Annotated in this window: 54 protein-coding genes (1 of these 54 only partly in view); 29 read left to right on the top strand and 25 right to left on the bottom strand. The window is 70.0% G+C overall.

Annotation, left to right across the window (positions count from 1 at the left end; all coding sequences use genetic code 11):
• From E1295_RS01070 to E1295_RS01080, 3 genes are all read right to left on the bottom strand, one after another.
• Positions 1-988 (bottom strand): thiamine pyrophosphate-binding protein (locus E1295_RS01070; protein WP_246079758.1); only part of this gene is annotated, 988 nt, incomplete at its 3' end.
• Positions 989-1,074: 86 nt separating this feature from the next.
• Positions 1,075-1,935 carry a MurR/RpiR family transcriptional regulator gene (locus E1295_RS01075; protein WP_132627732.1) on the bottom strand — a complete coding sequence of 287 codons (861 nt, stop codon included), beginning with the start codon at positions 1,933-1,935 and terminating at the stop codon, positions 1,075-1,077.
• The gene (locus tag E1295_RS01080; RefSeq protein WP_132627733.1) at positions 1,932-3,374 is read right to left on the bottom strand and encodes a glycoside hydrolase family 3 protein; all 1,443 of its coding nucleotides are present in this window, start codon (positions 3,372-3,374) and stop codon (positions 1,932-1,934) included. Before E1295_RS01080 ends, E1295_RS01075 begins: the two co-directional genes overlap by 4 nt.
• A gap of 88 nt (positions 3,375-3,462) precedes the next feature.
• Here E1295_RS01080 and E1295_RS01085 point away from each other — a divergent pair, with 88 nt between their 5' ends.
• Positions 3,463-4,998 carry a glycoside hydrolase family 10-like protein gene (locus E1295_RS01085; RefSeq protein WP_132627734.1) on the top strand — a complete coding sequence of 512 codons (1,536 nt, stop codon included), beginning with the start codon at positions 3,463-3,465 and terminating at the stop codon, positions 4,996-4,998.
• Between the two features lie 182 nt (positions 4,999-5,180).
• Here E1295_RS01085 and E1295_RS01090 read toward each other — a convergent pair whose 3' ends face one another.
• Positions 5,181-5,825, bottom strand: coding sequence for an FHA domain-containing protein (locus tag E1295_RS01090; RefSeq protein ID WP_132627852.1), 645 nt, complete (start codon positions 5,823-5,825; stop codon positions 5,181-5,183).
• 239 nt (positions 5,826-6,064) lie between these two features.
• Between E1295_RS01090 and E1295_RS01095 the strand changes: the two genes are divergently transcribed.
• The 4 genes from E1295_RS01095 (at position 6,065) to E1295_RS01110 (ending at position 10,068) form a co-directional block, all read left to right on the top strand.
• Entirely contained in the window at positions 6,065-7,186 is a 1,122-nt protein-coding gene (locus E1295_RS01095) for a citrate/2-methylcitrate synthase (protein ID WP_132627735.1), read from the top strand.
• 84 nt (positions 7,187-7,270) lie between these two features.
• Positions 7,271-7,570, top strand: coding sequence for a DUF3017 domain-containing protein (locus E1295_RS01100; protein ID WP_132627736.1), 300 nt, complete (start codon positions 7,271-7,273; stop codon positions 7,568-7,570).
• Positions 7,571-7,623: 53 nt separating this feature from the next.
• On the top strand, positions 7,624-8,841 hold the full coding sequence (locus tag E1295_RS01105; RefSeq protein ID WP_132627737.1) for an NADP-dependent isocitrate dehydrogenase: 1,218 nt from the start codon (positions 7,624-7,626) through the stop codon (positions 8,839-8,841).
• 198 nt (positions 8,842-9,039) lie between these two features.
• Positions 9,040-10,068 carry a polysaccharide deacetylase family protein gene (locus E1295_RS01110; protein WP_132627738.1) on the top strand — a complete coding sequence of 343 codons (1,029 nt, stop codon included), beginning with the start codon at positions 9,040-9,042 and terminating at the stop codon, positions 10,066-10,068.
• Here E1295_RS01110 and E1295_RS01115 read toward each other — a convergent pair.
• A complete protein-coding gene (locus E1295_RS01115; RefSeq protein WP_132627739.1) occupies positions 10,046-10,912 on the bottom strand; it encodes an MFS transporter in 867 nt (288 codons plus the stop codon). The two genes, E1295_RS01110 and E1295_RS01115, sit on opposite strands and share 23 nt — an antisense overlap.
• Before the next feature lie 16 nt (positions 10,913-10,928).
• Positions 10,929-12,059, bottom strand: coding sequence for a saccharopine dehydrogenase family protein (locus E1295_RS01120; protein ID WP_132627740.1), 1,131 nt, complete (start codon positions 12,057-12,059; stop codon positions 10,929-10,931).
• A gap of 156 nt (positions 12,060-12,215) precedes the next feature.
• On the opposite strand from E1295_RS01120, the gene E1295_RS01125 reads away from it, so the two are divergent.
• Together E1295_RS01125 and E1295_RS01130 are read left to right on the top strand one after the other, a co-directional pair.
• A complete protein-coding gene (locus E1295_RS01125; RefSeq protein ID WP_132627741.1) occupies positions 12,216-14,462 on the top strand; it encodes a serine/threonine-protein kinase in 2,247 nt (748 codons plus the stop codon).
• Positions 14,463-14,520: 58 nt separating this feature from the next.
• Positions 14,521-15,507, top strand: a complete 987-nt coding sequence (locus E1295_RS01130) for a malate dehydrogenase (protein ID WP_132627742.1) — start codon at positions 14,521-14,523, stop codon at positions 15,505-15,507.
• A 125-nt stretch (positions 15,508-15,632) separates the two neighbouring features.
• Here E1295_RS01130 and E1295_RS01135 read toward each other — a convergent pair whose 3' ends face one another.
• Both E1295_RS01135 and galE read right to left on the bottom strand, forming a co-directional pair.
• On the bottom strand, positions 15,633-15,824 hold the full coding sequence (locus tag E1295_RS01135) for a hypothetical protein (RefSeq protein ID WP_132627743.1): 192 nt from the start codon (positions 15,822-15,824) through the stop codon (positions 15,633-15,635).
• A gap of 34 nt (positions 15,825-15,858) precedes the next feature.
• Positions 15,859-16,809, bottom strand: a complete 951-nt coding sequence (gene galE / locus E1295_RS01140; protein ID WP_132627744.1) for a UDP-glucose 4-epimerase GalE — start codon at positions 16,807-16,809, stop codon at positions 15,859-15,861.
• Between the two features lie 86 nt (positions 16,810-16,895).
• Between galE and E1295_RS01145 the strand changes: the two genes are divergently transcribed.
• Together E1295_RS01145 and trpS are read left to right on the top strand one after the other, a co-directional pair.
• Positions 16,896-18,209 carry a hemolysin family protein gene (locus E1295_RS01145; protein WP_132627745.1) on the top strand — a complete coding sequence of 438 codons (1,314 nt, stop codon included), beginning with the start codon at positions 16,896-16,898 and terminating at the stop codon, positions 18,207-18,209.
• Between the two features lie 14 nt (positions 18,210-18,223).
• Positions 18,224-19,228 (top strand): tryptophan--tRNA ligase, encoded by a 1,005-nt coding sequence (gene trpS / locus E1295_RS01150; protein ID WP_132627746.1) that lies wholly within the window; start codon positions 18,224-18,226, stop codon positions 19,226-19,228.
• Between the two features lie 17 nt (positions 19,229-19,245).
• Here the strand turns inward: trpS and E1295_RS01155 are convergent, their stop codons facing one another.
• The 3 genes from E1295_RS01155 to E1295_RS01165 all read right to left on the bottom strand — a co-directional run bounded on the left by E1295_RS01155 (position 19,246) and on the right by E1295_RS01165 (position 22,131).
• Entirely contained in the window at positions 19,246-20,505 is a 1,260-nt protein-coding gene (locus E1295_RS01155) for an arginine deiminase (protein WP_132627747.1), read from the bottom strand.
• Positions 20,506-20,656: 151 nt separating this feature from the next.
• Positions 20,657-20,851 carry a hypothetical protein gene (locus E1295_RS01160; protein WP_132627748.1) on the bottom strand — a complete coding sequence of 65 codons (195 nt, stop codon included), beginning with the start codon at positions 20,849-20,851 and terminating at the stop codon, positions 20,657-20,659.
• Positions 20,852-20,940: 89 nt separating this feature from the next.
• On the bottom strand, positions 20,941-22,131 hold the full coding sequence (locus E1295_RS01165) for a helix-turn-helix domain-containing protein (protein ID WP_166427021.1): 1,191 nt from the start codon (positions 22,129-22,131) through the stop codon (positions 20,941-20,943).
• 95 nt (positions 22,132-22,226) lie between these two features.
• On the opposite strand from E1295_RS01165, the gene E1295_RS01170 reads away from it, so the two are divergent.
• On the top strand, positions 22,227-23,069 hold the full coding sequence (locus tag E1295_RS01170) for an amidohydrolase family protein (RefSeq protein ID WP_166427022.1): 843 nt from the start codon (positions 22,227-22,229) through the stop codon (positions 23,067-23,069).
• A 22-nt stretch (positions 23,070-23,091) separates the two neighbouring features.
• Positions 23,092-24,030 carry a YihY/virulence factor BrkB family protein gene (locus tag E1295_RS01175; protein ID WP_132627751.1) on the top strand — a complete coding sequence of 313 codons (939 nt, stop codon included), beginning with the start codon at positions 23,092-23,094 and terminating at the stop codon, positions 24,028-24,030.
• Here the strand turns inward: E1295_RS01175 and E1295_RS01180 are convergent.
• Positions 24,019-25,113, bottom strand: a complete 1,095-nt coding sequence (locus tag E1295_RS01180; RefSeq protein ID WP_246079759.1) for a D-alanyl-D-alanine carboxypeptidase family protein — start codon at positions 25,111-25,113, stop codon at positions 24,019-24,021. The genes E1295_RS01175 and E1295_RS01180 overlap by 12 nt on opposite strands.
• Positions 25,114-25,205: 92 nt before the next feature.
• On the opposite strand from E1295_RS01180, the gene E1295_RS01185 reads away from it, so the two are divergent.
• Positions 25,206-25,439 (top strand): SCO4848 family membrane protein, encoded by a 234-nt coding sequence (locus E1295_RS01185; RefSeq protein ID WP_132627753.1) that lies wholly within the window; start codon positions 25,206-25,208, stop codon positions 25,437-25,439.
• Here the strand turns inward: E1295_RS01185 and E1295_RS01190 are convergent.
• On the bottom strand, positions 25,411-26,763 hold the full coding sequence (locus tag E1295_RS01190; RefSeq protein ID WP_132627754.1) for a peptide ligase PGM1-related protein: 1,353 nt from the start codon (positions 26,761-26,763) through the stop codon (positions 25,411-25,413). The two genes, E1295_RS01185 and E1295_RS01190, sit on opposite strands and share 29 nt — an antisense overlap.
• A gap of 539 nt (positions 26,764-27,302) precedes the next feature.
• Here E1295_RS01190 and E1295_RS01195 point away from each other — a divergent pair.
• Positions 27,303-28,526 (top strand): M20 family metallopeptidase, encoded by a 1,224-nt coding sequence (locus tag E1295_RS01195; protein ID WP_132627755.1) that lies wholly within the window; start codon positions 27,303-27,305, stop codon positions 28,524-28,526.
• Between the two features lie 63 nt (positions 28,527-28,589).
• Here the strand turns inward: E1295_RS01195 and E1295_RS01200 are convergent, their stop codons facing one another.
• Complete coding sequence (locus tag E1295_RS01200; protein ID WP_246079760.1) at positions 28,590-30,446, bottom strand: Xaa-Pro dipeptidyl-peptidase; 1,857 nt, start codon at positions 30,444-30,446, stop codon at positions 28,590-28,592.
• 311 nt (positions 30,447-30,757) lie between these two features.
• Here E1295_RS01200 and E1295_RS01205 point away from each other — a divergent pair, with 311 nt between their 5' ends.
• The 6 genes from E1295_RS01205 to E1295_RS01230 all read left to right on the top strand — a co-directional run bounded on the left by E1295_RS01205 (position 30,758) and on the right by E1295_RS01230 (position 37,634).
• On the top strand, positions 30,758-31,813 hold the full coding sequence (locus E1295_RS01205) for a BMP family lipoprotein (RefSeq protein WP_132627757.1): 1,056 nt from the start codon (positions 30,758-30,760) through the stop codon (positions 31,811-31,813).
• A 125-nt stretch (positions 31,814-31,938) separates the two neighbouring features.
• Positions 31,939-33,546 (top strand): ABC transporter ATP-binding protein, encoded by a 1,608-nt coding sequence (locus tag E1295_RS01210; protein ID WP_132627758.1) that lies wholly within the window; start codon positions 31,939-31,941, stop codon positions 33,544-33,546.
• Positions 33,546-34,688, top strand: a complete 1,143-nt coding sequence (locus E1295_RS01215) for an ABC transporter permease (protein WP_132627759.1) — start codon at positions 33,546-33,548, stop codon at positions 34,686-34,688. Before E1295_RS01210 ends, E1295_RS01215 begins: the two co-directional genes overlap by 1 nt.
• Entirely contained in the window at positions 34,685-35,965 is a 1,281-nt protein-coding gene (locus E1295_RS01220; RefSeq protein ID WP_132627760.1) for an ABC transporter permease, read from the top strand. The genes E1295_RS01215 and E1295_RS01220 overlap by 4 nt, the downstream gene beginning before the upstream one ends.
• Positions 35,962-36,357 carry a cytidine deaminase gene (locus E1295_RS01225; protein WP_132627761.1) on the top strand — a complete coding sequence of 132 codons (396 nt, stop codon included), beginning with the start codon at positions 35,962-35,964 and terminating at the stop codon, positions 36,355-36,357. Before E1295_RS01220 ends, E1295_RS01225 begins: the two co-directional genes overlap by 4 nt.
• Positions 36,357-37,634 (top strand): thymidine phosphorylase, encoded by a 1,278-nt coding sequence (locus E1295_RS01230; protein WP_132627762.1) that lies wholly within the window; start codon positions 36,357-36,359, stop codon positions 37,632-37,634. Before E1295_RS01225 ends, E1295_RS01230 begins: the two co-directional genes overlap by 1 nt.
• An 8-nt stretch (positions 37,635-37,642) precedes the next feature.
• Here the strand turns inward: E1295_RS01230 and E1295_RS01235 are convergent, their stop codons facing one another.
• Positions 37,643-38,023, bottom strand: coding sequence for a MarR family winged helix-turn-helix transcriptional regulator (locus E1295_RS01235; RefSeq protein WP_132627763.1), 381 nt, complete (start codon positions 38,021-38,023; stop codon positions 37,643-37,645).
• 183 nt (positions 38,024-38,206) lie between these two features.
• Here E1295_RS01235 and E1295_RS01240 point away from each other — a divergent pair, with 183 nt between their 5' ends.
• From E1295_RS01240 to E1295_RS01260, 5 genes are all read left to right on the top strand, one after another.
• The gene (locus E1295_RS01240; RefSeq protein ID WP_132627764.1) at positions 38,207-38,809 is read left to right on the top strand and encodes an AMIN-like domain-containing (lipo)protein; all 603 of its coding nucleotides are present in this window, start codon (positions 38,207-38,209) and stop codon (positions 38,807-38,809) included.
• Positions 38,810-38,899: 90 nt separating this feature from the next.
• Positions 38,900-39,247 carry a cupin domain-containing protein gene (locus E1295_RS01245; protein ID WP_246079761.1) on the top strand — a complete coding sequence of 116 codons (348 nt, stop codon included), beginning with the start codon at positions 38,900-38,902 and terminating at the stop codon, positions 39,245-39,247.
• A 42-nt stretch (positions 39,248-39,289) separates the two neighbouring features.
• Positions 39,290-40,363 (top strand): adenosine deaminase, encoded by a 1,074-nt coding sequence (locus tag E1295_RS01250; protein ID WP_132627766.1) that lies wholly within the window; start codon positions 39,290-39,292, stop codon positions 40,361-40,363.
• Positions 40,360-40,968: a PH domain-containing protein gene (locus E1295_RS01255; protein WP_132627767.1), complete on the top strand. Its 609-nt coding sequence runs from the start codon at positions 40,360-40,362 to the stop codon at positions 40,966-40,968. Before E1295_RS01250 ends, E1295_RS01255 begins: the two co-directional genes overlap by 4 nt.
• 32 nt (positions 40,969-41,000) lie before the next feature.
• On the top strand, positions 41,001-41,495 hold the full coding sequence (locus E1295_RS01260; protein WP_246079762.1) for a hypothetical protein: 495 nt from the start codon (positions 41,001-41,003) through the stop codon (positions 41,493-41,495).
• Here the strand turns inward: E1295_RS01260 and E1295_RS01265 are convergent, their stop codons facing one another.
• Genes E1295_RS01265 through E1295_RS01275 form a run of 3 tightly spaced genes read right to left on the bottom strand, consistent with a single transcriptional unit; the run spans position 41,496 to position 44,378 of the window.
• Entirely contained in the window at positions 41,496-42,248 is a 753-nt protein-coding gene (locus tag E1295_RS01265; RefSeq protein WP_132627769.1) for an enoyl-CoA hydratase/isomerase family protein, read from the bottom strand.
• Positions 42,245-43,720, bottom strand: coding sequence for a class I adenylate-forming enzyme family protein (locus E1295_RS01270; RefSeq protein WP_246079763.1), 1,476 nt, complete (start codon positions 43,718-43,720; stop codon positions 42,245-42,247). Before E1295_RS01270 ends, E1295_RS01265 begins: the two co-directional genes overlap by 4 nt.
• Positions 43,680-44,378, bottom strand: coding sequence for a TetR/AcrR family transcriptional regulator (locus E1295_RS01275; RefSeq protein ID WP_132627770.1), 699 nt, complete (start codon positions 44,376-44,378; stop codon positions 43,680-43,682). The genes E1295_RS01270 and E1295_RS01275 overlap by 41 nt, the downstream gene beginning before the upstream one ends.
• Positions 44,379-44,456: 78 nt before the next feature.
• On the opposite strand from E1295_RS01275, the gene E1295_RS01280 reads away from it, so the two are divergent.
• From E1295_RS01280 to E1295_RS01290, 3 genes are read left to right on the top strand one after another with little or no spacing between them, the layout of a single operon-like run.
• A complete protein-coding gene (locus E1295_RS01280; RefSeq protein WP_132627771.1) occupies positions 44,457-44,675 on the top strand; it encodes a GyrI-like domain-containing protein in 219 nt (72 codons plus the stop codon).
• A complete protein-coding gene (locus E1295_RS01285) occupies positions 44,672-45,595 on the top strand; it encodes a sigma-70 family RNA polymerase sigma factor (RefSeq protein WP_132627772.1) in 924 nt (307 codons plus the stop codon). The genes E1295_RS01280 and E1295_RS01285 overlap by 4 nt, the downstream gene beginning before the upstream one ends.
• A 17-nt stretch (positions 45,596-45,612) precedes the next feature.
• Positions 45,613-46,098 carry a GyrI-like domain-containing protein gene (locus E1295_RS01290; protein ID WP_132627773.1) on the top strand — a complete coding sequence of 162 codons (486 nt, stop codon included), beginning with the start codon at positions 45,613-45,615 and terminating at the stop codon, positions 46,096-46,098.
• 99 nt (positions 46,099-46,197) lie between these two features.
• Here the strand turns inward: E1295_RS01290 and E1295_RS01295 are convergent, their stop codons facing one another.
• The 6 genes from E1295_RS01295 to E1295_RS01320 form a co-directional block, all read right to left on the bottom strand.
• Positions 46,198-47,607, bottom strand: coding sequence for an ATP-binding protein (locus E1295_RS01295; protein ID WP_246079764.1), 1,410 nt, complete (start codon positions 47,605-47,607; stop codon positions 46,198-46,200).
• A 182-nt stretch (positions 47,608-47,789) separates the two neighbouring features.
• Positions 47,790-48,179 (bottom strand): hypothetical protein, encoded by a 390-nt coding sequence (locus tag E1295_RS01300; RefSeq protein WP_132627775.1) that lies wholly within the window; start codon positions 48,177-48,179, stop codon positions 47,790-47,792.
• Positions 48,180-49,061: 882 nt separating this feature from the next.
• Positions 49,062-50,690 (bottom strand): phospho-sugar mutase, encoded by a 1,629-nt coding sequence (locus E1295_RS01305; protein WP_132627776.1) that lies wholly within the window; start codon positions 50,688-50,690, stop codon positions 49,062-49,064.
• The gene (locus E1295_RS01310; protein ID WP_132627777.1) at positions 50,687-51,490 is read right to left on the bottom strand and encodes a purine-nucleoside phosphorylase; all 804 of its coding nucleotides are present in this window, start codon (positions 51,488-51,490) and stop codon (positions 50,687-50,689) included. Before E1295_RS01310 ends, E1295_RS01305 begins: the two co-directional genes overlap by 4 nt.
• 3 nt (positions 51,491-51,493) lie before the next feature.
• The gene (locus tag E1295_RS01315) at positions 51,494-52,798 is read right to left on the bottom strand and encodes a M20/M25/M40 family metallo-hydrolase (protein ID WP_132627778.1); all 1,305 of its coding nucleotides are present in this window, start codon (positions 52,796-52,798) and stop codon (positions 51,494-51,496) included.
• The gene (locus tag E1295_RS01320) at positions 52,795-53,787 is read right to left on the bottom strand and encodes an Lrp/AsnC family transcriptional regulator (RefSeq protein ID WP_132627779.1); all 993 of its coding nucleotides are present in this window, start codon (positions 53,785-53,787) and stop codon (positions 52,795-52,797) included. The genes E1295_RS01315 and E1295_RS01320 overlap by 4 nt, the downstream gene beginning before the upstream one ends.
• 110 nt (positions 53,788-53,897) lie before the next feature.
• On the opposite strand from E1295_RS01320, the gene E1295_RS01325 reads away from it, so the two are divergent.
• On the top strand, positions 53,898-55,202 hold the full coding sequence (locus tag E1295_RS01325; protein ID WP_246079765.1) for an MFS transporter: 1,305 nt from the start codon (positions 53,898-53,900) through the stop codon (positions 55,200-55,202).
• Here the strand turns inward: E1295_RS01325 and E1295_RS01330 are convergent.
• A complete protein-coding gene (locus E1295_RS01330; RefSeq protein ID WP_281284708.1) occupies positions 55,199-55,690 on the bottom strand; it encodes a gamma-glutamylcyclotransferase family protein in 492 nt (163 codons plus the stop codon). The genes E1295_RS01325 and E1295_RS01330 overlap by 4 nt on opposite strands.
• Positions 55,691-55,831: 141 nt before the next feature.
• Between E1295_RS01330 and E1295_RS01335 the strand changes: the two genes are divergently transcribed.
• On the top strand, positions 55,832-56,538 hold the 5' portion of the coding sequence (locus E1295_RS01335) for an NAD(P)H-quinone dehydrogenase (protein WP_132627781.1). Its footprint extends 682 nt past the window's final position; 707 of the gene's 1,389 nt are visible here — the first part of the coding sequence; it begins with the start codon at positions 55,832-55,834; its stop codon lies beyond the right edge, outside the window.

Raw genomic sequence — 56,538 nt, forward strand, 5'->3', positions numbered from 1 at the left:
GTTCTGGGGCGGCCCGGGTGGGGAGCAGGGTGGTCAGGCGGGCGCAGACCGCGGCGGGGGAGGCGAGGTAGGCCAGGTCGGCCGGGCTGCGATGCGCCTCCGCCGGGTCGTCGGTGACGAGCGCGACCGACGTGCCTGGGGCGACCAGCGGGCCGGGCACGTACACGTACTGCCGGAACACCGGCGCGCCCACCGCGAGCACCACGTCGTGCGGAGCCAGCCGTTCCCGCAGCCGGGCCCTGTCGGCGGGCAGGACGCCGGCGTACTGCGGGTGGTCCTGCGGAAAGCCGCCCCGCGCCCCGAACGACTCCTGGAACACCGGGCACCGCAGCCGCTCGGCCAGCGCGACCAGGGGATCCCACGCGGCTCCAGCGCCCGCCACGATCGCCGGGGACCGCGCGCCGGCCAGCAGGTGCACGAGCGGCGCCAGGTCGGCGTCGGGGACGGCGGCCGGCCGCAGCAACCGGGCGGGCGCCGCGAGGACCTCGCCGTCGAAGGGCGCGAGCCAGTCGTCCATCGGCACGATCACCAGCGCGGGCCCGCGGGCCGTGACCGCCTCGTGCCAGGCGCGGGCCAGCGCACCGGGTACGTCCTGCGCCCGCGCCGGCTGGTCGGTCCACACCGGATAGTCGCCCGCCAGTCCTTCGAGCCGCCCGGTCAGGAACGGCTCCAGCGCCACGTGCCGGCGGTCCTGCTGCCCCACCAGGATGACGAGGGGCGCCCGGTTGACCCGGGCGGTGGCGATGGCGCCGACCGCGGTGCCCAGCCCCGCGGTGGTGTGCAGAACGACCAGGGCAGGCGCTTCGGTGCCGATGGCCCAGCCGGTCGCCATCCCGACCACGGACGTCTCGTGCAGCGCGAGCACGAAGCGCAGGTCGTCGGGCAGGTCGGTGAGCAGGGGCACCTCGGTGGAGCCGGGGTTGCAGAAGATCGTGGTCAGCCCGCGGCTTCTCAGCACGTCGAACGCGGCGTCCCTGACGGTGCTCATCGTTGTCTTCTTGCCCGCTGGACGTGCCTGATAGACGCGCGCCGGCTCTGCGGCGCCCGCGCGACGGCGAGGATGTCACCCGGGATTCAGCGGGCGCGGTAGCGGTCGGTCGCCTCCCTGGTGGCGCGGATGGCGGCGTCGGCCCTGTCATAGGTACGCTGCGCGAGCCCCACGAAGATGCAGTCGACGATCAGCAGCTGGCTGATCCGGCTGGCCAGCGCGCCCGGCCGGAAGGCCGTCTCGCGGCCCGCCGACACCAGCGTGTGGTGCGCCATCCCGGCCAGCGACGATCGGGGGTTGTTGGTGATCCCGACGATCAGCGCGCCGGCCTCGGCCGCCGTCCTGACGGGCACCAGCACGTCGGGCGTCTCACCGCTGCAGCTGATCGCCACCGCCACGTCGCCGTCCTTGAGCAGCGCCGCGCTGGTGAGGGCCAGGTGGGCGTCGCTGAACGGATGGCTGGACAGGCCGATGCGCAGCAGCTTCTGCGACATGTCGGCGGCCACCAGGCCGGAGGCCGCCACGCCGTAGACGTCCACCCGCCGGGCCGTCGAGATGGCCTGCACGACCTCGCCCAACTGTTCGGGGTCGAGCTGCGCCGCCGTGTCGGCCAGCGCCTCCGACTCGGCGCGCGCGACCTTGGAGATCACGTCGGTCAGCGGGTCGTCGGGGGCGAGGTCGCCGGGGACCAGCCGTTCTGGCTCCTTGGCGACGGCCGCGGCCAGCGCGAAGCGCATCTGCGAGTATCCGGCGAACCCGAGCGCCCGCGCCGTGCGTACGATCGTCGCCTCGCTGGTGCCGGACACCGCGCTGAACTCGGTGATCGTGCTCCGCACGACCAGTCCGGGATCGTCGAGGATGATGCGGGCGATGGACTGCGCGGCAGGGGTGAGCGACGGCAGTACGGCGCGTACGGCCGCGACCGGGTTCGCGGGCTCGGCGCTCAACGCAGCAGCCTTTCCGCCGCCGCGAGGGCGGACACGCGGGAGATGCCGTGGGTCGCCACATGAGTGCATTCGGGGGCGGCGTCGCCGGGAGGTGCGGGGATGCCGGTGTCGACCACGATCACGTCGGGCCTGCGCGCGAGGGCCGTCGCCACGGTCTCCCGCACCCAGGAGTGCCGGGCGGCGTCGTGCACCACTAGCACGACCGGCCGTTCGTCGAAGGGCGGCAGCTCGCCCTGCGGCTCCATCTGCACCCTGGCCGTGCCTGGCAGCAGGGAGGTCAGGGCGGCCGTGACGCCGGTCGGCGTGGCCGGGTCGACCGCCTTGCTGAAGCGGGTGTTGACCTCGACGACCAGGGGCGCGCGGTCGAGCGCGGGGGTGCCGGAGACGGTCAGCGCGGCCCTGGCGGCCTCCAGGCCGACGCTCTCGTCGACGTCGCCGCGGGCCTTGTCGCGCAGGTCCGTGCGGGCGGCGTACCAGCCGGCGAGGGCGCTCACCCGGCCGGCCGCCTGCGCCAGCCGTTCCTCCTCCAGCCTTCCCTCGCGTACGGCGGCCACGATCGCGTCGCGGATCTCGTGCAGGCTCTCCTCGGTGGACAGCCCCACGCAGATCGCGTCCACACCCGCGTCGAGGGCGCGCACCGCGATCTCGCCGGGGGTGAACATGTCGGCCACCGCCTGCATCTCGATCGCGTCAGTGACCAGCATCCCGTCGAAACGGAGCTCGCCCCTCAGGAGCTCGGTCAGGATGGTACGGCTGAGCGTCGCCGGCATCGACGGATCGAGAGCGGGGACGAGCAGGTGCCCCGACATGATGGAGCGCACCCCGGCGTCGATCGCGGCGCGGAAGGGCGGCAGGTCGCGTTCGAGGAAGAGCTCGCGCGAGGCGTGCACGGTGGGCAGCGCCAGGTGGGAGTCGGTGACCGTGTCGCCGTGCCCGGGGAAGTGCTTGGCGCAGGCGGCCACGCCCGCGCCCTGCACGCCGTCGACGTAGGCGACGGTGTGGCGGGTGACCAGGTCGGCGGTCGGGCCGAACGAGCGTACGCCGATCACCGGGTTGGCCGGGTCGGAGTTGACGTCGGCGGAGGGCGCGTAGTCGAGCGTGATGTCGAGCTCGGCGAGCATCCTGCCGATCTGCCGGCCGACCCGCTCGGTGAGGGTCACGTCGTCGACCACGCCCAGCGCCCGGTTGCCGGGGAAGGAGCTGCCCTCCGCGACCTCGAGCCTGGTGACCGCGCCGCCTTCCTCGTCGATCGCCACGACGGTGTCCGGGTTCTCGGCGCGGAACTGCCGTACGAGCTGCGCGTCGATGGCGTTGCGGGCGAACAGCACGACGCCGCCGAGACCCTCGCCCAGCGCCCGGCGCAGCCACTCGGGAGCAGAGGTCCCCTCATACCCCGGATGGAGCACCGTCATCGCCAGTCTGTACAGGTCACCGCTCATCGGCATTTTCCTTCACGATTGTTGATCTGAAGGTAATTTTCTGTCATTGTCGCCCTCGACACAACCACTTCCGAGAGGCCCACCCCCCATGCCCAGCAGAAGGACTCTCCTGAAGGGCTTAGCCCTCGCCGCCGCCGCTTCCGTCGTCCCGCTGCCCGCCTACGCCTCGACGGGCGGGCACATCCCGCCGCTGCGCCAGATGCGCGGCATGTGGATCGCCTCCGTGGTCAACATCAACTGGCCCTCGAAGCCGGGACTGACCGCGGAAGAGCAGAAGGCCGAGTATCTCGCCTGGCTGGACGTGGCCGTGCAGCGCCGGCTCAACTCGGTGTTCGTGCAGATCAGGCCGACCGCGGACGCGTTCTGGCCGTCGCCGTTCGAGCCCTGGTCACAGTATCTGACCGGGACGCAGGGGCAGGATCCCGGTTACGACCCGCTCGGGTTCGCCGTGGAGGAGACCCACAAGCGCGGCCTGGCCTTCCACGCGTGGTTCAACCCCTACCGCGTCTCGATGCAGGACGACCCGGCCAAGCTGCACCCCGACCACCCCGGGCGCAAGCACCCCGACTGGATCCTGCCGTTCGGCGGCAAGCTCTACTACAACCCCGGCATGCCGGAAGTGCGCAGGTTCTGCCAGGACGCCATGATGGACGCGGTCACCCGCTACGACATCGACGGCCTCCACTTCGACGACTACTTCTACCCGACCAACACCCCGGACTTCGACGACAGCGCCGCGTACGCCGAGCACGGCGCCGGCTTCCCCGACCTGGCCTCCTGGCGGCGCAACAACGTCGACCTGATGGTCCAGGAGATGCAGCAGCGGGTGCTGGAGTCCAAGCCGGAGATCGCGTGGGGCATCAGCCCGTCCGGCATCTGGCGCAACAAGGCCAGTGACCCGCTCGGATCCGACACCAACGGCGGCCAGTCCTACGACAACCTGCACGCCGACACCCGCGGCTGGGTCAAGAAGGGCTGGCTCGACTACATCGCGCCGCAGCTCTACTGGTACATCGGACAGCCGCCGGCCGACTACTCCAAGCTGGTCCCGTGGTGGTCCGACGTCGCCGCGGGCACGAAGACGCAGTTGTGGATCGGCCAGGCCGCGTACAAGGCCGGCGACCCCGCGCAGGCGGCGGAGTGGCAGGCGCCGGACGAACTGTCCAGGCACCTCACCCTCAACAGGGACCACCCCGAGATCGGCGGCGACATCTGGTACAACGCCAACGATGTCAAGGTCGACAGGATCGCCTCCATCTCGACCGCGGTCGACGAGCACTACCGGCGGCCCGCGCTCGCGCCCGTGCTGCCCAGGCTCGCCAAGGGGGAGCCGCCGCGCCGGCCGGTGCTGGCGTACGCGCTGCGCCGCCACGGAGGGGTGGAGGTGCGGGCGGTGGCGACAGGACGGGACGAGCCGTTCCAGTTCGCCGTCTTCCGCCTCGACCGGCCCTCGCGCTCCGGCAGGGACTTCGCCGACGCCCGCCACCTGGTGGCCGTCGTGCCCGGCGACCGGCAGGTGCGCTGGACCGACCCCGATGGCAAGCGCGGCGACCACTACTACGTGGTGGCCGTCGACCGCGCCAACAGGACCAGCAGGCCCAGCAACGGATTCCGGGCCATCTGAGCCGGCTCGCGGGCGTGCTGCGCCCGTACGTGTCGCCGGCCGGTCAGCCGGCCGGCGATCAGCTTCGCACGCCCCGCCCGAGTGCGTGCCCACACCACCGCTCGTACGGGTTCCGACGCTGCCGGAACCCCTCGCCGTGGCCCCGGTCGCGAACCGGTCTACGTAGGTGGCCTGCCGGACACCTAAGAAGCTCTCCGCCCAGCGGCCGACGGCTGCTCGGCGGCTCCCGACGACCTCTGCGGCGGCACCACGGGGGTCGGGCGTACGAGGCCGAGCGCGACGACCTCGTTGGCCAGCCGCGTGCGCCGGTTGGTGCCCTCGGGAATCCTGAACTTCTGGTAGAGCCGCAGCAAATGCTGTTTGACCGCGGCCTCGGTCACGACCAGGTCGTCGGCGATCTCGCGTGCGGTCGCCGGGGCGACGAACGCCTCGTCCGACAGCGCCGGCCTGCAGAGCGAGGTCAGCACATCGACCTCGCGCCTGGTCAGCTCGGGCGCGGCCGCCCTGCGCAGCTCGACCTCAGGGGCGAAGTCCTCACGGGGGACTCCGCCGATGCGACCCCTGGCGGCGCCGAAGGAGACGACGTCGCCGTCGTCAAGGACCCTCCGGGCGATCGGCCTGCCGTTCACCCGCGTGCCGTTCCTGGACAAACCCAGGTCGACGACATACAGGTAGGGTCCTCGTCTGACGAACTCGGCATGGAGTCGAGACACACTGGGGTCGGTGAGCCGGATGTCCACACCCCGGCCCCTTCCCACCGTTGTGATCTCGGGGCGCAAGGGGACCACCTCGCCGGTGTCCTCGATGCGTATGAACGGCCCCTCCACTGGCGGTTCCTCCCCTGGGTTGACGCAGCGTATGAACGGCACGCCTACTCCTGGGCACGGCAGTTCCTCCCCAGGTAGCCCGCCGTAACTATTACTACAGCTCCGGCTTACCCAAACGAGGGGATGCGGAATCTCCTTTGCTGTAAGGAGAATCCGGCGTGAAATTGGTCTGGACCTTTGAAGCCGGTTTTGCCTGCTCACGGGTAGACTCCGAGGGAAGATAAGCGGAGGAAACACCCATGGCGGACAAGCCCACGAAAGGTCTGGCCGATGTCGTCGCCGCGTCCACAGCGCTGAGCGACATCGACGGAAAGGCCGGCCGGCTCTTCTACCGTGGATACGACATCCACGACCTGGCCGGCCGTGCGACGTTCGAGGAGACAGCACACCTGCTGCAGCGCGGCAAGCTGCCCGACCGGGCCGAACTAGGCGCGTACGCGGCCGAACTGGTGAGCGGCAGGGAGCTCGGCGCCCTGGTCTCGGCGAACATCGCCGAAATCGCCGAGAAACAGAAACCCATGGAGGCGCTGCGCTCGCTGGTTTCACTGTCCGGGGCCGACGACCCGGACAAGGACTCCATCACCCCGGACGCCAACCTGCGCAAGGCGGCCCGGCTGACCGCGCAGCAACCCCTCCTGGTCGCCCGTTTCCACGCCGCCCGCAGCGGCGGGAGCGTTCCCGACCCCGACCCCTCGCGCGGCATCGCCGCCAACTTCCTGCTCCAGGTGACCGGCCGCACTCCCGACCCCCGTGAGGTCGAGATCTTCGACGAGTGCCTGGTGCTGCACGCCGACCACACCATGAACGCCTCCACGTTCGCCGCCCGCGTGTGCGCCGCGACACTGTCGGACATGCACTCCGCCATCGTCGCCGCCATCGGCACGCTCAAGGGCCCGCTGCACGGCGGGGCGAACGAGCAGGTCATGAAGACCCTGGAGTCGCTGACGCCCGGCAATGTGGCCCAGGCCGTACGCGACAAGCTCGCGGCCGGCGAGAAGATCATGGGCTTCGGCCACCGCGTCTACAAGACCGAGGACCCGCGCGCCACCCACCTGCGCAGGATGAGCGCCGAACTGGCCGAGTCGTCCGGCGACGACACCTACTACCGGATGTCCAAGGAGATGGAGGAGGTCGTCTTCGAGACGAAGGGCCTCTATCCCAACGTCGACTTCTTCGCCGCGTCCGTCTACCACTACCTCGGCATCCCGACCGACCTGTTCACGCCGGTCTTCTCGATCAGCCGCATGTCCGGCTGGACGGCCCATGTCATCGAGCAGCACGCCGACAACCGGCTCATCCGTCCGGACAGCGAGTACATCGGTGAGACGGACCAGAAATGGAAGCCGATCGACGAACGATGAACGAAGAGCGCCGGACGACGAGCGGCGATGAACGCGAGCGATGAGGCCGAGCGAATGGGATCATTGCGACTGTGAGCGGATGCGTTGAGCCAAGGGACTGAACGCGAGAGCTGGGGGCCGTACCCGCTGATCCTGGTGGGTGCGGTCGTCGGCGTGCTCGTGACCTACTTCGTGGACCCGCGCTGGGGCGGGTTCGCCGTCGGCGCCGTCATCATGGTCGCCGCCGCCCTCCGTTTCGCCGGATACGGCGGGCACCTGTCCATCCGGAGCAGACGGACGGACGTCATCACCCTGTCGGTCTTCGGTTTCGTGCTGGTCCTGACCTCGCTGCTGCTCTACAACAACGAGCTCAAGGCGCTGATCTTGTCCCTTTTAGCTGGGTGACTTGACGGTCCGATAGCCTCAACGCATCAATTCATTGAAGGGGAACCATTCGCATGCCCAAGATCAAGGTGGAGGGTCCGGTCGTCGAGCTTGACGGCGACGAGATGACCCGGATCATCTGGCAGTTCATCAAGGACCAGTTGATCCTTCCCTACCTCGATGTCGACCTGAAGTACTACGACCTCGGCATCGAGCACCGGGACGCGACGGACGACCAGGTCACCATCGACGCCGCCAACGCCATCAAGAAGCACGGCGTCGGCGTGAAGTGCGCCACCATCACCCCGGACGAGGCGCGGGTCGAGGAGTTCGGCCTGAAGAAGATGTGGAAGTCCCCGAACGGGACCATCCGCAATATCCTCGGTGGCGTCATCTTCCGCGAGCCGATCATCATGTCCAACGTGCCGCGGCTCGTCCCCGGCTGGACCAAGCCGATCGTCGTCGGCCGTCACGCCTTCGGTGACCAGTACCGCGCCACCGATCTGAAGGTCCCCGGCGAGGGCACGCTCACCCTGACGTTCACGCCGAAGGACGGCTCGGAGCCGATCGAGCTCGACGTGTACGACTTCCCCGGCAGCGGCATCGCGATGGCGATGTACAACCTGGACGAGTCGATCCGCGACTTCGCCCGCGCGTCGATGCGTTACGGCCTGTCGCGCAACTACCCGGTCTACCTCTCGACGAAGAACACGATCCTCAAGGCGTACGACGGCCGGTTCAAGGACATCTTCGCCGAGGTCTACGAGTCGGAGTTCAAGGCCGACTTCGAGAAGGCCGGCCTCACCTACGAGCACCGCCTCATCGACGACATGGTCGCGGCGGCGCTGAAGTGGGAGGGCGGCTACGTCTGGGCGGCGAAGAACTACGACGGCGACGTGCAGTCCGACACGGTGGCGCAGGGCTTCGGCTCGCTCGGCCTGATGACGTCGGTGCTGATGACCCCCGACGGCCGCACCGTCGAGGCGGAGGCCGCGCACGGCACGGTGACCCGCCACTACCGCCAGCACCAGCAGGGCAAGCCCACCTCCACCAACCCGATCGCCTCGATCTTCGCGTGGACCCGTGGCCTGGCCCACCGGGGCAAGCTCGACAACACCCCGGCGGTGACCGAGTTCGCCGACAAGCTGGAGCAGGTCTGCGTCGAGACCGTCGAGGGCGGCCAGATGACCAAGGACCTCGCGCTCCTGGTCGGCGGCGACGCCCAGTGGCTGACCACCCAGGACTTCCTGGCGGCGCTGGACGAGAACCTCAAGAAGAAGATGTCCGCCTAGTTCGATCACGCACGGCCCCTACCTCCGCTCACAGGTAGGGGCCGTTTCGCGTGCGTCTTTCCCGTTTCTACGTGATCTCCAGACCATCTCTTGACGGCGAGGTGCGCGTGGCGTAGTTGATCACCTGGGTAGGAGTCTCCCTGTAGGTGCACAAACCGCTACCTACCGTAACGGTCGTACGTGTCTCGGGGGGTTCGGATGCGACTGGGAATCATGGGCGGGCTAGGACTGGTCGCCGCCGTCGCGATGGTGTCCGGCTGTGACTCGCCGCCCGACACCGCCAAGCTGGCGGACAGCAAGGCCGACGCCGCCACCAAGGTCAAGGTCAGCAAGGCGGCCAAGGCGAAGGCCGCGGCCGCCGTGAAGGCGAACGAACTCGGGCAGATCCCGGTGCTGATGTTCCACCGGGTCATCCCCAAGCCGACCACGACGGACGACCGTACGCCGCGGCAGTTCCGCGCGGACCTGGAGCGGCTGGTCAAGGAGGGGTACGTGCCGATCACGGCCGCCGAGATGGTGTCCGGAAAGATCGACATCCCGGCCGGCAAGCACCCCGTGGTCCTGACCTTCGACGACTCCTCGCCGTCGCAGCTCACCCTGAACCAGATGGGCGTGCCCCAGAAGGACACGGCCGTCGAGATCCTGCTCGACGTGGCCGCCAAGAACCCGGGTTTCCGCCCGGTCGCCACCTTCTACGTGACGCGCGACATGTTCGGCAAGAGCGTCCCGGCGGAGCAGGCCCAGATGCTGCTCTGGCTGAAGAACAACGGGTTCGAGATCGGCAACCACACCCGCGACCACCTCAACCTGCGCGGGCTGTCGCACGAGAAGGTCGAGGAGCAGATCGGCTCGATCGCCAAGCAGGTCGGCACGCTGTCGTCGGTCAAGCCGACCACGATCTCCCTGCCCTACGGCAACCAGCCGCGCAAGAAGCAGTGGGCCATGAAGGGCAAGCACTTCAAGCACCAGGGGGCGTTCCTGGCCGGCTACACGCCCGCCCCCGCCCCGTTCAGCAAGTCGTTCGACCCGGCCGGCATCCCGCGGATCAAGGTCATGGAGAAGAAGGGCGACTGCAAGCAGTTCTGCTCGCACGCGTGGCTCGACTGGCTCAAGAACAACCCGGACATGCGCTACACCTCCGACGGGGACCCGCGGACGGTCGCGTACCCGAAGTACCAGGCTCCGTACCTGCTTAAGTCGTTCCTCACGTGGAGCCTGCCCTACTAGGACCGCGCGGCAGCAGCGGCGCCGCCGCGCACATGAGAGCGGCGGCGGCGAAGAGCGCGGCGCGGGTGCCGGCCCAGGTCGCCACGAGGCCGCCGAGCAGGATGAACAGCGGCTGCGTGACCGCCGTGGCGAACGACGCCCCCATCGAACTGGCGCCGGCGAAGGTCACCCAGCTGATCAGCATCGGGCGCAACGCCGGCTGGCCCCAGGCGAAGGTCCACCCGCCGAAGAGCTCCGCCCGGCGCGACGAGCGCGGGGCGCGCGCGGGCGGGTCCGGCTCCGGGGCGCGCAGCCGCCTGATGGCCAGCGCGCTGACCAGGAAGGACACCGCGTTCACGACCAGGGAACCGACCGCGCTGAGCAGGCCGATGAGCGCGCCGGCGGCGGACGGGCCGACCGAGATGCTGAGCCAGCGCGTCGACTCGAGCCGGCTGTTGGCGTCGATGAGCCGCTCGGGCGAGACGAGCGCCTTGAGGTGCGCCTGTGCCGCCGCCGCGAACGCGATCTGGCACGTCGCGTTGACCACCGCGACCACGCACAGCTGCGCGAACGTCAGCACGCCCAGCCAGGCCGCGATCGGTACGCTCGCCAGGCAGGCACACCGGACGACGTCGGCCGCGATCATGACAGGCCGTTTGCGCCGGAACTCGACGTGCCGCCCCAGCGGGAACGCAAGGAGCGCGGTGGTGATCGCCGTCAGCGCCGACAGCAGGGCGACCTCGAACGCGGAGACCTTCAGTACGGTGACCGCCACGACGGGCAGCGCCACCATGCCCACGGCCGAGCCCACCTGGCTGACGGCCGAGCCCGACCATAACCTGCGGAAGTCCGCGTGCCCCCGCACGCTGGTCCGGGGCGGCTCACCCCGATCGGGTCGTGAAGGAGATGCCGGCCGCCCGCAGCCGGTCGATGAGCGGCCTGCCCATGGCCGAGGCGGTCGTGAGCTGGCCCGCCAGGTCGGGCACCTCGTCGAAGGCCAGGCACAGCGCCGACTCGGCGAGCATCTTGGCGGTCTCGTCGTAGCCCGGGTCGCCGCCCGCGACCTCCGTGACGACCCGCTCGCCGCCGCCCTCGCCCAGCAACGTGACCTTGAACCAGCTCTTCGCCCGCTGCTCGGGTGACGGGCCCTCACCGGGTCTCACCCGGTCCAGGAGCCGCTCGCGTACGCCGGGGAGCTGGGCGAGCGCCGCGAACGTCCCCGCGCCCGCCACGAGCGCCAACGCGGCGGGGAGGGTCTTGACGGCGATGTGCTGGCGGTAGGTGAAGTCGGGGCCGTAGCGGTCGAGGAGGCGGGCCGAGCGGCCGACGATCAGCGGGTCGACGGTGGGCATCGGGAGCGCCCAGCCGCCCACGTAACGCAGGCCGCCCGCCCGTGCGCTCACCCTGCGGCCGAGGGGTCCGGACTCGGCGGCGCGCCGCTGGGCGGCGGCCTCGGCCGCCTGCCTGGCCCGGCCGACGATGGACATCGCGCTGGTCAGCGTACCGCTGGAGAACCGCGCGTTGGCCCGCAGGAAGGCGCTGACCGTCAGCGGCACGTCCTTGGGCAGCTGGGAGACGGTGTAGAGGGTGCCGAGGTCGAAGACGATCGAGTCGAAGCCGCAGCCGTGCACGATCTTGGCTCCGCTCGTGACGGCCCGATCGTGGTGGCGGACGTACATGCGGTCCACGAACTCGGGCTCACCCGTGAGGTCGAGGTAGTGGGTGCCGGCGTCGGCGCAGGCGGCGACGAGCGGCTCGCCGTACGTGACGTAGGGGCCGACCGTGGTGACCAGGACGCGCGTGCTGCGGGCCAGCTCGGCCAGCGAGTCCGGGTCGGTGGAGTCGGCGAGCAGGACGGGCACGTCGAGCCCGAGCCGCTCCAGCTTGGCCCGGTCGCGCCCGGCCACCGCCCACCGCACACCGGGGCCGGCGGAGCGGGCGAGGTAGGCGGCAGTGAGGGCGCCGGTGAATCCGCTCGCACCGAAAAGTACGATGTCGTAAGGACGGTTCATGATCATCGGCTCCTGGTGATCGTCTGCTGCACATTCGACCGTGCCCACGGCCACGTCGGCAAACCCCAAGGTCTCGAAGGCTTAACAAATCCCTGGGAAGTGGCTGGGCGTCGTAAAGTTTGCGTCGTTGGGGTTCAGAACACGTGGGGATGACGTATGCCGCGAATTTCGCCGCTGGTGGCCGGCGATCCCACCCATCTGGGGTCGTTCCGGCTGTCCGGACGGGTCGGCGAAGGCGGTCAGGGCATCGTCTATCTGGGCGTCAACGACGAGGGGGAGCGCGCGGCCATCAAGCTGCTGCACGTGAAGTTCAGCGGCGACACCATCGCCAGGTCGCGCTTCGCCAGGGAGCTGAAGGCCGCGCAGCGCGTGGCGTCGTTCTGCACCGCCCGGGTGATCGAGGCCGACCTCGACGGTGACACCCCCTACATCGCCAGCGAATACATCGAGGGCAAGGCGCTGCGGGACCTCGTGGACAGCGACGGGCCGCTCACCGGCACGACGCTCGACCGGCTGGCCATCGGCACCGCCACCGCCCTCACCGCCATCCACCACGCCTCGATCATCCACCGCGACTTCAAGCCCGACAACGTGCTGATCGCCGCCGACGGGCCGCGCGTGGTCGACTTCGGCATCGCCCGCATCATCGACTCCACCGGCACGATCACCAGCCGGGCCATCGGCACGCCCGCCTACATGGCGCCCGAGCAGATCGCGGGCGACGACATCGGCCCCTACACCGACGTCTTCTCCTGGGGCGCGACCATGGCCTTCGCGGCGACGGGAGAGACCGTCTTCGAGGGCAAGTCGATCGCGGTGGTGCTCAACCGGATCCTCAACCACGAGGTCGACGTCTCCATGATGGCGGAGCCGCTGCGCAGCGTGGTGAGCTCCGCGCTGGCCAAGTCGCCGGCCGAGCGGCCCTCGGCCGACCAGATCCTGCTGCGGCTGCTCGGGCAGTCGTCCACGGCGGGGGCGTCCACGGCCGTGCTCACCAAGGGCGTGCAGCTGGCCGGCGACGACACGACGCCGTTCATCCGCGTGTCGGCCGGATCGATCACCGACCATCCCAGCCTGCGGGCCTTGGTCATGCCGTCCCGCCACGGCACGTCCGAGGGGACGGGTCGGCAGCCGGGCACGGGCTGGTCCACGACGGGGCCCGGCGCGACGGGGACGGAGGCGCCGGCGGGCGCGGAGCCCGAGGCCGGTACGGTAACAGGACCCGAAAACCCAGGGTCAGGCGCGGGAACAGGGTCAGGCGCGGCGACAGGCACAGGCACAGGCGCGGGCGCGGGGACAGGCACAGGCCTGGGGCGCGCCGCGACCTCCCTTCGGGACGTCACGGGGCCGCAAGCGGGCTCTCAGGGCGCGACAGGGCAAACAGGCTCTCAAGGCGCGACAGGGCAGCAGACAGGCCCTCAGGGCGCCATGGGGCTGCCGACGGCGCCTCCAGAGGAGTCCGGGCCGCCTCCGGGCGAAGCGGGGCCCCCAACTGGCGGCGCTGAGGGAGGCGGGGCGCCGTACCCGGCGAAGAAGAGCAAGCGTCGCCGTCGGGCGCGGGTCCTGGCGGCGGCGGCCGCCACACTCGCCGCCGTCACGGCCGCCGCGGTGCTGGCGACGGCGAACGGGTGGCTGACGCTGCCGTTCGGCGGTACGCCCGGCCCGACGGCCGAACCCACGCGCCCGTCCGTGGTGGACAAGGTCGCCGCCACCGGCCGGATCGTGATCGGCGTGCGGGGCGACCTGCCGGGCGTGGGCCTGCGCAACGGCGACGGTTTCGAGGGCTTCGACGTCGACGTCGCCAGGCAGCTCGCCACGGAGCTCGGCGCGAAGGAGACGAAGTTCGTCCAGGTCAGCAGGGGCGACAGGGCCGAGGCTCTGGAGAAGGGCAAGGTCGACCTCGTCGTCGCCGCCTACTCCGTCGACAAGGGCAAGACCCAGTTCGCGGGCCCCTACTATGTGGCGCACCGCGACCTGCTGGTACGCGCGGACAGCGGCCTGGACAAGATCGGCGACCTCAAGGGCAAGAAGGTCTGCGCTCCCAGCGGCTCGCTCGGCGAGGTGCAGGAGAAGGTGACGGTCGAGCCGGTGCCGGTCAGCGACTACGCCGCGTGCATGGACCTGCTCAGAAGCGGCAAGATCGCGGCCGTGCCGGGGGAGGACGTGGTCCTGGCCGGTTTCGCGCAGCGCGAGAGCCTGCGCTACAAGATCCTCGGCGCGAAGCTCAACAACGAGCGGTACGCCGTCGGCATCAGGAACGGCGACCTGAAGACCTGCAAGGCGATCAAGGCCGTCATCGCCGACCTCTACGCCCGGGGTGTCATCGAGAGGCTTCTGACCAGCCGGTTCGGTAGGGTCGATTTCGAAATGGAGCTGAAGGTACCCGCGATGGAAACCTGCTGATGACGTGCGGGTAACATCCCGAAGGTCAACCAATCGTCCTGCGAGTTAGGGGAAGGCCATGGCGTCGTCAGCCACTGCGCCCGTCAAGGTGACCGTCACCGGAGCAGCCGGCCAGATCGGCTACGCGCTGCTCTTCCGCATCGCGTCGGGGCAGCTGCTCGGCGCCGACGTCCCGGTCAAGCTGAGCCTGCTGGAGATCCCGGCGGCGGTGAAGGCGGCCGAGGGCACCGCGATGGAGCTCGACGACTGCGCGTTCCCGCTGCTGTCCGGCATCGAGATCACCGACGACCCCAACGTCGCCTTCGCGGGCACCAACGTCGCCCTGCTGGTCGGCGCCATGCCGCGCAAGGCGGGCATGGAGCGCGGTGACCTGCTCGGCGCCAACGGCGGCATCTTCGGCCCTCAGGGCAAGGCGATCAACGACCACGCGGCCGACGACATCAAGGTGCTGGTCGTGGGCAACCCGGCCAACACCAACGCGCTCATCGCCCAGCGCAACGCGCCCGACGTGCCGGCCGAGCGCTTCACGGCGATGACCAGGCTCGACCACAACCGCGCGCTGTCCCAGCTGGCCGCCAAGCTCCAGGTGCCGGTCACCGAGATCAAGCAGATGACGATCTGGGGCAACCACTCCGCCACCCAATACCCTGACCTGTTCCACGCCGAGGTGGGCGGCAAGGTCGCGGCCGAGCAGGTCGACCCCGACTGGCTGCGCGACACGTTCATCCCGACGGTGGCCAAGCGCGGCGCCGCGATCATCGAGGCGCGTGGCGCCTCCTCGGCGGCCTCGGCGGCCAACGCCGCGATCGACCACGTGTACGACTGGGTCAACGGCAGCGAGTGGACGTCGGCGGCCGTGGTCTCCGACGGCTCCTACGGCGTGCCCGAGGGGCTCATCTCGTCGTTCCCCGTGCGCGCGGCCGGCGGCAGGTTCGAGATCATCCAGGGGCTCGAGATCGACGCCTTCTCCCGCGAGCGCATCGACGCCAGCGTGCGCGAGCTGGCGGAGGAGCGCGACGCGGTGACGTCCCTGGGCCTCATCTGAGAAGACCAGGCGGCATCCGGAAGCCACGCGAAACGCGCGCCCTCGTCGTGACGGGGGCGCGTGTGCGCGTTGTGGCGGGGCCCGCCCCTACGGGCAGGCCGCGGTCGGCTACGGCCCGCGGTCGGCTACGGGCAGGCCACGGTCGGCGCGGCGGGCACGGACTGGATCGACGGCACGGGCAGGATCGCCGGCGTGGGCTGCAGGGCGGGCGCCGGCTGCGACGTCGCGAACAACACACCGGCGGCGGCCATCAGGCTGCCCGCCACGACGAGGGCACCGTAGAGCAGCTTCGTGACCCTTGGTGAAAAGCTCCTCACGTTTCGATATCCCAGCACATATCGTGCCTCCGTATCAGGTGTTTCGCGAAAGCGCTCTCCAGGCGTCGGAGACGATGTCGCCCAGCGCCGCCCGCTCGGGCTTCCATCCGAGTTCGCGCTGAATCCTCGCGGACGAGGCGACCAGCACGGCCGGGTCGCCGGGCCGGCGCTCGCCGACGACGACGGGGATCTCGTGGCCGGTGACCTCGCGGCAGACCGAGATCACCTCCTGCACGCTGAAGCCGGTGCCGCTGCCCAGGTTGTAGATCTTGTGCTCGCCCGGGATGATCGCGCCGAGCGCCAGCAGGTGGGCCCTGGCCAGGTCGGACACGTGGATGTAGTCGCGCACGCAGGTGCCGTCGGGCGTCGGGTAGTCGGTGCCGAACACGCTCACGTTGTCGCGCTCGCCGGTCGCGACCTTCAGCACGTTGGGGATGAGGTGGGTCTCGACGGTGTGCCGCTCGCGGTAGCGGCCTTGGGCGCCGGCCACGTTGAAGTAGCGCAGGCTCACCGCGCCGAGGCCGCGCACCTGCGCGAACGCGGTCAGCGCGGTGTCGACGGCCAGCTTGGAGGCGCCGTAGGGGTTGGTCGGGCGCGTCGGGTCGCTCTCCTGGATGGGGGAGCGCTCGGGTTCGCCGTACGTCGCCGCGGTCGAGGAGAACACGATCCTGGCCACGCCCTTGTCGCGCATGGCGTCGAGCAGGGCCAGGGTGCCGCCGAGGTTGTTGGCCCAGTAGAGGCCGGGCTTGGCCACCGACTCCCCGACCAGCGACTTGGCCGCGAAGTGCAGCACCGCGTCGACGCCGTCGAGCGCGTCGTGCGCCTGCGTGATGTCCGCCCGGACGAATCGGGCGCCCTCGGGCACGGCGTCCTCGTGCCCGGTCGACAGATCGTCGAGTACGGTCACGTCGTGGCCCGCTTCGACGAGCTGGGCCGCGACGACGCTGCCGACGTATCCGGCACCACCCGTGACCAGCAGCCTCATGTGTACTCCTGTTCAAATATGTTTGATTTTGTACGGCTTGCCGTTCAGCATACGCGGGAAAGTGGCCGAGTACGCTGCCAACCACCATGTTTGACACCGTCGCGGCCAACATCGCCCTGGTCCTGCTCTTCATTCTGATCGGTGGCTTCTTCGCCGCCGCCGAGATGGCGATGGTGTCCCTGAGGGACAGCCAGGTACGCCAGCTCTCACAGCGGGGCCGCAGGGGCGAACGTGTCGCCAAGCTCGCCCGCGATCCCAACCGCTTCCTGTCCGCCGTGCAGATCGGCGTGACGGTGGCCACCATGTTGTCGGCCGCGTTCGGCGCCGACCGGCTGGCCGCCCAGCTCGTGCCCGTGCTCGAGACGTGGCGGGTGCCCGGCGCCGTCGCCCCCGTGCTCTCGCTCGTGCTGGTGACGCTGCTCATCTCGTACGTGTCGCTCGTGCTGGGGGAGCTGGCCCCCAAGCGGCTGGCGCTGCAGCGGGCCGAAGGGCTGTCGTTGTACGTGGCGCCGTTCCTCGACCGGCTCGCCGTCCTGTCGCGCCCGATCATCTGGGCGCTGTCGAAGTCCACCGACGGCGTGGTCCGGCTGCTCGGCGGCAACCCGAAGGCCGACAGGGAGGAGGTCACCACCGAGGAACTGCGCGAGATGGTGGTCGGCCACACCGATCTGACCGCCGACGAGCGCAAGCTGATCGCGGAGGTGTTCGCGGCGGGCAAGCGGCAGCTCAGGGAGGTGATGCTGCCGCGTACGGAGGTCGAGTTCATGGAGGCGGACACGCCGCTGGACGCCGCCGCCCGCCTGGCCGCCGGGCTCCCGCACTCGCGTTTCCCCGTCTACCGCGAGTCGTACGACGACGTCGTCGGGTTCGTGCACGTGCGTGACCTGCTCGACCCCGAGCTCGCCGGGCGCAACGAGCCGATCAGCGCGGTCGTGCCGATCAGGACGGCCAAGTTCGTGCCCGCGTCCAAGCGGCTGCTCACCACGCTCAACGAGATGCGCGCGGAGGGCCAGCACCTGGCGATCGTGGTGGACGAGTACGGCGGCACGGCCGGTATCGTCACGATGGAGGATTTGGTCGAGGAACTGATCGGCGACATCAGGGACGAATACGACCTGGAGGACGACGTCGTGGTTCTGCCGGCGGGTGAGATCGAGATCGACGGCCTGACGAACCTCAACGACTTCGCGACCGAGACCGGCATCAGGCTGCCGGACGGCCCTTACGAGACGCTGGCCGGATTCGTCATGGCCATGCTGGGGCATGTGCCCGCCGTCGGGGAGAAGGTGGAGGTGCTGGGCTTCGAGATGAGCGTCACCGAGCTCGACGGGCGCCGTATCGCCAGGGTGCGGGTGAAACGCCGTCCCGTGGTCGAGTCGCCGCCCGACCAGGATTCCTGACACAATTGCCTGCTATGGCCAGACCTCGTGTACTCTCCGGCATCCAGCCCACAGCGGACTCCTTCCACCTGGGCAACTACCTGGGTGCGGTCCGCCAGTGGGTCACCTTGCAGGAGACCCACGACGCGTTCTACTGCGTGGTCGATCTCCACGCGATCACGGTGCCGACCGAGCCCGACGCGCTGCGCCGCCGCAGCCGCGTGGCCGCCGCGCAGCTCTTCGCCGCCGGCCTCGATCCCGAGCGGTCGACGATCTTCGTGCAGTCGCACGTGCGCGAGCACAGCGAGCTCGCCTGGATACTCAACTGCCTCACCGGGATGGGCGAGGCGGCCAGGATGACGCAGTTCAAGGACAAGTCCGCCAAGTTCGGGGAGAGCGCCGCCAGCGTCGGCCTGTTCACCTACCCGATCCTGCAGGCGGCCGACATCCTGCTCTACCAGGCCGACCGGGTCCCGGTGGGCGCCGACCAGAAGCAGCACCTCGAGCTCACGCGCGACCTTGGCGGGCGTTTCAACCACCGGTTCGGCGAGACGTTCACCCTGCCGGAGCCGTACATCCTGAAGGAGGTCGAGAAGATCACCGACCTGCAGGACCCGACGGCGAAGATGAGCAAGTCGTCCTCCAGCCCGGCCGGCATCCTCGACGTCCTGGAGCAGCCCGGCCCGCTGCGCAAGAAGGTCATGCGCGCGGTGACCGACACGGGCTCGGAGGTGCTGTTCGACGAGGAGAACAAACCGGGCATCAGCAACCTGCTGCGCATCCAGTCGGCGCTGACCGGCACGCCCATCCCCGACCTGGTGGCCCGCTACGCGGGGCAGGGCTACGGCACGTTCAAGAAGGACGTCGCCGAGGCCGTCGTGGAGGCGTTCTCGCCGATCAGGGAGCGCACGGAGAAGCTGCTGGCCGACGAGAAGGAGCTCGACCGGATGCTCGCGATCGGCGCCGAGCGGGCGTCGGCGGTGGCCAGGCAGACGATGGCCCAGGTGCGCGACCGGGTCGGCTTCCTGCCCACGGCGTAGCGGACGGCAGGGGGCGCTCAGACGTCGTCGCGCAGGATCGGGCAGGTCATGCACCGCGCGCCCCCGCGGCCCTTGCCCAGCTCGAAACCGTCGATCTCGATCACCTCGACGCCGTGCTCGCGCAGCTTGCGGTTGGTGAACTGGTTCTTGCGGTAGCCGACCACGACCCCGGGCGACAGCGCGAAGAAGTTGTTGCCCGAGTCCCACTGCTCGCGGGCCCGCTGGTGGTCGTCGCCGCCGGTGGGGATGACGTCCAGGCGGCGCAGGCCCAGCGACTCCTCCAGCGCGTTCACGAAGCCGGTGTCGCGCCGCACGTCGAGGGTGCCCGGCTTGTCGCCGGGCCGCAGCGAGTAGGTGGCCGCCGCTTCGAGGAACGGCGGGTACGCCGTGGCCTTGTCGACGTCGAGCAGCGTGAAGACGGTGTCGAGGTGCATGTACGACCGGCTCTTCGGCACGTGGACCGCGATCACCCGATCGGCCACCTCGGCCGCGAACAACGACAGCGCGAGGTGCTCGATGGTGCGCGTCGTGGTGCGCTGGCTGATGCCGACGGCGACCGTCCTGTTGCCGACGGGCATCATGTCGCCGCCCTCCATCGCGGCCGTCCCGTAACTCTTCTCGTTGAAGCGCTGGTCGTCGCCCGCGAACGGATACCAGAAGCCGAAGTCCTGCCCCGCGAACATCGGGTGGTGGTGGTAGATCGTCGACTGGTTCATCGTCTCCAGCAGCCGGACGGGGAAGAACATCGGGTTGAGGGCGACGCCGCCGTACAACCAGGCGGAGGGGTCGCGCTGGTAGAGCGAGTTGGGCAGCGGCGGGAGGATGAACTCCCCGCTCTCGCCCGCCGCGGCGACCAGCGAGGACTGCTCCATCCCCGCCGTCCCGAACTCCTCCTTGGTCAGGCCGCCGATCAGGTGGGCGGCCAGCCTGTCGCCGCTCCACCCGGCCAGGGTCTCCCTGACGGTGTCGACGAGGATCGGGCCCACCGTCAGGTGGGTGACGGTCTCCTCGATGGCGTGCCACTTGGCGTCGAAACCGGAGTCCAGGGCCTCGGCCAGCAGTTGCTGGTGGTAATGGACCTCGATGCCGCGCTCGCGCATCAGGGCCACGAACGCGTCGTGCTCCCGCTGCGCCTGCTCGACCCAGAGGATGTCGTCGAACAACAACTGGTCGCTGTTGGACGGGGTGAGCCGCCTGAGGCTGAGCTCCGGCCGGTGCACGATGACCTTGCGCAGCGTGCCCACCTCGGAGTGCACGCCGAACCGCTGATCGTTCATGGTGATCTCCTCGGACGGTGATCAGCGAACCCGCCGAGCCCCGCGCGAACGCCGGGCCGGGCTCCCGACCATCCCCGCCGGGGTCACCGGCCAACCGCGCCACGAAGCGCCTTGGAGATTTCCTGCCCCTCCCATGGGAGGCCGCGCGAGCTCAGCCGCGCCGCACCACCCGGTGCACCCGCAGCAGCGCCCGCAGGGCGGCCAGGCTGTGCCGGGTGAACCGGGTCTCACCGCGGACGGCCGTCCAGCCGGAGGGGTCGCGGTCGAAATCCCAGCCGGGGAACTCGCGTACCGCCTCCTGCAGCAGTTTTTCCATGACGAGATCGGCACTCGGCGCTGAGGTCATGAACGCAGAGTGGCATCGGGACGCCGTTCGGTGACGAACTGAGGCGAAGGATCTCCCAGTTCGCATGCACCGAACTCAGAGTTCGCGTGTCAGATCAGGATCCCGTGCCGCTCGGCCAGGAAACGCACCTCCGGCGCCCACGACGGCCGCGCCCGACGGGCCAGCGCCCTGACCATCTCGCGCAGCAGCGGCTTGTGGGCGAGCTCCTCGGGACTCTCCCGCTCCAGGCGCAGCAGGTGGAGCAGGCTGGCCGCGTCGTCGCCGAGGTCCTCGCAGGCGCGGGCCACGTGGCACAGGTGGGTGGTCCGCCGTTCGATGGACGGTGTGCGGCGCAGGTCGATGTCGTCGGCGATGCGCAGCACGGCGTCGGGGCGGCCGGCGTCGTTCTCGATGCTGGCCATGTGGATGGCGACGTTGGTCGGCCCGAAGAAGGCCAGGTCGTAGCAGTCCGACCCCTCGCGGACCCGCTCCGCGAGCTGCGTGGCGGGGCCGCGCAGCCGTTCCCTGGCCTCGTCGTCGTCGCCCGAGCGGGCGGCGCCGACGGCCGCGAGCAGGTGCAGCGCGCCGAGCGCCTTCCTGTGGCGCTCGTCGCCGTCGGCGACGTGAGGCTCCAGCACGTCGAGGCCGCGCCGGGCGACGTCGTACGCGATCTGGTGCATGTCGTCGGACAACATCGACTGCCCGAGGCTCCAGTACGCCCACGCCGTCATCAGCGGATCGGCCGACTCTTCGGCGTAGCGCATGGCCCGGTCGGCGGCCAGGTGGGCGAGGTCCACCCGGCCGAGGTGTTTGAGCACGCCCCTGGCCAGCAGGTAAGCGTCGGTCGCGACGTTGCGGGCGCCCGGGGTGCGTTCGAGCGCGAGGTTCTCGGCGTCTGAGAGAAGCGAGGGCAGGGCCGCCATCAGGATCGAGTAGCGGCGGGCCGAGGTGAACCAGGCGGTGCGGGCGGCCGCCACACGCTCGGTGAGCTGTTCGGCGTCGGGCGGCTCAAGGTCGGGGGTCAGCGTGCGGCACGTGAACAGGGCACGTTCGATGTCGCGGATCTGGGGGCGGCTGGGCTCGTGGGAGTCGCGCGGCGTCTCCCCTAAAAGGACCGTGGTGCGTACGCCGAGCACCTTGGCGATCTGCCGCAGGAGGGGGAGGGACGGGGTGCGTTTGCCGTGTTCGATCAGCTCGATGTGCCTGGTGGTGCAGCCGGACTGGGTCGCCAGCGCGGTGGTGCTCATGCCCCTTCGTTCGCGCTGGAGCCTGACCATCTGCCCGGTGCTGATTTCGGCCATGGGCGAGGCGCCTCCTGGGTCGGTCCTGAATGCACAGGCTAGAGCGCACGAAGATCGCCTGTCCTGGATTCGACCCTGCTCAGGGGGCATCGGGCGTGAGGGCGGCTCTCCCGCCGAGGGGGCGCCGGGTCAGCGACCTGCGGGGCGAGACCCGCCGGGTGCACAAGGAGCTGTCCGCCACCCCGGGCCTGGTCACGATGGTCATCGCCGCGCTCGGGCCGGAGATCGCCGGTGAGGAGCGCGCGATCGAGGAGTGGCGGATGGCGGCGGAGCTCGGCCTGCCGGTCACCGCGCACCTCGGCGGGCACGGCCCGGACAGCGCCGCGCGGGGGCTGGCGTTCCTGGAGGCGAACGGGCTGCTCACCACCCCCACCACCTTCGTCCACGCGCTGGACTACACCGACGAGCAGTTCGAGCGCATCGCCGCAGCCGGCGGCGGCGTCTCGGTCTCGCCGGTCGACGAGATGAACCTGGGGCTCGGCTACCCGATCACCGGGCGGGCCAGGGCGGCGGGGATTCCGGCCGGGCTCAGCGCCGACACCGTGGTGTGCTCGCCGGGCGACATGTTCGCCCAGATGCGCACCGCCCACCTCCTCGAACGCGGCCGGCCCGACGGCGCCGGGGCCGGCTTCACCACCCGCGACGCGCTGCGCATGGCCACGATCGAGGGGGCGCAGGTGGCCGGGCTCGGCGACGTCGTCGGGTCACTGCGGCCGGGCAAGCAGGCCGACCTGGTGCTGGTGCGCACCGACACGCCCGGCATGGCGGCGGCACAGGACCCGATCGGCGCGATCGTGCTCAACGCCGACACCGCCTCCGTCGACACGGTGCTGGTCGCGGGGCGTGCGGTCAAGCGAGACGGGCAGTTGCTCCATCACGACCTGGCGACGGTTCTCACGTCCCTGATCGAAACGGCGGGCACGGTCGTGCAAGGTTGATCGTCCAGGGAATGGGAGTGGGATGGCGAGTGTCGCGGAGCGGATCGAGCCGGCGAAGGCCTGGGGCCGCCGCACGGTCACCTACTGGCGGGTCCGGCGACCCTCGATCGACCACCTCATCAGGGCGGTGCAGCGTTACCGGCTCCAGTCGGGCGACCGGCTGGCCGGCGCGGTCACCTACTTCGCGTTCCTGTCCTTCTTCCCGCTCCTCGCGCTGTCGTACGCGGTGCTCGGGTTCGCGGTGACGACCAGCGACGCCACCCGCGACGCGCTGCAGCAGGCGATCGCCGAACGGCTGCCGGGACTCGCGGGCCAGCTCGATCTCGAAGGCATCGCGCAGGCCAGGGAGACCGCCGGGATCATCGGCCTGCTCGGGCTCCTGTACGCCGGGCTCGGCGCGCTCGACGCGCTGCGCGAGGCGTTGCGGGAGATGACGATGACGACCGTCCCGCCGCTCGGTTTCGTCGCCGGCAAGCTGCGCGACCTCGCCTCGCTCGTCATCGTCGGGGCGACGATGATCCTTTCGGTGCTGGTGGCCGGGTTCGCCACCACGGCCACGGACAAGGTGCTGCACGTCCTGTTCGGCGACTCGTCCGTGCTGGTGACGCTCGGGCTCAGGATCGCGGCAGTGGCGGCGAGCGTGGCCGCCGACTGGCTGCTGTTCCTGATCCTGCTCGGGTGGGTGGCCAAGTCGGGGCTGCCGTTCCGGCAGCTGGCCAGGGGCGCGCTGCTCGGCGCCATCGGGTTCGGCGTGCTCAAGCAGGCGGCGACCCTGCTGCTCGGGCAGACGCTGAGCAACCCCGTCTACGGCGCGTTCACCGTCGTCGTCGGCCTGCTCGTCTGGATCAACTTCTCGGCCCGGCTCGTGCTGCTCGTCGCCGCGTGGACCTCGACGGCGGGGTTCAGCCCGCCCCCCGCACCGTCGCCGGTGCCCACGCCGGGCACGTCGTCAGAGCCGTGACCTGCCGCGCTTGCGGCGCATCCCGTACGCGAGCCAGATCAGGCCGAACAGCAGCCCGCCGCCGATCACCACCGCCCCGACGGTCCTGGTGGAGCTCGTCTGCTCCGAGGCGGCCCGGTCCAGCAGCGCCGGCTGGGCGGCGGGCGTGACGGACGTGGACGCCTGCGGCTGGGGCGCGGCCTGCCGCTCGGGGATCGGGTCGACGAGCTTCCCGACCGGCGTCGCCTTCCCGCGTACCGAGAAGCCCCAGTCGAGCAGCTTGGACACCTCGTCCCAGAAGAAGCCCTCGTGCCGCATGATGCTCACCACGATCGTGTGGCCGCCGCGGGTGGCCGCGCCGACGAAGCTGGCCTTGGCCTTCGAGGTCCAGCCGTTCTTGACGCCGATCATGCCCTTGTAGCGCCAGAGCAGCTTGTTGTGGTTGCTGATCTCGTAGTGCTTGCCCTTGGGCGCGGGGAACTTCGCGGTCTTCGTACTGATGTAGCGCTTGAAGTCGGGGTTGGCCAGGCCGGCGCGGGCGATCAGCGCCAGGTCGTAGGCCGAGCTGCTCTGGCCCGGCTTGTCCAGGCCGCTCGGGGTCTTCGCCACCGTGTCGTTCGCCTGGAGCCGCTTGGCCTCGGCGTTCATGTCGCGCATGGTCTTGTCCAGGCCGCCGTTGGTCTCGGCGAGGGCCATGGCGGCGTCGTTGCCCGACGACATCATCAGGCCCTTGAACAGGTCGTCGACCTTGTACTTCGCCTTGACGGACAGGCCGACCGCACTGCCTTCCTGGTTGCAGGCGTTGCGGCTCGGCCGGATCACCCGGTTCTTGTCGAGCTTGGGGATGAGGGTGAGCGCGGTCAGCGCCTTGAGCGTGCTGGCCGGCAGGTAACGGCCGTGGGCATCCTTCGCCGCGAGCACGGTCCCCGTGGTGACGTCCGCGATGACGTACGACGTAGCCTTGCTCTTGGGAGGTTTCTTGACGCCGTCGGGCGACACCAGGCCATGGCTGCCGAGTGCCTCGCCGCCGACGGGTGCCGTCGGCGCGGCGTACGAGGTCCCGCCGGTGAGCGAGACAGAGGTGATGAATGCCGCAATTGGCACGATTTTCGTCCACATGGCGGTCTCAGCGTAGCTCCGTGTGCATGCCCATGCGGCGACACATCCCCCGGAGATCCGCCTTCGATACTAGAGAGATGGGCATGTCGCGAAAGATCGCCGGATTCCTCATCATCCTCGGCGGATTTATGATCTTCGAGTGGGTGAACCTGTGGTTTAACTTGGCCGACGGTCATCCCACCGGCTTCTATGTGGTGCACGGCATCCTCGTCGTCGTGAACGTCGTGCTCGCCGTCATCCTCGTGGTCATCGGCGTACGCGGGCTGCGCGGCGCGGCCTCCGTCACCGGCCGCAGTAGAGACGCCGGGTGAGCGCGTGCAGTTCGTCGGCTTCCTCGCGTGAGTTCCCGATCGAGGTGAAACCCAGCTTGCCGTGCTCGGGCACGGCTCCGAGCAGGTGGAAGACGTTTCCGGTACGCCGCTCGGGGTCGAACCCGACGCCGAGCCGTTCGGCGGTCCTGACGATCTCGCCGGGGGTGCGCCCGCGCAGGCTCACCGAGGCACAGTTGTCGGTCGCAGTGTAGAACTTCGGCTGATTTCCGGACATGAGGAGACCGGTGGCCGCATCGTACGCGGCCCCGGTCGTCAGCATGGCGGCGCCGAACGGATGCGTGGTGCCCCCGATCCGCAGGTTGATCTCACACAGCAGCGCCGCGTACCCGGCGTCGGCCTTGAGCGCGAAGAAGTCCATCCCGAACACGCCCACCACGCCCCGCTCGGCCAGGGCGGTGGCGATCCGGGCCGCCGACGCTCCCACGTCGGCGCGGTACTCCTCCGCCGCCGGGAACGTGCAGCCCTGGTAGACCTGGCCGCTGTCGCCGCCGAGAATCTGGTCGTGCGTGGCCACCACCCGCGCGTCACCGCCGGGCGTGATGCAGGCCAGCGCGCTCGGGTAGTAGAGCGGCCGGTGCTCGATGTACTCCTCGACCACCGCCCCGCGCTCCTGGATCTTGGCGATGTAGCTGGCCCAGGTCTCTCCCGCCGCGGAGAAGCTGGTCAGCGACCTGTCGCCCTTGTCGACGATCACGTTGCCGAGCCCGGAGTAGCCGTCGTTCAGCTTGACGATCACCCGGTCGCCCGGCACCGCATCCATCGCCTCCTCGATCTCGACCTCGGTGCGCAGGTCGCCGAAGCCGCGCGGCATCGGCACACCCGCTTCGTGTCCCACCTCGCGGGCCCCGCTCTTGGAGCCGTAATAGGAAAGGGACGTGGCGGGACCGTAGAGGGGCACGTTGAGTGACGATGCGAGCTCCTCCTCCAGCTCGCTGAGGACGAACGGCACCAGCCAGGCGTCACCGTCGATCGCCGATCGCAGTTGCTCCATCGCGTCGGGGCGGGAGAGCAGGTTCCTGGTCAACGGCTGAGACCAGGGGTCGTCGAGCGTGATCAGCGTGAGGCGCTTGGCGGCGTCGTCGGGATCGGGGAGGAAACTGAAGTAATAGTCGATGATGTCGGGATCGATGGGCGCGGAGGAGAGGTAGATCACCTTGACCCCGGGCTCCCGCAGCGTGAGCAGCAAGAAGAGCAGGCGCTCCTCGTACGACCTGACTCCCGTGATGCGGCGGAGCTCGTCCTGCGGGAGGGAGAGCGAGGGCACGACCACCAGGGTCCCCTCGACCGGCTCGAAGATGCTCAACCCAGCATACTTCTCCCCGAACGGGATATTAGTGATCATATAGCGAGTGAAGCACGCATTCTTCTCAGAGGCAGCCATCGTCGAAGTGTGATGACCATGACGGAAGGTGACAGGATTCGGAATCGCTGACCACGTTTGGAACTGGCGACAACGGGTCACCATCTACTGATCCCTTGTGACTATTTCAGGATCACGCAACCCCTCACTTACCGTGACCCACCCCAGGTTACGGGCATGCCATCGGCTAACTTTTGGTGTATCTGTCACCGGGAGCCCGCGCGAGGGCGATAAAGTCGAAGCATCGCCATCGGGCTCACGGCCGACCGCTGTGCTCCCGGGCCGCGGCGGCACTCGCGACCGACGAACGCAAGCCCGTGCTGACGATCTCGCGCACCCGACACCAGTGGGTGTGTCTTTTGCTTCGCCGGGCGGCCGCCCGATCCGGGCGCCCCTGCGGGGATGGACGAGTTTTCACAGCGCATGAGCCGCGTGACCCGAGGCGTTCGGGGCAGAGCGGCATTGGGACGGGACGGTGACATATGCGGGGACGTGAGCTTCGGGGAGAACTCGACGCGTTCCTGGCGGAGACCGAGCAGGATCTCGTGGCGTTCCGCCGCGACCTCCACATGCACCCTGAGCTGGCCTTCGCCGAATATCGCACGACACAGCGCATCGCCGAGCGGCTCACGGCCGCCGGGCTGGCCCCATCGGTGCTGCCCCGCGGCACCGGCCTGATCTGCGACGTGGGCAGCGGCGACGGCCCGACCATCGCGCTGCGCGCCGACATCGACGCGCTGCCGCTGCAGGACGAGAAGGACGTCTCCTACCACTCGACCGTGGCGGGGGCCTGCCACGCCTGCGGCCACGACGTGCACACCACGATCCTGCTCGGCACCTCGCTCTTCCTCGCCCAGCAGGCCGCCGCCGGTCTGCTGCCCGGCCGCGTACGCCTGATCTTCCAGCCCGCCGAGGAACTGCCGGGCGGCGCGCTCGAGGTCATGGCCCACGGCGGCATCAGCGGCGTCGACCGCATCTTCGGCCTCCACTGCGATCCCCGCGTCGACGTCGGCCAGATCGGGCTCAGGAACGGCCCGATCACCTCCGCCTGCGACAAGCTGTCCATCCGGGTTGCGGGCCCCGGCGGCCACACCGCCCGCCCCCACCTGACCGCCGACCTCGTCTTCGCGCTGGCCAAGATCCTCACCGAGCTGCCCGCCGCGCTGTCGCGCCGGGTCGACCCGCGCTCGTCGCTCAGCCTCGTCTGGGGCAAGGTCGAGGCCGGCTCGGCCGCCAACGCGATCCCCGACGACGGCATCGCCGAGGGCACGGTGCGCTGCCTCGACGAGAACGCCTGGCACGCCGCCCCCGACCTGATCAAGTCGCTGCTGGAGGCGGTGGCCGGCGCCTACGGCGTCGAGGCCACGATGGACTACACACGCGGCGTGCCGCCCGTCGTCAACGACGAGGTGAGCGTCGAGATGCTGAGCGAGGCAGCCGAACGCGCGCTCGGCGCGGGCGCGGTCGTCCCGACGCAGCAGTCGCTCGGCGGCGAGGACTTCGCCTGGTACCTCGAGTCGATCCCCGGTGCGTTCGCCCGCCTCGGCACGCGCTCGCCCGACGGCTGCACCTACGACATCCATCAGGGCACGTTCGACGTCGACGAGAAGGCGATCTCGATGGGCGTGCGGGTGATGGCCACCACCGCGCTCACCTCGCTGTGGGAGGTCGGCCCGCTCGACTCCATCACCTCCGCCCTCGCCTGAAACCCGGCACGAGGGCCCGCCTGACACTCGAAGGCCCGCCGCACCCGCGGCGGGCCTTCGCCGTCACATCAGCCGGCCCCACGTCACGGGCAGCCGCAGGGACGAACGCCCCGGCGCGACCGTGATCCTCGTGCCCGGCGGGTAGCGCAGGGTGTAGTCGACGTCGGTCGAGATGATCACCAGGCCCAGCCGGTGCCCCTTCTTGAACACGTAGTCGGTCGGCTGGAAGTCCCAGGTGAACCCGTACTCCTTGCCGGGCCGAAGCGGCTCGGTCCGGTCCGGGCGGTGCCGGTTGCGCACGTCCAGCCAGCCCCGGGTGACGATCTTGTAGGGGGTCACGGCGGTGCCGAGCCTCCTCAGCGTCGTGCAGCCCGAGTCGTCGGGGACGCTCTCGCCGTAGCAGTAGCTCTGGCCGGTCGAGACGAGGCTGCCGTTCGGGCGCTCGTCCGTTCCGTAGTCCACCAGCAACGCCGTCAGGTACGGCGACGCGCCGTCCTTCAGCGAGGCCCGCACCGAGACCGTGGGCGTCCCGGAGATGCGCACGTCGGCGGGGAGCACGCCGGTCGTGTACGCCAGCCGGTTCGGATCGGTGCCCGTGGCCTCCACGAGTTGCTCGGCCGTCCTCGTCTTCTGGTCGGTGAACGACTCCTTACGTGACAGCGGTCGCGGCAGCAGGCCCAGTCTCGAACCCGAGCCCAGCCAGAGCGGCACCGTGGACGTCCCGGGCAGCGGCCACCTGGCGTGCTGGGCCCACTGGCCGACCGCGCTCTCCACGTCCGCCTGGGGCTCGCGCATGATGCCGGAGTCGATGCCGTGCAGCCAGTGGTCGAACCAGCCGTGCAACTGGCGCAGCCACTCGGCGGTGCGCAGGTTGAAGGGGCTCATGTGGGTGCCCTGGTGCAGCCAGATCTTGCGCGGCACGTTCCGCTTGGCCAGGGCGTACCACCACTGCGCGAACTGCTTGGTCTTGACGTTCCAGTCGTTGAGCCCGTGCACGAGGAAGACGCTGGCCCTGACCTTGCCGACGTCGTTCATGTAGTTGCGGGCGTCCCAGAGCGGGCTGTAGTCGCCGGTGACCCGGTCCTGCTCGGCGGTGAGCCGGTCCATCAGCGCGCCGCAGACCTCCTGGCCGTTCTCCCTGGTCAGTACGTATTTCGCGAGCACGTCCAGGTCCTCGCCCTGGAAGCCGCCCGGCGCCAGGACGCCGCCGTTGGCGCGGTAGTAGTCGTACCAGCTGGAGATCGCGGCGATCGGGACGATCGTCTCCAGTCCCTTGACCCCGGTCGCGGCGACCGCGTTCGGCAGCGTGCCGTTGTACGAGACGCCGATCATGCCGACCTTGCCCGTGGACCAGGTGGCCTCGACGGGGGCGCCGTCGGCGTCGAAGCCCTTGGCGCGGCCGTTCAGCCAGTCGATCGCGGCCTTGGGCCCGGCCGTCTCGTTGCGGTCACCGGAGGTGGGGCAGCCGGTGGCGCGGCCGCTGCCGAGGTTCTCGACCAGCGCGATGGCATAGCCGCGGGGCACGAAGTAGTTGTCGTAGTAGCCGTCGAACGGCTGGGGCACCGTCTTGGCCGCGTCGGCGCGCAGGCCGGGCAGCGGTTCGCCGTTCTCGTCGACGTCCACCGGGTGGTTGGAGACGTCGTTGCCGCCCGCGTAGTACGGGCTGGCCTCCATGATCACGGGGACTTTCAGGCCGTCGTCGGTCTCCTTGGGCCGCAGGATGTCCACGGCGACGCGGTCCGGTCTGCCGTCGTTGTCGCTGTCGGTCCCCTCGACCTCGACGAACACCGTCTGCGCGATGGCGTCGGCCCTGGAGAAGACCGGCTGGGTGGCGTTGCCGTCGATCCTGATGGCGGGGGTGTCGGCTGTGGCGGGCGGGGTGCCGGTCAAGGTCGCGACGAGTAACGCGACCAGGGGCACGGACAAGACCTTGCATGCATGCATACGGTGCTCCGATAGGAAAATTCCGCCGTCGCTGGGAATGTCCGCCATGATCTGCTCGGGGGCAAGAGTGATCCAGACTCGAACTTGGGCAAAACCTATCGTGAGCCTGACGCTCGCTTCAGGTCACGGACGCGCCTGATGTCGATAACGGAGCGGTTGCGACCCTGTGTGCTGGTTTGGTAAGCCCTGGTCAAGCAACTATCTTCCGTGCAGGTGCCGTACGGTCCTTGACGCGCGCGCGACGAACTCGCAGCGGAGGAAGACGGCGGGAAATGGAAGGAGTCGCCTTGCTCGGCAAGCGATTCAGCAGGATGGCGGTCGGCACGGTGGCCGGCGTCATGCTCATGGCAGCGGCCGCCTGCGGCGGAGACACTGGTGGGGGCACCACGGCGAGCGAGGCGCCGGCCGGCGAGGCCGAGGGCACGCTCAAGGTCGGGCTGGCCTTCGACATCGGCGGGCGCGGCGACAAGTCGTTCAACGACGCCGCGTACGCGGGCCTGGAGAAGGCCAAGACGGAGCTCGGTGCGGAGATCAAGGAGCTGAGCCCGGCCTCCGACGGCTCCAACCGCGGCGACCTGCTGCGCCAGCTGGCCGACGCCGGCTACAACCCCATCATCGGCGTCGGCTTCGCCTACGGCGAGGACATCAAGAAGACCGCGGAGGAATACCCCGACATCCAGTTCGCGGTCGTCGACTCCGCCTCCAACGCACCCAACGTGACGGGCCTGCTGTTCGCCGAGGAGCAGGGCTCCTACCTGGCGGGCGTCGCCGCCGCGACCAAGGCGGAGAGCGGCCACGTCGGCTTCGTCGGCGGCGTGGAGAACGACCTGATCAAGAAGTTCCAGGCGGGCTTCGAGGCCGGCGTGAAGTCGGTCAAGTCGGACGCCAAGATCGACGTGAAGTATCTGACGCCTGACGGCGACTTCTCCGGCTTCAAGGCCCCCGACAAGGGCAAGGTCGCGGCCGAGAAGATGTTCCAGGACGGCGCCGACATCGTCTACCACGCCGCCGGCGACTCCGGCCTCGGCGTGTTCCAGGCGGCGGCCGCGGCCAAGAAGAAGGCCATCGGCGTCGACTCCGACCAGCGCCAGACCGTCAAGGAGACCGACCTCCAAGGGGTCATCATGACCTCGATGCTGAAGCGCGTCGACGTCGGCGTGTTCGAGTTCATCAAGGCCTTCCAGGGCGGCGCCAAGGGCGGCACCGACATCACCTACGATCTCAAGGTCGACGGCGTCGGCCTGTCCACCACGGGCGGCGAGATCGACGACATCAAGGACGAACTCGACGCGGCCAAGAAGGACATCGTCGAGGGCAAGATCACGGTCCCGTCCAAGCCGTAGTCAAGGGGCGCGACCGACATCCGAGGGCCCGGAGTCCGCAACTTCGGGCCTTCGGCCATGCCGCCCTGCTTCTAGGAGAGGCGAAGTGAGCCAGCACCGACCAACGATCTGCGAGCGGTGAGCACATGAGCTCCGACACCCTCGACACGGCGCGACCCGCCGTCGAGCTCGAGGGCATCACCAAACGCTTCCCCGGCGTCGTCGCCAACCACGACATCCGCATCTCGGTCCGGCAGGGCACCGTACACGCCATCGTCGGGGAGAACGGCGCCGGCAAGTCGACCCTGATGAAGATCCTCTACGGCATGCAGAAGCCGGACGAGGGCACGATCAAGGTCGACGGCAAGGACGTCAGCTTCCGCTCGCCGAGCGACGCCATCGCCGCCGGCATCGGCATGGTCCACCAGCACTTCATGCTGGCCGACAACTTCACCGTGCTGGAGAACATCGTCCTCGGCGCCGAGCCGACCACAGCCGGATTCCTCGACGTCGCCACGGCGCGCAAGCGCATCACCGAGCTGGCCAACGCCCACGGCCTGCGCGTCGATCCCGGCCGCCTGGTGGAGGACCTCGGCGTGGGCGACCGGCAGCGCGTCGAGATCCTCAAGGTGCTCTACCGGGGCGCCCGCATCCTCATCCTCGACGAGCCGACGGCCGTGCTCGTCCCGCAGGAGGTCGACGAGCTCTTCCAGAACCTGCGCGAGCTCACGGCCGAGGGCCTGACGGTCATCTTCATCTCCCACAAGCTCGACGAGGTGCTCGACATCGCCGACGAGATCACCGTGATCCGGCGCGGCACCACCGTCGCGAGCGTCGACCCGGGAGAGGTGACCGCCCGGCAGCTCGCCGAGCTGATGGTGGGCAGCGAGCTGCCCACGCCCGAGACGCGCGAGTCCACCGTGACCGACACGGTGATGCTGAAGGTGTCGCACCTCACCATGGAGGCCGACGGCCACCGTGCCGTGCCCAAGGGCATGCCGGTCGAACGCTACATCGACCTGCTGCGCGAGGAGGGCAGGCGGCTGCTCCTCGACGACGTGTCGTTCGAGATCCACAAAGGCGAGATCCTCGGCCTGGCCGGCGTCGAGGGCAACGGCCAGAGCGAGCTGATCGAGGCGATCATGGGCATCCGCCCGTCGCACGGCGGCATCGCGCTGGGCGACCAGGACCTCAGCGGCTGGTCCACCCTGAGACGCAGGGAGGCCGGCATCGGCTACATCCCGGAGGACCGCCACCGGCAGGGACTGCTGCTGGAGGCGTCGTTGTGGGAGAACCGCGTGCTCGGCCACCAGACCAGGAGGCCCGCGCGCAGCGGCATCTGGATCAACCGGGCGGCCTCCAAGTCCGACACCTGGCGCATCGTCCAGGACTACGACGTACGCACGCCCGGCGTCGACACGCTGGCCCTCGCGCTGTCCGGCGGCAACCAGCAGAAACTCATCGTGGGCCGCGAGATGAGCGGCGAGCCCGCGTTCCTCATCGCCGCCCACCCCACCCGGGGCGTGGACGTCGGAGCCCAGGCCGCGATCTGGGACCACCTGCGCGAGGCCCGCGCTGCCGGGCTGGCCGTGCTGCTCATCTCCGCCGACCTCGACGAGCTGATCGGCCTGTCCGACAGCATCCAGGTGATCTACCGCGGCCGGCTCGTGGCCGCGCTCGACCCGTCCGACATCACGCCCGAGCGGCTGGGCGGCTACATGACCGGCGCGATCGCCGGAACCGAGGAGTCGTGATGCCCGCCGGGCTCAACCGGGCGCTGTTCACCGTCGCCGGCGCCGTCGTCGCCATCATCCTCGCGATCGCGATCTGCAGCGTCGCCATCGTCGCCGCGGGAGCCGACCCGCTCACCGCGTTCGCCGCCTTCTTCGACTTCGGCGCGAGCGCCCGCTCCCAGTCGAACGGCATCGCGGCCTTCCTCAACCGCGCGGTGCCGCTGTTCATCGCCGGTCTTGCGGTGGCCGTGGGCTTCCGCATGAACCTTTTCAACATCGGCGTCGAAGGCCAGTACCGCCTGGCCGCCATCTGCGCGGCGTACGTGGGCTCGACGTTCACCGCGCCCAAGCCGATCCAGATCACGGTGATCATCCTGGTCGCCGCGGCCGTCGGCGGCCTCTACGCGCTCATCCCCGCGGTCATGAAGGTGACCAGGGGCGTGAACGAGGTCATCGCGACGATCATGCTGAACTACATCGCGATCAACCTGACCTCCTACCTCGTACGCGGCCCGTTCGCCGGGCAGCGTGACGCGGGCGAGCTCACCACGACCACGCCCGACCTGCCCGAGTCGGCCATGTTCCCCAACCTCAACTTCTTCTTCGACTGGTTCGGCATGCTCCCGCCCACCCGGGGCGGCGGCGTGTGGGGGTTCCTGCTCGTGGCGGTCGTGCTCGGCCTGGTGGTCTGGGTGGTGCTGGAGCGCACCCGGTTCGGCTTCGACGTCAAGGCCAGCGGGCTCAACGGCCCGGCGGCGCTCGCCTCCGGCGTCAACCCCAAGACGATGGTGATCGCGGCGATGGTGATGTCCGGGGCGATCGCCGGGCTCATCGGCCTGCCCGAGATCCTCGGCGACCGGGGTGCCTTCAACTCCAACTTCACCGCCGGGCTCGGTTTCCTCGGCATCGCGGTGGCGCTGCTCGGCAGGAACAAACCCGTGGGCATCGCGATCGCGGCGCTGCTGTTCGCGTTCCTCGACCGGGCGCAGGGAGCGCTGCAGATCGCGGAGGTGCCGCCGTCGGTCATCACGATCATCCAGGGCGTGATCGTGCTGCTGGTCGTCGTCGCCAACGAGGTGACCAACCGCCTCGCGCTCAGACTCGAAGAACGCCGGGCGGCCCGGCAGCTCGGCGGGAACTCTCCGGTTGAGGTGGGAGCATGACCAGGGTCGCGAAATACCACGTGGTGCTCGTCGGCGTCGCCGTGCTCCTCCTGCTGCTGTCGCTGGTGCGGGTCGTCACCGGCTACGACGACATCACCTCGTCCGGCACGTTCGCCGCCGCGCTGCTGCTGGCGGTGCCGATAGGTCTGGCCGGGCTGGGCGGATTGTGGGCCGAGCGGGCCGGCGTGGTCAACATCGGCCTCGAAGGCATGATGGTGCTCGGCACCTGGTTCGCCGGGTGGGCCGGATACCAGTGGGGCGCCGTGGCGGCGCTGGTCGCGGGCCTGCTCGGCGGCGCGCTCGGCGGGCTGCTGCACGCGATCGCCACCGTGACGTTCGGCGTCGACCACATCATCAGCGGCGTCGCGATCAACCTGCTCGGCCCCGGCGTCACCCGCTTCCTGTCGGAGGTGCTCTACAAGGAGGGCACCCCCGCGGCGGAGGCCGGCGCGGGCATCACCACCTCGCCCGCGATCACCTCTCCGCCGCCCAGACCCAGCCTGCCGCTGCTGTCGGACGGGCCCGACCTGCTCGGGCGGCTGGAGAACACCCACTGGTTCCTGCTGTCCGACCTCGCCGGCATGCTGCGCGGGGTGACCCACAACGTCAACCTGCTGGTGCTGCTCGCCGTCCTCCTGCTGCCGCTGACGTACTTCGTGCTCTGGCACACGTCCTTCGGCCTGCGGCTGCGCTCGGCGGGCGAGAACCCGTGGGCGGCCGAGTCGCTGGGCGTCAACGTCTACCTGATCAAGTACGTCGCCGTCGTCATCTCCGGCGCGTTCGCCGGGCTCGGCGGCGTGTTCCTCGTCTTCGTCTCCACGAAATACGTCGAGGGCCAGACGGCGGGCCGCGGCTTCATCGGCCTGGCCGCCATGATCTTCGGCAACTGGCGGCCGGGCGGGCTCGCGGGCGCCGCCGCGCTGTTCGGCTACGCCGACGGCCTGCAGCTGCGCAGTTCGGGAGCGGTCACCTCGTTCTTCCTGTTCGGCGCCGTGCTGCTGCTCATCTACCTCGGGCTGCGGGTCCGGCGCCTGCTGGCCTCGGGCCAACCGGCCGAGATGGTCACCACAGGCGCCAGGCAGTACACCGCGATGGCCGCAGCCGCCGTGGGTATGGTCGTGCTGTTCTGGCTCTGGCTGACCGTCGACCAGCTGCCGAACGAGTTCGTCTTCATCACGCCGCACGTGCTCACGCTCATCGTGCTGCTGGTCGCCTCGCAGCGGCTGCGCATGCCCAAGGCCGACGGCGTGAGCTACCGCAGGGGGGAACAACATTGAGCATCGACTGGGAGACCCTGCGGGCCAGGGCCGCCGAGGCCATGCGCAACGCGTACGCGCCCTACTCCAAGTTCCCCGTGGGGGCGGCGGCGCTGGTCGACGACGGCCGGGTGGTCACCGGCTGCAACGTGGAGAACGCTTCCTACGGCGTCGGCCTGTGCGCCGAGTGCGGCCTGGTGTCGGCGCTGCACCAGTCGGGCGGCGGCCGGCTGGTGGCCTTCACCTGCGTCGACGGCCACGGCGAGCTGCTGATGCCGTGCGGGCGCTGCCGCCAGCTCCTCTACGAGTTCGGCGGTGACGACCTGCTGGTCGAGACCGTCGACGGGCCGAAGCCGATGCGTGAGATCCTGCCGTACGCGTTCGGCCCGCAGGACCTCAGCCGGAGCTCGTGATGGACGCCATCGAGGTCATCCGCGCCAAGCGTGACGGCGTCGAACTGACGACCGCCCAGATCGACTGGGTGATCGACGCCTACACCGGCGGCGGCGTGGCCGACGAGCAGATGTCGGCGCTGGCCATGGCGATCCTGCTCAACGGGATGGACCGGCGCGAGATCGCCGCCTGGACCCAGGCCATGATCCGTTCGGGCGAGCGGATGGACTGGTCCGCCCTCGATCGCCCCACCGCCGACAAACACTCGACCGGCGGCGTCGGCGACAAGATCACCCTGCCGCTGGCGCCGCTCGTGGCGGCGTGCGGCGCGTACGTGCCGCAACTGTCGGGCCGCGGCCTCGGCCACACCGGCGGCACGCTCGACAAGCTCGAGTCGATCCCCGGCTGGCGGGCCTCGCTCTCCAACGACGAGATGCTGCACGTCCTGCGCGAGGCCGGGGCGGTCGTCTGCGCCGCCGGCTCAGGACTCGCGCCCGCCGACAAGAAGCTGTACGCCCTGCGCGACGTCACCGGCACTGTGGAGTCCATCCCGCTGATCGCCTCCTCGATCATGTCGAAGAAGATCGCCGAGGGCACCGGCTCGCTCGTCCTCGACGTGAAGGTCGGCTCGGGGGCGTTCATGAAGACCACGGAGACGGCGAGGGAACTGGCCGAGACGATGGTCGCGCTGGGCACGGACGCGGGCGTGCGCACGGTCGCGCTGCTGACGGCGATGGACCGGCCGCTCGGGCTGGCCGTGGGCAACGCCCTGGAGGTCGAGGAGGCCGTCGAGGTGCTGGCCGGAGGAGGGCCCGCCGACGTGGTCGAGCTGACCCTACGCCTGGCCCGGGAGATGCTGGCCGCCGCCGGGGTGTCCGGCAAGGACCCGGCGAAGGCGCTGGCCGACGGCTCGGCGATGGACGCCTGGCGCCGCATGGTCGCCGCCCAGGGCGGTGACCCCGACGCCCGGCTGCCGAGGGCGGCCGAGACCACCACAGTGGAGGCGCCCGCGTCGGGCGTGCTCACCCGGCTCGACGCATATGCCGTCGGGCTGGCCGCCTGGCGGCTCGGCGCCGGGCGGGCGCGCAAGGAGGACCCCGTGTCGGCGGGCGCGGGCGTCACGCTGCACGCCAAGCCGGGCGACACGGTGCGCGAGGGACAGCCGCTGCTGACCCTCCACGCGGACGAGGCGGACCGCTTCGAGCGGGCGCTGGAGGCGCTGGACGGCGGCTACGCGGTGGCCCCCGCCGACACCGGACGGCTCCCGCTGGTCATCGACCGCGTCACCGCTCCCTGACGGCTTCGTCAGGGGACGGGGGCCTCGGCGAAGACCTGGAGCAGGACGGCGCGCTGCGTGGGCAGCGCCTCGGCGTGCCGGGTGCGGCCCGCGTCGGTGATGGACACGTAGACGCCCCGCCGGTCGGCGTCGCACACGCCGCGCGAGACCAGCTCGGCCTTCTCCAGCCGCGCCACCACCCGTGACAGGGCGCTCTGGCTCAGGTGCACCTCGTCGCAGAGCTCCTGGATGCGCAGCTTCCTGTCGTGGTGGACGATGCGGTCGAGCACCTCGAACTCGCTGGGCCCCAGGGCGTGCCGGTCGCCCAGCTCGCGTTCCAGGGCGCACATGGCCTTGGCGTGCTTGGCCAGGACGTAATGCCAGGTGTCGACCACGAATCGCTCGTCCATGTCGCGGAGAGTACCACCTCGGTAAATGCATTTGCATAAGTTTCGGTACGGCCGGGGCCGGACGGCCGGTGTCCGCCCGGCCCCGGCCCCTTTGCGTGTTTCGCCCGGTCGCGGGCCGGAAAGAGCCGCGCGATGTGCGGGGAACACCGCTTGCGGCGACACGGGCCGGGGCATCTACCGGGCATGCGCTCGCCATCCCCGCCCGGTCGCCGGTCGCCGCGCTCGCGCGCCCTCGCCTCGCTGGCCTGTCTCACCGCGCTCACGGCCTGCGGCCCGGCCCAGCAGACCGCCCTGCCTGGGTCGCCCGGCCCCACCAGGTCGTCCGTCACGGCCCGTGACACACCCGGCCCCGACGCCCCCACGAGCACCTCCGAGGTGGACGTCCGGCGCGACGGCATCGAGCCCGCCGTCGTGACCGGCGTACGGTACGCCAGGCACAGGACGTACGATCGCGTCGTCATCGACCTCGACGGCGAGATCCCCGGCTACAACGTGCGATGGGTGGACGAGTTCGTGGAGGACGGCCCCGGCCGGCCGATCGAGATCCGCGACGGCGCGTACCTTCTCGTCACGCTCTTCCCCGCCAACGCCCACGACGAGGACGGCACGCCCACGTGGGAGGACGGCCCGATCTACCACGCCGCCCTGCGCAACCTCACCGACGTCGTCAGGACCGGCGACTTCGAGGCGCGCGTCGGCATCGGCCTGGTGCTCAAGCGGCGGGCCGCCTTCCAGATCCAGGAACAGGACGCGCCCAGCCGGCTGGTCATCGACGTGGCCCACTGAGGCGCGGCCCTTGAGCACCGGTTACTGAGCACCGGTTAAGTCCCCTGCCACCAAGGCCTGCGCCACCTGACGTCCCAGTAGCCTGGGGTGGTGAGGAAGATCGAGGGGGCCGCACGCATACCGGTGCCTGGCGGCAAGATCATTGATGAGCACGTGGGCCGCGTCAACAGCGGCGACGAGGGCATCTCCATCGCCCGCATGGTCGCGCCGGCCGGCTGGAGCGAGCCCGCCCAGACGCCGTCGTTCACCGAGTACACCGTGGTCCTGCGCGGCACGGTGATCGTGGAGCACGCGGAGGGCACGACCGAGGTCGGGGCCGGCGAGTCGGTGGTGACCACGCCCGGGGAGAAGGTGCGCTACAGCGCCGGCCCGCAAGGCGCCGAGTACATCGCCGTGTGCCTGCCCGCGTTCAGCCCGGAGACGGCCGGCCGCGACTGAGCCGTAACCCGAAAGACCGGGCGGTGCTCGTATCATGGCCTGATGAGCCCCACGCTTGACCAGATCCGGCGGGCTCCCAAGGTGCTGCTGCACGATCACCTCGACGGCGGGCTCCGCGCCGAGACGATCGTCGAGCTGGCCCGGGAGACCGACTACGGCCGGCTGCCCACCACCGATCCTGGCCACCTGCGTCAGTGGTTCGAGGAGGCGTGCGACTCCGGCTCGCTGGAGCGCTACCTCGAGACGTTCGACCACACGGTCGGGGTCATGCAGACGCGCGAGGCGCTCTCACGGGTCGCCTCCGAGTGCGCCCAGGACCTGGCCGCCGACGGGGTGGTCTACGCCGAGGTGCGGTTCGCGCCCGAGCAGCACACCTCCAGGGGGCTGAGCCTCGACCAGGTGGTGGAGGCCGTGCTCGACGGGTTCAGGCAGGGCTCCGAAGGGCGTGACATCCGCGTCGGCACGCTGCTGACGGCCATGCGGCACCAGGCGCGCTCCATGGAGATCGCCGAGCTGGCCGTGCGCTACCGCGACGTGGGCGTCGTGGGCTTCGACATCGCGGGCGCCGAGGCCGGCTACCCGCCCACGCGCCACCTCGACGCGTTCGAATACCTGCAGCGCGAGAACGCCCACTTCACCATCCACGCGGGCGAGGCGTTCGGGCTGCCCTCGATCTGGCAGGCCATCCAGTGGTGCGGCGCCGACCGGCTCGGCCACGGCGTACGCATCATCGACGACATCACCGTGGCCGGCGACCAGAGCGCCAAGCTCGGGCGGCTGGCGGCCTACGTACGCGACAAGCGCATCCCGCTGGAGATGTGCCCGACCTCCAACCTGCAGACCGGGGCCGCCGCGTCGATCGCCGAGCACCCCATCGGGCTGCTGCGGCGGCTCTACTTCCGGGTCACGGTCAACACCGACAACCGGCTGATGAGCTCGACGAGCCTGTCGCAGGAGTTCCACAAGCTGGTCGAGGCGTTCGGCTACGGCTGGGACGACCTGCAGTGGTTCACGGTCAACGCGATGAAGTCGGCGTTCATCCCGTTCGACGAGCGCCTGGCGCTGATCAACGGCGTCATCAAGCCAGGGTTCGCACAGCTCAAGTGGCAGTCGTGAAAGAGTCCTACCGTTCCAAGACCGCGTTCGTGCTGGCGTGGGTGTGGCTGGCCTTCGTCGCGTTCAACGTGTGGGACCTCATCGCCCACTACACCGGCAAGGCGTCGCTGGTGGCGCTGGCCGTGCTCGGGGTGCTGACGGCGCTGGTCTACTCGATCGCGCTGCGGCCCGCCACCGTGTTCACCGAAGAGGGGCTGGTGGGGCGCAACCCGTTCCGCACGACGTTCCTGCCGTGGGCCACGATCGACGACGTGACGGTCTCCCACTCCATCAACGTGCACCACGGCGACGACCGGGTGCTGCGGTTGTGGACACCCATGAGCAGCGCCAGAGAGCGGGCCAAGGCGCAGCGGCGCGGGGCTCCCCGGCAGCAGCGCGGGCGGTTCACGACCGAGCCGACGCTGTCCAGGTCGGAGCAGTCGGCGGTCGAGGCGTTCGCGGGCAAGACCCACGCCGACTGGGTGGGCGACCAGATCCGCGAGCGTGCCGAGGCGGCCAGGCGCCGCGACGAGGAGGCGACGCCGGCCCGGGTCTCCTGGTCCTACGACTCCATCGCCGTGCTGGTGGCCGCGGTCGCCCTGGTGGTCGCCGCGATCGTCGTCTAGGGCCATCCGCCGGATCGCCCGTCCTCATGTCCATGGAGAAGCGGCTCGCCACTGTCGACAGCCTGCTGGCCCGCCCTTTCCCGGGCGAAGCAGAACAGGTGGCACCGGCCGGCAAGCCGTGGGAGGGGTATCGCTCCAGCGGACCGCGCAGCCACCTGTGCTTCCTGAAGGCCAGCCAGGATTTCTGGGACGACCGCAGCGAGGACGTCGTCGAGGCGGCGGAGGAGGAGATCGCCGCCGCCTTCGAGGAGCTGGCGACCGTACTGACGTCGCGCTGGGGCCGCCCCGAAGTCGTCGATCTCTCGCCTGACCTGGAGGATGAAGGCTCGCCCGTGCCTGAGCCGATGAACGAGCTCGGCCTGTACAGCGGTGAGATGTCGGTCTGGCATCCGGGCGCCGGCCGATGGGTCGCACTCGCGGTCGGTCAGGCTGATCCGGAGTTCCCCGTCCTGTTGCTTGCCGCCGTCGGTGAAACGTCGCTTCTCCAGCGTGTCCCACCTCCCAGGGCCGGCCGGCGACCCTTGTGATCAGCGCGGTGGCCGGCCGGTCTCCCGGGTGCGGTCGATGAACGCCGCCATGCCCGCCTGGGCGATGCCCGACTCCTCCACGAGCCTGGCCGCCTCCGTCTCCGCCTCGAAGGCCCGCTCGACCTCCTGCCTCGACGGCCGCAGCAGCCCGAGGTGCACCGCGGTGGCCGTGCCCGGCGCGGTCCAGTGGTGCACCCGGGCGATCGCCGTCGCCAGCAGCGCCTCCGGGTCGGCGATCTCGTCCAGCAGGCCCGCGGCCAGGGCGTCCTGCGCGCTCATGCGGGTCGAGCCGAGCACGAACGGCAGCGCCCGCGCTCCCACCAGCCGGGGGAGCAGGTAGCTGGTGGCGTTCGAGACCGACAGGCCGATGTGGTTCTCGGGCAGGAAATACTCGGCCGACGGGGTGCCGATGCGGGTGTCGAAGCAGAGCGTCCACTCGGCGGCCCCGCCGACGGCCAGGCCGTTGACCGCCGCCACGACCGGTACGCGCGTCTCCAGCACGGCCCTGGTCATGTCGTGGAACGTGGCCACCTCGTCGACCAGGGAACGGCCGGCGGCCTGGTGGATGTCCTCCCCCGAGGAGAAGGCCCGGCCCGTGCCGGTGACCACGATGCCCCTGACGCCCTTGCCGTCGCCGTGGTCGCGTACGGCCGCCGCGAGGTCCCTGCGCATGCCGGTGGTGAGGGCGTTCAGCTTGGCGGGACGGGCGAGGGTGATCAGTGCCACCTCGTCGTGTTCGGTCACTTCGATCATGATCTCTCCTTGCCGACGGGGATGGCGGGGGCGGCGCGCTGGTCGCGTTCGGGGCGGAGCAGGTGGCGTTTCTCGATGCGGGCCGACGGGGTGAGCGTGAACGACTCGACGAACTCCACGTACGCCGGCAGCTTGAAGCGGGCCAGCCGGTCACGGGCGTGTTCGATCACGTCCATGGCGGTGCGGGCGTCGGGGTCGTGACCGGGCCGCAGCTGCAGGAACGCCTTGGGGAGCTCGCCCCACAGGTCGTCGGGGATGGGGACGAGGGCCGCCTGGAGCACGGCCGGGTGCTGGGTGAGCACCCGTTCGACCTCGGCGCAGGAGATGTTCTCGCCGCCCCTGCGCACCATGTCCTTCAGCCGGCCGGCGTGGTGGAGGTAGCCGTGGTCGTCGCGGAAACCCAGGTCGCCGGTGTGGTACCAGCCGTCCCTGAAGGCGTGGGCGGTCGCGTCGGGGTGGTTCCAGTAGCCCCGCATCATGGGCACGCCCCTGACCAGGATCTCGCCGTTGTCGTCGAGCCGGACCTCCTTGCCCGGCGGCGCGACGCCCATGGCGCCGGTGCCGACCGTGTCGTCGGCGTCCAGGTGCGCCAGCAGGTCGGGGCCGCTCTCCGTGGAGCCGTACAACTCGCGCCACGGCGCGCCCCAGCGCTCCTCGAACGTCCGGTGCAGTTCGGGCGGGATGCCCGAGCAGAGCACGAGCCGCATGCGGTGGTCGCGGTCGCGCGGGTGCGGCGGCTGCTTGTGCAGCAGCAGGGGCATGGTGCCGAGCACGTACGTGAGCGTCGCGCCGTGTTCCCTGGCCGACGTCCAGAAGCCGGAGGCGGAGAAGCGGGGGAGCACGACGAGCGGGATGCCGCCGGTGAGGCAGAGCACGGTGAGCCACTGGGGGTCCATGTACGAGTACGCCTGGGCGATGATCGTGACGTCGTCGTCGTTGAGGCGTGCCTGGTCGGCGACGATCAGGGCGGCTCTGAGCCAGTAGTCGTGGGTGAGCATGCAGGCTTTGGGGAAGCCCGTGGTCCCCGACGTGTACTGAAAATTCGCGACATCGTCTGCTGTGACGGTCACCTCGGGAGGCCGGCCACCCGCCTGCCGGATCAGGGCCGCGGGGTCGTGGCACGGGCCCGGGTTGATCGTGGCATGGTCGTCCGTGGTCAGCGTCAGCACCGCGCCCGAGTCGTCGAGCACGTGCGCGAGGTCGGCCGCCTGGTAGCGCACGTTCACCGGGACGGCGATCGCCCCGGCTTTGAGGATCGCGAGCCAGCTCAGCGGCCATTCCGGCACGTTGTCCAGCATGATGGCCACCCGGTCGCCCGGACGTACGCCCAGGTCGGTCAGGGCGGCGGCCAGACGGTCCGACCGAGCGTCCGCGGCGTCGAAGGTCAGGGAGGTGTGGGGGAAACGGAGGAACTCGCGTGTGCCGTACGTTCTAGCGGCGTGCCTCATCAGGTCGGGGATCGTGGTGTACATCCGGCGGCTCCCACGGAAACTCGGGCAGCAGGGAGAAGTCAGGACTTGGAGCGACCTGGGCGGGGGCGCGTACGGCGGCCAGGCCGATCGTGACGAACTCGGCGCACACCTGCTCCAGCGTGGAGTCCCCGTCGGGGCGGTACCACTCGCTGGTGCCGGTGCACATGGACATCAGGGCGAGGCGGGTCAGTTTCCGGTCGGCGACGCGGAACGTGCCCCCGGCCACGCCGTCGGCCAGCGTGCGCTTCCAGTGGGCCTCGTACGCGTCGCGCAGGGCGATGATCTCGTCGCGGGCGGCCGAGCCAGGCGTGAGCGAGCGCAGTTCGCCGTCCATGACGCGGGTGGTCAGGGGGTTGCGGGCGTGGACGGCGGTGAGCGAGCCGATCAGCAGGGCCAGCCGGTCGGAGGGGCCGCCGGCGGTGGCGAGCATCCGTTCCGTGGCGCTGTTCAGTCCCTGCTGGGCGACGCGCATGAGGTCGGCGAGCAGCGCCTCCTTGCTCGCCACGTGGTGGTAGATCCCGGCGTTGGTCATGTTGACGGCCCGGCCGAGGTCCCTGATGCTCGTCGCGGCATAACCCTGCCGGGCGAACAGCAGCACCGCCGCCGTCCTGATCCGCTCGTGCGCGTCCGTGCTTGGATCCGTGAGGTCGGTGATCATGGCTCCTACCGAACGTTCGGTCGCTCCCGGAAGCTACCCCAACTCCCGAAAAATCGCCATAGTTGACTCTGACACCGTGTGACGGTCGTCGACCTGCCGGCCATCGAGACGGCGGCCACGATCATCCACCACGGGTCGATGGAGGAGGTGGGGAAGACGTTCCAGACCCTCGCCCACTGGATCGAGGAGCACGGCTACCGGTCGCTCGCGCTGGCCAGGGAGATCTCCCTGCACTGCCCGGAGAACCTGGACGAATGGGTGACGGAGCTCCAGATCGAGGTGACGCCGACCGGATGACCGATCTCGAACTCGAACGCCACCGCGTGGCCCTGACCGGCTACTGCTACCGCATGCTCGGCTCGGGCTTCGAGGCCGAGGACGCGGTGCAGGAGACGTTCGTCAAGGCCTGGCGGACGTACGACCCGGCTCGGGGCGCGCTGCGCACGTGGCTGTTCCACCTGGCCACCAACGTCTGCCTCGACATGCTCAGAGGCCCGCAGCGCCGCGCCCGCGCCATGGACCTCGGGCCCGCCGCCACCCCCGGCGACGCCCTGGGCGAGCCGCTCCCGCCGAGCCGCTGGATCCAGCCCGTCCCGGACGCCAAGGTGCTCGACCCCGCCGAACTGGCGGTCGACCGCGAAACGGTCCGGCTGGCGTTCGTGGCGGCGCTGCAACACCTGCCGCCCCGGCAGCGCGCCGTGCTCATCCTGCGCGACGTGCTCGCCTGGTCCGCCGCCGAGACGGCCACCCTGCTCTCCACCACCGTCGCTTCGGTCAACAGCGCGCTCCAGCGTGCCCGCGCCAAGCTGCCGCCGGCCGGGCAGGCCGACGAGACGGTGGACGAGAGCCTGCTGGCCCGCTACGTGTCGGCGTTCGAGCGGTACGACGTGGCCGCGCTGGTGTCGCTGCTGCACGAGGACGCGACGTCGGAGATGCCGCCGTTCGCGTGGTGGTTGGGCGGGCGCGAGCACATCCACACGGTCCTGACCGCGGCCGCCGCGAGCGGCCAGGCCCCGTGCGAGGGCTCCCGCCTGCTGCCGACCAGGGCCAACGGCTCCCCGGCCTTCGGCCAGTACCTGAACGGCGAGCCGTTCGCCCTGGTCGTCCTCGACGTCGCCGGTGGCCGCATCGCCGGCGAGACCACCTTCCTGGATCCCGGCCTGTTCCCGTTCTTCGGCCTGCCGATGAGTTTCGCGGCGCCGCTCCGTACACGCTGATGAAGGAGGAACAGAACATGCCACAGATCGTCGAATTCCCCGAGCGGCCCTACGTCGGGGTGCGCGGGACCATCACCATGACCACCTTCGGCCTGGTCGCCGACCGGATCGGTGAGGTGGTCGGCTGGCTCGCCGAGCGCGGCCACACCCCTGCGGGAGCGCCCTTCCTCAGGTACGAGGCCATCAACCTGCCGGAGGACCGGCTGGTGGTGCAGGCGGGCGTGCCGGTGGCCGTGCCGGTGGAGGGCGAGGGCGACATCTTCGCCGCCTCGCTGCCCGCGGGCCGCTACGCCACCGAGTCCCACCACGGCCACCCCGACCAGCTCTTCGGCGTCATCGAGGCGCTGCTGAAGTGGGGCGCCGAGCAGGGGCTGGCCTGGGACATGACGGAGCAGGACGGGACGGAGCACTGGGGCTGCCGCCTCGAGCTCTTCCTGACCGATCCGAGGGCCGAGCCCGACATGCACAACTGGGACACCGACCTGCAGTTCCGCATCGCCTGAGCAGGTCTCATGGTTGAGACCGACCCGCCCTGTTGGTCTCAACCACGGTCTCTTGCGGACCTGATTTCGCGTTGGTCTCATCGCTGAGACCATCCGTGCTCATCGCCAGGCGTCGACCAGGTGTTGGGGGGTGATGTGCGTGACGCCCTCCACCTCGCAGCCGCTGCGGGAGACGGCGTAGAGCGGCGTGGAGGAGTCGGCTCCGGGCATCTTGGACCGGTGGACGATGAGCTCGCTCAGGTCATGATGATCGAACGGGCGGTTCTCCAGCCATTTGACGGACCCGACCATCGTGATTCTCTTCGCGACGGGCTCGCGGTCGGCGCCCACGAGGTCGATCTCCGGATCGTTGTTCCTGGTCCAGAAGCCCCCGATCGCTCCCGTCGCCTCGGGCAGGCCGTCCATACGGCGAAGCGACTCCTGGATCAGGGGCTCGACGGCGACCCCGCGCCATGATGTCCAAGAGCTGCGGATCCGCTCCAGGACCTTGTCTCCCCGGCCGCGTTCGATGTCCGTCAGGCGGTTGGCGATGAAGGGAATCCAGAAGCGCAAGTGAGAGTCGATGACGCGGTAACGCGACTCTCGTGAGGGGCGCGTCGACAAGGGCCGGTCCACAGCGATCATGCGCTTATCGAGCAGAAGCTGAAGTGCGCGGTTCATCGTCGCGCGCGAGGTCTCCTGGGCGGCGGCCGCGATGTTGGAGTGTGTGCGCTGGCCCGACCCGATGGCGTTCAGGGTCTGGCGGGCATGCGCTTCTGGTGGAAATTCAGCGGCGAGGGCCCGCTCGCCGCTGACGACCAGAGCCGACAGCGGGTCGTGGAGTGCCTGCTCCAGATATGCCCAGAGTGGGGCGCCCTTGGGCCACTCCTCACAGATCATCGGCAACCCGCCTGAAACCAGGTGCGCGTCGAACGCCGCCTCAGGGGGCAGATCAAGAGCCTGTCCGACGTCGTACGGTGTGAGGGGGCCCACTATGAAGTCGGCGGCCCGCTGGTAGAAGGGGCGGCCATAGGTGTTGATGGCCTCCATCATCGACAGATCCGAGCCGATGAGGAGAAGCAGGACCGGCAGTCTCGAGAACTCCCTGTCGAAGAGCTTCTGCAGCACGCTCTCCAGCGTGGGATCTGCCTTGACAAGGTAGGGGAGCTCATCGATGACCACGATGCTGGGGGAGTGTTCGGGCAGGGCGCGTGCCAGGAGGGAAAGCGCGTCGTGCCACGATTCGGGGCGCTCGACATCGAAGACGGAAGCGGCGGGGAGGTTCGACGATGACGCCTCGTCCGTGAAGATGCGGAGTTCTTCACGGAGCGTCTGCCCCGTCGCCGTGTAGTACAGGTGAGGCACCTGTGCCTGCCGGATGAACTCCTCCGCCAGCCTGGATTTTCCGACCCGGCGGCGTCCTCTCATCAGGAGTGCGCGTCCGGGCCGATCGAAGTGACGGCGATTCGTCTTTTCGAGCGCACGCGCGAGGGCGGCCAGCTCTCGTCGCCTGCCGATGAAGGGTTCCACCGTTCCTCCAGTTAGTCTCAACGATGAGACTAACGCAGCTATTGGTATCAAGGCGGGGATATTCCGGCCTTGAACGGGTCGGTGGTCTCGCGGATGAGACCACCGACGTTGGTGCATCCACCTGTGGATGGTTCATCAGTCGTTCAACCACGGGGTGGCCCTACCTGAGCACCCCAGGACGGCTATGGCGTTGTGTCCGGCGGGTCGTTGTCCTGGGGGCGCGGTGTGACGGCGGCCCGGATGACCAGCGTCGCCACCCGTGCGAAAAACGAAGGGGTGAGCACGGCGCCGGCCGTGCCCTGGCGGGGCGGGCCGAGCGCCATCATCCGGGTGACCCGGCCCGCGCCCAGGCAGGCCGTGGACGCGGCGGCCACCGCCACCCACGGGTTGTAGCCCCGGGGGAGCAGCAGCACTACGAAGATCAGGTGGGTGAGCAGCGCGCCCATGAACGCGATCGACTGGCCCTTGGGAGGCCGCCCGCCGGACGGCTGCACGGGCGCGGAAGCCCGGCTGCTGCTGCTGCGGCTGCTACTGCGGCGGCTGTTGCGGGAACGTGCGGGCGATGTCGCCATCGCGACCTCCTTGAATCCGGATATGTCGGTGTTTGGTCGTGACTCCAGGTGATGCGTCGAAGCGCGGCACGGAATGCGGCCGCTTTTCGGCGCCGGGACTATGAGGCGCTCGTGTTTCTCGACTCCTGGGCAAACAGGAGAGCAAGAGCTCCTCGTAGTGCGGCAAGCATGGCATGACGGCTCGCGCTCACGCTAGGTGACCGGGGCATGAACGAGCCTTCTGCATTTGTCACCGTGCGTGCGGAAGAAAGACGAAGAGGTCTCCCGTTTGCCCGGGAGACCTCTTCTTTCAACGGTTTTCCGGCGCCCACCTGGAGTCAGCGGACAATCATCCGGAATCAGAGGAGGGGGCAGGGCCTGCTCGCGTCGAGGCGGGCCCGCCGTGCCCCTTCTCGGCCTTGCGTCCACAAGCTCGGACCCAAGGTCATGGCTGCAATTGTACAGGTGACACGGCCGGATGTCCCCGCTACCGGGGCCCGCTGTGGCGGTGAAATGACTCGATTGTGCGGTGTGTGGGACGGGTTTGCGTGTTAACTGAGAATAATTGATGGCTTCGGATGGGATGAAGCGCTATGGGGAGGTATGAGGGGATTTCGCGGCTGAAGGGGAGAGAGCCTTCCTCGTGTCATTCTCCGTAGGGGCGCGACAGGAGAGCCGGCGTTTTGCATATACAGCCGGTGATGATGTACGCGTGACGTGCCGGGATTTATCGGCGAGATATGGAGAGTGAATGCGCACGGAAATGCGATGCCATTCTCCGAGGTGTGTCACCAGGGCCTGCAGGTGGCCTGAGTAAAATTTATGGCCGGCGCGTGTCGGCGTGTTGCGGACCCGCTGGAATATCACCGTACGTTCCGCTGGAATAACGGAGAGTAACGATCCTCAGAGGTTGAGCAGGGCGGTGAGTTCCGTCTTCAGCAGATCGAGCTCGCGGGCCGCTCCGGCGCGCGCCTCGGCGACCTCGCCCGCCACCGGCACGACCACCTCCAGGTAGCACTTGAGCTTGGGCTCCGTGCCCGAGGGACGCACCACCACGCGGGCGTCCCCCGCCAGCGTGTAGCGCAGTCCGTCGGTCGGCGGCAGGCCGCCGGCGCCGATGGCCAGGTCGTCCGCCCGCGACACCGCGCGCCCTCCGAGCGTCGTCGGCGGGGCGGCGCGCAGCCGCGCCATGGCGCCCTCGATCAACGACAGGTAGGACACCCGGAAGGACAGCTGCTCCGTGGCGTGCAGCCCGTGGCGCCGGGCCTGGTCGTCGAGCAGGTCCAGCAGCGTACGCCCGTCGCGCTTGGCGCCCGCCGCGATGCCCGCCACCACCAGCGCCGCCCCGATGCCGTCCTTGTCCCTGACCGGGAGGCCGGTGTCGGAGCCGACGCTGTAGCCGATGGCCTCCTCGTAGCCGAAGACCAGCCCGGGACCCGCCTTGATGATCCATTTGAAGCCGGTCAGCGTCTCGCCGTAGCGCACGCCGTGCGCCTGCGCGATCTTGCCGAGCAGCGTCGAGGAGACGATGGTGGTGGCCACCATCCGGTCGCCGGTGGTGTGCGTGATGACGTGCTCGGCCAGCAGGCCCCCGACCTCGTCACCGGTCAGCATGCGGCAGCCGCCGCCGGGCAGCGGCACGCCCACCGCGCACCGGTCGGCGTCGGGGTCGTTGGCCACGACCAGGTCCGCCTCCACCTCGGCGGCCAGGGAGAAGGCCAGGTCCATCGCCCCGGGCTCCTCCGGGTTGGGGAAGGGCACCGTGGGGAAGCCGGGATCGGGGTCGCGCTGCTCCTCGACCGTAAGCGGCGAGTCGAACCCGGCGGCCAGGAAAGCGCCCGTCAGCGTGGCCGCGCCCACCCCGTGCAGCGGCGTGTAGGCCACCTTCAGGTCGCGGGCGTCGCCCAGCGGGAGCGACTTCAGCGCGGCGAGATAGTCGTCGACGATGGCTTCGCCCAGCTCCGTCAGGGTGCCGGGGCCGTCGATCAGCAGGTGGTCGACGCGGCCGACGGCGTCGATGGCGGCCGAGATCTCACGGTCGACCGGCGGCACGATCTGGGAGCCGTCGGCCCAGTAAACCTTGTAGCCGTTGTCGCGCGGCGGATTGTGACTGGCGGTGACCGCCACGCCCGCGTCCGCGCCGAGGTGGCGGACGGCGAAGGCCAGCACAGGCGTGGGCAGAGGGCGCGGCAGGAGCGAGGCGTGCACCCCGGCGCCCGTCAGCACGGCGGCCGTGTCGCGGGCGAACACGTCGGACTTGTGCCGCGCGTCGTAGCCGATGACCACGTGCTTGCCGGGCCCGAGCACCGTGGCCAGGCCGGAGGCGGCGCGCATGACGGTGACGCGGTTCATCCGGTTGGGGCCGGCGCCGAGCTCGCCGCGCAGGCCCGCCGTACCGAACTCCAGCCTGGCGCCGAAACGGTCCTCCAGCGCGGCCAGGTCGCCCGCCTCGATGAGGCGGGTGAGCTCGGCCCGCGTGTCGGGGTCGGGGTCCTGGGAGAGCCACTCGCGTGCCTTGCGCAGCACGCTCACAGGCGGTCCACCACCTTGGCCAGCAGCACGCCCATGCGGGCCGCCGTGGCCCTGCCGACCTCCAGGACCTCCTCGTGGTCGAGCGGCTCGCCGGACAGGCCCGCGCCCGGGTTGGTCACCAGGGAGATGCCGAGCACCTCCAGCCCGGCCTCGCGGGCGGCGATGGCCTCCAGCACGGTCGACATGCCGACCAGGTCGCCGCCCAGCGTGCGGCACATGCGGATCTCCGCGGGCGTTTCGTACGTGGGCCCGCGGAAGGCGATGTAGACGCCCTCGGCCATCGCCGGGTCGATCTCGCGGACCAGCGCGCGCAGGCGACGGGAGTAGACCTCGGTGAGGTCGAGGAACGTGGTGCCGGTGATCGGGCTGGCCCCGCTCAGGTTGATGTGGTCGCTGATCAGGACGGGGTCGCCGACGTTCTGCGTCTCCGGGCGCAGGCCGCCCGCCGCGTTGGTCAGCACGAGGGTGCGGACCCCGGCCGCGGCGGCCGTACGCACGCCGTGCACCACCGCGTCGGCCCCCAGCCCTTCGTAAAGGTGCGTACGCCCGAGGAACACGAGCGCGTGCCGCCCCGCGGAGGTGCGTACGGCGCGGATCCTGCCCCCGTGCCCCGCCACGGCGGGGGCGCGGAACCCCGGCAGGCCGGTGAACGGGACCTCGCTCACGGTCTCGCCGATCGCGTCGGCGGCGGGCACCCACCCCGAGCCCATGACGAGCGCCACGTCGAAGGTGTCGAGGCCGGTGGCGGCGCGCAGCGCCGCGGCGGCCTCGCCGGCCAGGGTGTACGGGTCTTCACTCACGTTTCAGTAGTTTAGGAGGAACCGGTCGAGAACCCGCACGCCGAAGTGCAGGGCGTCCACCGGCACCCGCTCGTCCACGCCGTGGAACATCGAGGCGAAGTCCATGTCCGCCGGCAGCCGCAGCGGCACGAACCCGAAGCCGCGCACGCCCAGGTCGGCGAAGAAGGTCTTGTTGTCGGTGCCGCCCGACATGCAGTACGGGATCGCCCGCGCCGCCGGGTCCTCGGCCTTCAGCGCCGCGATCATCGACTCGACCAGCGCGCCGTCGAACGTGGTCTCCAGCGCGATGTCGTGGTGCACGAAGTCGCGCCGCACCTTCGGCCCGAGCAGCGAGTCGACGGTCTTGAAGAACTCGTCCTCGAAGCCCGGCAGGAACCGCCCGTCGACCACGGCCGTGGCCTGGCCGGGGATGACGTTCGACTTGTAGCCGGCGCCGAGCTGGGTCGGGTTGGTGGTGTGGCGGAGCGTCGCCCCGACGAAGCGCACCAGCGGCCCGATCCGGTCGAGGACGGGCTGCGGGTCGTTCTCGTCGAACGGGATGCCGTAGGCGTCGGCGACCTCGGTGAGGAAGCGGCGCACCGTGGGCGTGTAGGTGAGCGGCCAGTCGTGCTCGCCGATCCTGGCGACCGCCCTGGCGACCTCGGTGACGGCGTTGTCGTCGTTGAGCATGGAGCCGTGCCCGGCGGTGCCGTCGGCGGTCAGGTTCATCCAGGCCAGGCCCTTCTGGGCGGTCTCGATGAGATAGAGCCGCAGCGACGGGTCGACCTCCAGGGAGTAGCCGCCGACCTCGCTGATCGACTCGGTGACCCCTTCGAAGAGTTCGGCGTGGTTGGCGGTGAGGTATTTGGCGCCGTACACGCCGCCGGCCTCCTCGTCGGCCAGCCAGGCGAAGACGATGTCGCGGCGCGGTTCGCGGCCCTCGCGCTTCATCTGGCGCAGCACGGCCAGCATCATCGCGTCCATGTCCTTCATGTCGACCGCGCCGCGGCCCCAGATGTAGCCGTCGCGCACCTCGCCCGCGAACGGGTCGACCGACCAGTCGGCGGCGTTGGCCGGCACCACGTCCAGGTGCCCGTGGACGAGCAGGGCGGGCAGGGACCGGTCGGTGCCCTCGACGCGGGTGACGACGTTGCCGCGGCCCGGCTCGCTCTCGATGTAGGTGGACTCGATCCCGACCTCGGCCAGCCTGGCCATGACGACCTCGGCCGCGGCGCGTTCGCCGGGGCCGCTGCCGTCCCCGTAGTTGCTGCTGTCGACGCGGATCAGCTCCACGCAGAGGTCGGCGACTTCCTTCTCGGCAGGTGTCATGGCGTTTTCTCCCAACGGTGATCCAGCGTGAGCAGTCCGGACTTGTGCAGGTGGCCGCGCTTGTGCGCGCGGGTGATGAGGGTGAGGTCGATGTCGGTGATCTCGTCATGCCTGCCGACGACGCCGGTCAGGAAACGGTAGAGGTCCGCCTCGTGGGCCGCCACCACCTGCACGATGAGGGAATGGGTGCCTGTGGTGGCGGCGCAGTACCGTACGCTCTCGTGCGCGGCGAGCCGGCGGCCCACCTGGTCGAGCCCGTGCGGGCGTACCTTGAGCCAGAGCATGGCCTCGACCTCCAGGCCGAGCAGCGCGGGCTCGACCTCGGCCCGCGGCAGCAGCAGCCGCCGCTCCAGCAGCGACGTGACGCGCCGGCGGGCGGTGGGCACGGAGATGTCGAGCCGTTCGGCGACCGCGGTGAAGGCGATCCGGCCGTCGAGGGTGAGCAGCCGGGCGATCTCCTCCTCCAGCGGCGACAGGCCGTCCTCGTCGGGCAGGCACTCGGGCGGCGGCGGGGGCCGGAGCTCGGCGACCTCCCGCTCGGTGAGGAAGGGGGCGTGCCACTCCGCGACGGTCGTGAAGGTGTGGAGGACGACCTGGGTCTGCGTCTGGACGACGCCGTCAATGTCGCTGATCTGGGCGGAGACGATGTGGTGCAGGTCCTCGCGCGACGGGGAGACCAGCTCGCTGCCGAGGTCGGCGGCGCCGGTCAGGGAGTAGACCGAGCGCGTGTCAGGGCGTTCGGCCAGGGCCTGCGCGACCTTGCCCGCGGTGCCGGGCCGCACCTGGACGTGCAGGTGGACGGGACGGCCGTGCCCGGTGCGCAGGTCGTCGTAGATGGCGGTGACCCGGACGATGCCCTCGGCAATGAGCCGCTGGAGCCGCCGGGCGACCGTACGTTCGTGCTCGCCGACGACCCTGCCGAGCTCGCCCCACGAGGCGCGCGGGCTGACCTGCAGCGCGGCGACCAGACGCCGGTCGAGAACATCCACCTACAACCATCTCAATGTCGGGTATGTAAATAAAATCCCAGATAATTGACTGTTTCGGTCGTCCCATGCACAGTAGGCCATCACCGCACTGTTCAGCAAAGGAGCCATCCGTGGCGACTTCCCCCAGCCAGCAGTCACCACTCGGCATCCCCAGAAGCCGTGTCCGCCAGCTGACGGCAGCCAGCATCGGCAACGTCGTCGAGTGGTATGACTGGTACGCCTACAGCTTCCTCGCGATCTACTTCTCCCGGCAGATCTTCCCCGAAAGCGCGGACAACAGTCTCGTTCCGCTGCTGAGCTCGTTCGCGGTGTTCGCCGTCGGCTTCTTCATGCGGCCACTGGGCGGCCTGCTGGTCGGCGCGTTCGCCGACAGGTACGGGCGCAAGCTCGCGATGACGGGCACGATCGTGCTGATGGGCGTCGGCTCCCTGCTCGTGGGCCTGACCCCCACCTACGCGGCCGTCGGCGTGCTGGCGCCGATCATCCTCGTCGTGGCCAGGCTCATCCAGGGCCTGTCGGTGGGCGGGGAGTTCGCCGCCGCGACCACGTTCCTCGTGGAGTCGGCCCCGCCCCGCCGCCGCGGCCTGTTCTCCAGCTTCCAGTACGTCAGCACCACCATCGGCCAGCTGCTCGCCTCCGGGCTCGCGGCGTTGCTGGCCACCACGCTGGCCGAGGCCGACATGGACGGGTGGGGCTGGCGCATCCCGTTCTTCGTGGGCGCCGTGCTCAGCCTCGTGGGCCTGTGGATCCGCAGGGGCGCCGACGAGACCTCGGCCGTGGTGGACGAGGTGCGCCAGGGCAAGGCCGAACGGCAGAAGATGTTCGAGTTCCTCCGGCTGCACCCGAGGTCGGCCGCCACCATCGTGGGCATCACGATCGCCGGCACCGTCGCCTACTACACCTGGACGACGTTCCTGCCGACGTACGCGCAGATCACCGTGGGCTTCGACGAGGCGAACTCGCTGCAGATCGGGACGATCTCGCTGATCTTCTTCATGATTCTGCAGCCGCTGCTCGGCATGTTGTCGGACCGGATCGGGCGCAGGCCGATGCTGATCACGTTCGGGCTGGGATTCGTGCTGCTGCCCGTGCCGCTGCTGAGCCTGCTGACCGACTCGTACGGCAGCCTGCTGGCCGTGCAACTCATCGGCATGGTCTTCCTGGGCTGCTTCACCTCGATCTCGGCCGCGGTGAACTCGGAGCTCTTCCCCACCAGGGTGCGCGCGGCCGGCGCGGGCTTCCCCTACTCGCTGACCGTGGCGCTCTTCGGCGGCACCGCCCCGCTGATCGGCACCGCGATGCAGGAGATGGGCAACCCGGGGCTCTTCCCGTGGTACATGTCGGGGCTGGCGCTCATCTCGACGCTGGTCTACATCTTCGTGCTGCCGGAGACCAAGGACCAGCCGCTGCGCTAACCGCCGATCGAGGTGCAGGGGCGCTCCCGCAGCTCCTTGACGTAGTCGTCGGGGGCGCCCGCCCGCTCGGCCGCCTCGGCCAGGCTGCCGAGATAGCGCGCCGACGGCAGGCCGCCCTCGTAGCCGTCGAGCACGTAGACCCAGGCCACGACCTCGCCGTCGAGGGTCTGCACCCGCAGGCGCACCTTGTGGTAGCGCCCGCGCACCGCGCCCTCCCACTGGTCGAGCGAGGTCTCCTCCCACTCGGGCACGTCGTAGAGCACGACGAACACGTGCTCGTCGGGGTCTTCGACGATCGTGGCGACGGCGCCCTCCCAGGCCAGGTCCATCCCGCCGAACGTCAGGCGCCAGCCGGGCAGCCAGCCGACCCCCCAGATGGGGGAGTGGGGGGCACGCATGGCCATCTGCTCCGGGTCCATATTGGTGCCGTAGGCGGCATAGAGCCTGAGGTCATTGGACTTGCCCGAAGGATTCGAAAGCCACGCCACGATCCACCCCTCTCGCCGGGTGCTGCTTCGTCATCCAGCTACCGCGCCATACTGCCACGCCGGCCGCCGCAGTCGATCCATCCGGTTGTGGTGGCGTGGCCCGGTTGCCGTCCGCCCCACCGCGTACGGGACAATAGGGGCGTGACAAGGATCGCGATCATCGGTGGCGGACCAGGCGGCTACGAGGCAGCACTCGTCGCCGCGCAGCTAGACGCGCAGGTCACCCTGGTCGAGGAGGACGGTCCCGGCGGCGCGTGCGTGCTGACCGACTGCGTGCCGTCCAAGACACTGATCGCGACCTCGGTCCGCAAGCAGGCACTGCTCGACGCCCCTTCGCTGGGGGTGTCGTTCACCGGCGGCCCCGACGGTGACGCGGGCGTGGTAGGCGTCGACCTGCCGCAGGTCAACCGGCGCGTCAAGGAGCTGGCGCAGGCGCAGTCCGCCGACATCGCCACCCGGGTGGAGGCCGAGGGCGTCGAGATCATCAAGGCGCGCGGGCGGCTGGTCGACCCGCGGGTGGTGCGCGCGGGCGACCGTACGATCCAGGCCGACGTCGTGCTCGTGGCCACCGGCGCGACCCCGCGCGTGCTGCCGGGCGCCGAGCCCGACGGCGAGCGCATCCTCACCTGGCGTCAGCTCTACGACCTGAAGGAGCTGCCCGAGCACCTGATCGTGATCGGCTCCGGCGTGACGGGCGCGGAGTTCGCCGGCGCCTACCGCTCGCTGGGGGCGGAGGTCACGCTGGTCTCCAGCCGCGACCGGATGATGCCCAACGAGGACGCCGACGGCGCCGAGGTGCTCGAAGAGGTCTACCGCCGGCGCGGCATGAACGTCATGGGCCGCTCGCG

This window comes from Nonomuraea mesophila, from assembly GCF_004352805.1.
Lineage (GTDB): Bacteria > Actinomycetota > Actinomycetes > Streptosporangiales > Streptosporangiaceae > Nonomuraea > Nonomuraea longispora.

What these genes read in the sequence shown, in the direction of transcription:
- E1295_RS01210 (WP_132627758.1), top strand. Translation starts at nt 31,939, where the DNA reads ATGAGCTCCGACACCCTCGACACGGCGCGACCCGCCGTCGAGCTCGAG.
- E1295_RS01215 (WP_132627759.1), top strand. Translation starts at nt 33,546, where the DNA reads ATGCCCGCCGGGCTCAACCGGGCGCTGTTCACCGTCGCCGGCGCCGTC.
- E1295_RS01230 (WP_132627762.1), top strand. Translation starts at nt 36,357, where the DNA reads ATGGACGCCATCGAGGTCATCCGCGCCAAGCGTGACGGCGTCGAACTG.
- E1295_RS01300 (WP_132627775.1), bottom strand. Translation starts at nt 48,179, where the DNA reads ATGGCGACATCGCCCGCACGTTCCCGCAACAGCCGCCGCAGTAGCAGC.
- E1295_RS01165 (WP_166427021.1), bottom strand. Translation starts at nt 22,131, where the DNA reads ATGGCCGAAATCAGCACCGGGCAGATGGTCAGGCTCCAGCGCGAACGA.
- E1295_RS01265 (WP_132627769.1), bottom strand. Translation starts at nt 42,248, where the DNA reads ATGATCGAAGTGACCGAACACGACGAGGTGGCACTGATCACCCTCGCC.
- E1295_RS01240 (WP_132627764.1), top strand. Translation starts at nt 38,207, where the DNA reads ATGCGCTCGCCATCCCCGCCCGGTCGCCGGTCGCCGCGCTCGCGCGCC.
- E1295_RS01285 (WP_132627772.1), top strand. Translation starts at nt 44,672, where the DNA reads ATGACCGATCTCGAACTCGAACGCCACCGCGTGGCCCTGACCGGCTAC.
- E1295_RS01250 (WP_132627766.1), top strand. Translation starts at nt 39,290, where the DNA reads ATGAGCCCCACGCTTGACCAGATCCGGCGGGCTCCCAAGGTGCTGCTG.
- galE (WP_132627744.1), bottom strand. Translation starts at nt 16,809, where the DNA reads ATGAGGCTGCTGGTCACGGGTGGTGCCGGATACGTCGGCAGCGTCGTC.
- E1295_RS01095 (WP_132627735.1), top strand. Translation starts at nt 6,065, where the DNA reads ATGGCGGACAAGCCCACGAAAGGTCTGGCCGATGTCGTCGCCGCGTCC.
- E1295_RS01275 (WP_132627770.1), bottom strand. Translation starts at nt 44,378, where the DNA reads ATGATCACCGACCTCACGGATCCAAGCACGGACGCGCACGAGCGGATC.
- E1295_RS01175 (WP_132627751.1), top strand. Translation starts at nt 23,092, where the DNA reads ATGGCGAGTGTCGCGGAGCGGATCGAGCCGGCGAAGGCCTGGGGCCGC.
- trpS (WP_132627746.1), top strand. Translation starts at nt 18,224, where the DNA reads ATGGCCAGACCTCGTGTACTCTCCGGCATCCAGCCCACAGCGGACTCC.
- E1295_RS01085 (WP_132627734.1), top strand. Translation starts at nt 3,463, where the DNA reads ATGCCCAGCAGAAGGACTCTCCTGAAGGGCTTAGCCCTCGCCGCCGCC.
- E1295_RS01260 (WP_246079762.1), top strand. Translation starts at nt 41,001, where the DNA reads ATGGAGAAGCGGCTCGCCACTGTCGACAGCCTGCTGGCCCGCCCTTTC.
- E1295_RS01125 (WP_132627741.1), top strand. Translation starts at nt 12,216, where the DNA reads ATGCCGCGAATTTCGCCGCTGGTGGCCGGCGATCCCACCCATCTGGGG.
- E1295_RS01235 (WP_132627763.1), bottom strand. Translation starts at nt 38,023, where the DNA reads ATGGACGAGCGATTCGTGGTCGACACCTGGCATTACGTCCTGGCCAAG.
- E1295_RS01160 (WP_132627748.1), bottom strand. Translation starts at nt 20,851, where the DNA reads ATGACCTCAGCGCCGAGTGCCGATCTCGTCATGGAAAAACTGCTGCAG.
- E1295_RS01080 (WP_132627733.1), bottom strand. Translation starts at nt 3,374, where the DNA reads ATGAGCGGTGACCTGTACAGACTGGCGATGACGGTGCTCCATCCGGGG.
- E1295_RS01130 (WP_132627742.1), top strand. Translation starts at nt 14,521, where the DNA reads ATGGCGTCGTCAGCCACTGCGCCCGTCAAGGTGACCGTCACCGGAGCA.
- E1295_RS01315 (WP_132627778.1), bottom strand. Translation starts at nt 52,798, where the DNA reads ATGACACCTGCCGAGAAGGAAGTCGCCGACCTCTGCGTGGAGCTGATC.
- E1295_RS01270 (WP_246079763.1), bottom strand. Translation starts at nt 43,720, where the DNA reads ATGTACACCACGATCCCCGACCTGATGAGGCACGCCGCTAGAACGTAC.
- E1295_RS01105 (WP_132627737.1), top strand. Translation starts at nt 7,624, where the DNA reads ATGCCCAAGATCAAGGTGGAGGGTCCGGTCGTCGAGCTTGACGGCGAC.
- E1295_RS01155 (WP_132627747.1), bottom strand. Translation starts at nt 20,505, where the DNA reads ATGAACGATCAGCGGTTCGGCGTGCACTCCGAGGTGGGCACGCTGCGC.
- E1295_RS01110 (WP_132627738.1), top strand. Translation starts at nt 9,040, where the DNA reads ATGCGACTGGGAATCATGGGCGGGCTAGGACTGGTCGCCGCCGTCGCG.
- E1295_RS01195 (WP_132627755.1), top strand. Translation starts at nt 27,303, where the DNA reads ATGCGGGGACGTGAGCTTCGGGGAGAACTCGACGCGTTCCTGGCGGAG.
- E1295_RS01220 (WP_132627760.1), top strand. Translation starts at nt 34,685, where the DNA reads ATGACCAGGGTCGCGAAATACCACGTGGTGCTCGTCGGCGTCGCCGTG.
- E1295_RS01185 (WP_132627753.1), top strand. Translation starts at nt 25,206, where the DNA reads ATGGGCATGTCGCGAAAGATCGCCGGATTCCTCATCATCCTCGGCGGA.
- E1295_RS01145 (WP_132627745.1), top strand. Translation starts at nt 16,896, where the DNA reads ATGTTTGACACCGTCGCGGCCAACATCGCCCTGGTCCTGCTCTTCATT.
- E1295_RS01290 (WP_132627773.1), top strand. Translation starts at nt 45,613, where the DNA reads ATGCCACAGATCGTCGAATTCCCCGAGCGGCCCTACGTCGGGGTGCGC.
- E1295_RS01120 (WP_132627740.1), bottom strand. Translation starts at nt 12,059, where the DNA reads ATGAACCGTCCTTACGACATCGTACTTTTCGGTGCGAGCGGATTCACC.